This is a genomic window from Streptomyces zinciresistens K42 (genome assembly GCF_000225525.1).
GTDB classification, from domain to species: domain Bacteria; phylum Actinomycetota; class Actinomycetes; order Streptomycetales; family Streptomycetaceae; genus Streptomyces; species Streptomyces zinciresistens.
The window spans coordinates 1-56,713 of the sequence record NZ_AGBF01000011.1; the positions used below are offsets into that span (position 1 = coordinate 1).

Here is a 56,713-nt window from a genome sequence, read left to right on the forward strand (position 1 = left end):
GTCCGCGCTGACGGCGCAGTCGGTCGCGGGCAGGGCCGTCGTACGCTCCCTGCGCGCGGCGCTCGCGCTGGTGCGCGCCCTGCGCGCCGGGCTGCCGGGCGCGCCCGAGGCGGGCCCGCGCTTCCTGCGCGCCGAGACACCCCGGGGACCCGCTCCGCGCACGGTCGCGCTCCAGCACGCGGTGATCCGGCGCGGCCCGCCGGCCGTCGTCCTCGCCGCCTGACCCGACGCGACCGTCCCCCCTGCCGGGGGTGAGGGGCCGCCGTCGACGGCGGCGCGCGCACCGGGAACCGCCGAAGCAGGCGACCGATCCGCGGCCGTACCGCCCGACCGGTCACCTCCGCGCGCGTACTCCTCCTCACCCCAGGAATCCGGACCCTCACCCACAGTGGAGCACTTCTCGATGAAGGCCACTCGCAGCGCCGCGGCGGACGTCCTCGCCCGCCGCCGGCGCCCCGTCCTCTGACCGCCCTCCGCTTCACCGCGCGTGCCGGGACCTGCCCGCGCGCGCCGGAACTCTCACCACCGGGACATCCGCATATGCGCAAGCAAGCCCTCGCGACGGCCGCACTGCTGGCCGTCGCCGCACTCACCCTCACCGCCTGCGGCGGCGGTGCCGACAGCAGCGACAAGCCGCCCGTGACCGTGGTCTCCGAGCAGCCCGGCTCGGACAAGGCCGCCATCGTCCTCGACACCCCGTTCGAGAAGCCGGACCTGGTCCTCACCGACACGAACGGCAAGAAGTACGACTTCCGCAAGGAGACCGCGGGCAAGGCCACGCTCGTCTACTTCGGCTACACCAGCTGCCCCGACGTGTGCCCGACGACGATGAGCAACATCGCCGTCGCCAAGAAGCAGCTGCCCAAGGACCAGCAGGACGCGCTGCGCGTCGTGTTCATCACGACCGACCCGGTGCGCGACACCTCGGCGGCCCTCGGCAAGTGGCTCAAGGGCATCGACCCGCAGATCGTCGGCCTGACCGGCGCGTTCCCCACCGTGCAGGCCGCCGCGCGCACCGTGGGCATCACCATCGAACCGCCGTACAAGGACAAGAACGGCCGGATGGTCTCCACCCACGGCACCCAGGTCATCGCCTTCTCCCCGAAGAGCGACGACGGTTACGTCGTCTACACCGAGGACACCCTCGTCGACGACTACGCCAAGGACCTCCCCAAGCTCCTGAAGGGAGCGAAGCCGTGAAGCGCTTCGCCGTGCCCGCGGCGGCACTGACCGGGGCCCTGCTCCTGGCCGGCTGCGGCTCCGGGGGCTCCCAGGCCGACCTGTCCGTCAGCGGCGCCTACATGCGCCAGCCGGTGTCCGACACCATGGCGGCCGGCTTCCTGACGATCACCAACAAGGGCGGTACGCGGGACAAGTTGACGTCCATCACCAGTGACCTCGGTGTGGTGACCATGAACTCGAACATCAACGAGGCGATGCGCGTGGTCAAGAGCTTCGACGTCCCCGCGCGCGGCCGACTCGTCTTCGCGAGCGGCGGCAACCATCTGATGTTCGAGAAGCTGACCCGCAAGCCGAAGGAGGGTGAGACGGTGACCGTACGGCTCAACTTCACCGACTCGAAGCCGGTGAGCGTGCGGCTCCCGGTGAAGTCGACGACGTACAGCCCGAAGACCGGACGCTGAGGGGGACACCGCGTTGACCCGGATCACCGCCCCCCGCCTCCGGACCCTGGTGCCGCTGCTCCTGGCGGCCGGCCTGCTCCTCGCCGGAGCCGGGCCGGCCGCCGCGCACGCCGCACCGACCGGCAGCGACCCCCGGCAGGGGGCGGTGGTCTCCGCGGCTCCGACACGTATCACGCTGTCGTTCTCGGAGCGGGTCACGCTGTCCGACGGCTCGGTACGGGTGCTCGACCCCCGGGGCGGGCCGATCCAGGACGGCAACGCGGTCGGCGTCACCGGGGCGACGTACGCGGTGAAGCTCAGGGGCGGGCTGCCCGACGGCACGTACACCGTCACCTACCAGGTCGTGTCCGACGACGGCCATCCCGTCGCGGGGGCCTACACCTTCTCGATCGGCGCGCCCTCCCGCACCAGCGTCCCGGTCGACGGCCGGGCGGCGGGCGGCGGAGTCGTCGGGGTGCTCTACGGCGTCGGGCGGTACGCGTCGTACGCGGGCTTCGCCGTGCTGGCCGGCGGCGCCGCGTTCGTCCTCGCCTGCTGGCGGCGCGGGACGACGGTGCGTCCGGTGCAGCGGCTCGTCGTGACCGGCTGGCTCACCCTGACCGGCGCGACACTCGCGCTGCTCCTGCTGCGCGGCTCCTACACCGGCTCCGGGAAGGTCGGGGACGTCTTCGACCTGGATCTCCTCGGGCAGGTGCTCCAGACCAAGACGGGCGCGGCGCTGGTCTCCCGGCTGCTGCTGCTCGCCGCGGCGGCGCTGTTCGTCGCCGTGCTCTTCGGGACCTACGACGAGCGCGAGGAGGAGGAGCAGCGGGACCTCGCGGTCGGCCTCGCGATCGGCGGGTCCGTGGTGGCGGCGGGGCTCGCGGCGAGCTGGGCGATGTCCGAGCACGCCTCGGCAGGACTCCAGCCCAAGATCGCGGTACCGGTCGCGATCGTCCATCTGCTGGCCGTCGCGAGCTGGCTCGGCGGACTGGCCGCCCTGCTCGTGGCGCTCTGCGCGGCACCGCCGGACACCCCGGTCGACGCCCGCGCCGTACGGCGGTTCTCCCGCGTCGCCTTCGGCAGCGTGCTCGCGCTCGTCGCCACCGGCGTCTACCAGTCGTGGCGGCAGCTCGGGTCGTGGTCGGCGTTCACCGGCACGCGGTACGGGCGGCTGCTGCTGATCAAGATCGGCCTCGTGGCGCTGCTCGTCGGCATCGCGTGGCTCTCCCGGCGCTGGACGGCGCGGCTGGCCGCGGCGCCGGCCGTGCCCGGGGGGAGCGGAGTGTCGATCGCGGGCAGTGGCACGCGCGAGGACACGGGCGAGCGCGGGGGCGGGGGCGGGGACGGCGGCGTCGGCGTCGGCGTCGGCGTCGGCGTCGGCAGGGAGCCCGCCGGGGCCCGGACCGGGGGTGCGGGGGCGGGGACGGGGGCCGAGTCAGGCACCGGCTCAGGCACGGGCTCGGGCACGGACGCCGATGTGGAGTCCGTCTCCGCCTCTTCCACCTCTTCCGCATCAGCCGCATCGGCCGCATCGGCCGTCCTGGCCGGCGGTGGCCCCGAGCGCGCGGATCAGCTCGCGCGGCAGCGGGCCGCGATCGACACCGCACGGCGCGAGCGGCGGCGGGACGCCGATCCGAGCCGGTCCGGTCTGCGCCGCTCGGTGCTCGCCGAGACGGGCGTCGCCGTCGTGGTGCTGGCCGTCACCACCATGCTGACCTCCACGGAGCCCGGCCGGACCGAGGAGCAGGCGGCCAGGGCGTCGGCGCCGGCCGCGCCCGCCGACGCCTCCGCGGCCGGCGCGCTGACCCTCGACATGGCCTTCGACGCCGGCGGGGCGAACGGCAAGGGCGTCGTGCGCGTCGACCTCGACCCCGCGCGCGTGGGCGCCAACGAGCTGAAGGTCTCCGTGGAACGGCCCGACGGCCGCGCCCTCGACGTCCCCGAACTCAAGGTGGCCTTCACGCTGAAGTCGAGGGACATCGGGCCGCTGCCCGTCGTCCCCGACCGTGTCTCGACCGGGCAGTGGTCGGCGAGCGGGGTGCAGCTGCCCGTGGCCGGCGACTGGAAGGTCGCCGTGACCGTGCGGACCTCCGACATCGACCAGGCAACCGTCTCCAAGAACGCGCAGATCGGCTGAACCACACCATGGCAGACCAGATGGCTGACCACCCGTCCCTTCCGCAGGGCCGCCCGCCGCGGACCCCCGAGCCGTCCGCGACGGCTGGCACGTCCGACGCGTCCGGCACGTCCGGCGCGTCCGGGGGCGCGGCACCGGGGAGTACGGACACCCGGGCGGGCGTGACCCGGCGGCGGCTGCTCGGCACGGCGGGCGCGAGCGGGCTGGTGCTCGGCGCGGCCGGCGGAGCCGTCGGCTACGCCGCCCGGCCCGCCGAGGCCACCCCGCTGACCTCGCTGGGGGCCGGAGAGGTGATGTTTCACGGGAAACATCAGCCCGGCATCCTCCAGCGCCTTCAGGCGCGCGGCCATCTCGTCGCCTTCGACCTGAAGCCCGGGGTGGGCCGCAGGGAGGCGGCGGCACTGCTGCGCCGCTGGTCGGAGACGGCCCGGCGGCTGATGGCGGGCGAGGGCGCGCGGCAGGACGACACGGCTGTCGCGCGCGACGCCGGTCCGTCGTCCCTGACGATCACCTTCGGCTTCGGGCACGGCTTCTTCGCGCGGACCGGCCTGGAGAAGCAGCGCCCCGTCTCCCTCGACCCGCTGCCGGACTTCTCCTCCGACCGGCTCGACAAGGCGCGCAGCGACGGCGATCTGTGGGTGCAGATCGGCGCCGACGACGCCCTGGTGGCCTTCCACGCGCTGCGCGCGATCCAGCGGGACGCGGGCCTGGCCGCCTCGGTGCGCTGGCAGATGAACGGCTTCAACCGCTCGCCCGGCGCCACCGCGTCACCCATGACGGCGCGCAACCTGATGGGCCAGATGGACGGGACGCGCAATCCGAAGCCCTCGGAGGCCGACTTCAACGAGCGGATCTTCGTGCCGGACTCCGGCGCCAAGGACCCCGCGTGGATGGCGAACGGCTCCTACGCCGTCGTACGCCGTATCCGCATGCTGCTGGACGACTGGGAGCGGCTCGGCCTCAAGGAGCAGGAGGACGTCGTGGGACGGCGCAAGTCGGACGGGGCGCCGCTGTCGGGGGGCTCCGAGAAGACCGCGATGGACCTGGACAAGACGGACGCGGCCGGGAACCTGGTCGTGCCGATCAACGCGCACGCGCGCATCACCCGGCCCGACCAGAACGGCGGCGCGGCGATGCTGCGGCGCCCCTTCTCGTTCCACGACGGCATCGACGGGGACGGGGTGCCGGACGCGGGGCTGCTGTTCATCTGCTGGCAGGCCGACCCGCTGCGGGCGTTCGTCCCGGTCCAGCGCAAGCTCGACCGGGGCGACGCGCTGTCGGAGTACGTCCGCCACGAGGCGAGCGGGCTGTTCGCGGTGCCGGGCGGCGCGGCGCGGGGGGAGTACGTGGGGCAGGCGCTGCTGGAGGGGTGACGGCGCCGGGGAGACCGTGCGGGTACGGCACAGGCGTACGAGGGTGGGGTCGCCCCGGGGAGTGGCCCGCGGCCGCGGGGCGTGCGCCGGGCCCTGCGGCCATTAGGGTGAGGTCATGCCAGCGAGCTATGCCTATCTCGGCCCCGAGGGCACCTTCACCGAGGTCGCCCTGCGCACGCTCCCGGAGGCCGCGACCCGGGAACTGATCCCCTACGTGTCCGTGCAGTCCGCGCTGGACGCGGTGCGGGCCGGGGAGGCCGAGGCCGCGTTCGTGCCGATCGAGAACTCCGTCGAGGGCGGCATCACGACCACCCTGGACGAGCTGGTCGCCGGCACACCGCTGATGATCTACCGCGAGGTGCTGCTGTCGATCACCTTCGCGCTGCTGGTGCGGCCTGGCACGCGGCTGGCGGACATCAAGACGGTCTCCGCGCACCCGGCGGCCCAGCCGCAGGTGCGCAACTGGCTGAAGAAGAACCTGCCGGACGCCCACTGGGAGTCGGCCGCCTCGAACGCGGACGCCGCGCGCCTGGTCCAGGAGGGGCAGTACGACGCCGCCTTCGCCGGGGAGTTCGCGGCCGCCCGGTACGGCCTGGAGGCGCTGGAGACCGGCATCCACGACGCGGAGAACGCGCAGACGCGGTTCGTGCTGGTCGGCCGACCCGCGCGGCCCGCGGCGCCGACCGGGGCGGACAAGACCTCGGTCGTGCTGTGGCAGCGTGACGACCACCCCGGTGGACTGCGGGATCTGCTGGGCGAGTTTGCGACGCGCGGGATCAACCTGATGCTGCTCCAGTCCCGTCCGACCGGTGCGGGCATCGGGAACTACTGCTTCTGCGTCGATGCCGAGGGCCACATCTCCGACCGCAGGGTGGCCGAGGCGCTGATGGGGCTGAAGCGGATCTGTCTGGAGGTGCGGTTCCTGGGGTCGTACCCGCGCGCGGACCTGCGGCCCGCGGAGGTGCAGGCGCCGTGGCGGGGCACCTCGGACGAGGCGTTCATGTCGGCCGCCGACTGGGTGGCGCGGTGCCAGGACGGGCGGTTCTGAGCGGTCGCGGCCGCGGCGGCCGGTGCTGCGCCGGTGCCGGGTCGGGGACGTCCGCCGGGTCGGGGTGTCAGGGGCTTCTGGCCGGTCCTACCTGCTGATTGTCGTTATCCACAGGAGTTATCCACAGACGCTCATCTCGACCTGGGGACAAGTCGACAAGCATGGGTGAGTCTGTCGACAAGTCGGCCCCCTGACCCCAAGACCGTCCATCATCCCGCACCTCACTCTTCGTCCAGCCTTTTCCGATGGGTCACTCTTTGAGGCGACCGCTTTCCACTCGAAAGTGAGGGTGAGGTGGGTTTGCCCTGGGAATCCTCAAGCTGCCGGACGGATTCCGGAGTGATCCATTCCGACGTCCACAGTCCATCCACACACCCTGTGGATAACTTTTCCAGGGTCGGGGATTCCTGTGGACAACCAGGAGGCGCCCAGGACCCAAGTCCCGCTCTCCGTAAGGGGATCGAGTCAACCGGACGCCGCGGCAGCACTTCGTTCCAGGGAGCGGGGCACCGATATTGACACGCCTGGCAATTCACCCATAACAGAACGTAAGCCGCACTTCGGAATAGTGAGTCGTGGGCTGTCACCCCGCCCCGGTAGCCTTGGCCGCGTGATTGACCTTCGCCTGCTCCGTGAGGACCCCGACCGAGTGCGCGCCTCGCAGCGCGCCCGTGGAGAGGACGTCGCGCTCGTCGACGCCCTCCTGTCTGCCGACGAGCGGCGCAGGTCGTCCGGCGTCCGCTTCGACGAGCTCCGCGCCGAGCAGAAGCAGCTCGGCAAGCTCATCCCCAAGGCCGCCGGCGACGAGAAGGCCGAGCTGCTGAAGAAGGCGAGCCGGCTGGCCGCCGACGTCAAGGCGGCCGACGCCGAGCGCGACGCCGCCGACGTGGAGACCCAGGAGCTGCTGGTCCGGCTCGGCAACCTCGTGCACCCGGACGTGCCGGTGGGCGGCGAGGAGGACTTCGTCACCCTGGAGACGCACGGCGAGATCCGCGACTTCGCCGCCGAGGGCTTCGAACCCCGGGACCACCTGGAGCTCGGCACCCTCCTCGGCGCGATCGACGTCGAGCGCGGCGCGAAGGTCTCCGGCTCGCGCTTCTACTTCCTCACCGGCGTCGGCGCCCTGCTGGAACTGGCGCTGGTGAACGCGGCGATGGCCCAGGCGACCGCGGCCGGATTCACGCCGATGCTGACCCCGGCGCTGGTCCGTCCCCAGTCGATGGCGGGCACCGGCTTCCTCGGCCAGGCCGCGCAGGACGTCTACCACCTCGACAAGGACGACCTGTACCTGGTCGGCACCTCCGAGGTGCCGCTCGCCGCGTACCACATGGACGAGATCCTCGACGCCGACAAGCTCCCCCTGCGCTACGCGGGCTTCTCGCCGTGCTTCCGCCGCGAGGCCGGCTCGCACGGCAAGGACACCCGCGGCATCTTCCGGGTGCACCAGTTCGACAAGGTCGAGATGTTCTCCTACGTCGCTTCCGAGGACTCGCGGGCCGAGCACCAGCGCCTGCTGGAGTGGGAGAAGCAGTGGCTGACGTCGCTGGAGCTGCCGTACCGCGTCATCGACGTCGCCTCCGGCGACCTCGGCGCCTCGGCGTCGCGCAAGTTCGACTGCGAGGCGTGGATCCCGACACAGGGCAAGTACCGCGAGCTGACGTCGACCTCGGACTGCACCGAGTTCCAGTCCCGCCGCCTGTCGATCCGCGTCCGTGACGGCAAGCAGGTCAAGCCGCTGGCCACGCTGAACGGCACCCTGTGCGCCGTACCGCGCACCATCGTGGCGATCCTGGAGAACCACCAGCAGGCCGACGGCTCCGTGCGGGTTCCCGAGGTGCTGCGCCCGTACCTGGGCGGCCGCGAGGTCCTGGAGCCGGTGGCCAGGTGAGCGGCACGGCTCCCGCCCGGGACAGCGAGACCGCGCCGGGAGGGTTCCCCTACCGGCTGATCGCGACCGATCTCGACGGAACGCTTCTGCGCTCCGACGAGTCGGTCTCGCGCCGCACCCGTGACGCCCTCGGCGCGGCCACCGGGGCGGGCGCCGCACACATCGTCGTCACGGGCCGCGCGGTCCCCTGGACCCGGCACATCCTGGACGACCTGGGCTACCGGGGGCTCGCGGTGTGCGGTCAGGGCGCGCAGGTGTACCACGCCGGTGAGCACCGGCTGCTGACCTCGGTGACGCTGGACCGCGGGCTGGCCGGGGTGGCGCTCGCGAAGATCGAGGCGGAGGTCGGCCCGCTGCACCTGGCGGCGAGCCGCGACGGTCTGGACGGCGACGTGCTGGTGGGCCCCGGGTACGCGGTGACGGGCGCCCTTCCGTCGACCCCGTTCACGGATGCGGCGGACCTGTGGACCGCGCCGCTCAACAAGATCTACATACAGCATCCCGAGCTGTCCGACGACGACCTCGCGGAGGCCGCGCGCCGGGCCGCGGGCGGCTTCGTCACGGTGGCGATGGCGGGCGAGGGCATCGTGGAACTGCTGCCGCTCGGCCTGTCCAAGGCCACCGGCCTCTCCCTGGCGGCCCGCCGTCTGGGACTGAAGGCGGCGGACACGATCGCCTTCGGCGACATGCCCAACGACCTGCCGATGTTCGCCTGGGCGTCCTACGGGGTGGCCATGGCCGGCGCCCACGCCGAACTCAAGGCGGTGGCCGACGAGGTGACGGCCTCCCCCGAGGACGACGGCATCGCGCTGGTGCTGGAGCGCCTGCTGGGCTGAGCCGGGCCGAGCGCCTGCCCCGGGCTGCCGATGGGGCGGGCGGCTGGAGGCCCGGCGGGCCCGTCCTGGCGTGCAGGGCACCGCGGGCGGGTGTCGGCGTAGGTTCATCGGTCCACAGATGTCGCGGAGGATGCACGGTTCGAACGTGCGCGGGGTCTCCCCCGACCACGGCTCAATGAGCCGGTGCCTTGCCACTCGGCCAATCCTCCGGGTGGGCGACCCACGCGAGAGCGACATCGCGTGCTCGAAGCGGCCGCCCCGGGCAGCTCCTCGTGCGGAGCGGGCTCGGCGGTGGCGTACCTACACCGGAACCCGCCGCGGGCTGCCCTGTCGGGAGCCGGACGGACTGTCGTGCAGAGACATCGCCCCGCTCCTCTCCCAGAACGCGGCGCCGGACTCGGCCGGCGGTTCGGACAGGACCATCGTGCCCGGCCGCCGGACCGGACGCCACTGAATAAAACAGCCGTACGACGCTCAGCGCCGGCGCCACCAGCGGCGGCGCGCCTTGCTGAAGAACCACCCGGCGGGCGGTTCGTCCGAGCGCCACGGCTGCGGCTCGGGTTCCTCGCGGCGCCAGCGCGCGGCCAGCATCCGGGCGCGGGCGGACGGTTCGGACGTCGGCGCGGACCGCACGAAGTCCTCGTCGAGCACGAGGTCGTCGTCCCCGTCGTCCGCCATCGCGTGCCTCCCCGCGCCTCCCGGTCCGGCCGCCCGCCGGACCGGACGCCTGTCCCGCCCAGTGTGCCCGTGCGGAGGTCAAACCCCCGTGAAGGGCGGGCCCGCGCGGGGCCCGCCCTGCTACTCCTCGCCCGCCAGCGTGAGCGAGCGCAGCTTCTGCCCCGCGTACCAGGTCGCGAGGACGGTGACCGCGATCAGCAGCACGGTGGCCGTGGTCAGGCCGACGTCCGAGGTCACCATGTCCCCGCCGGCCACCTTCTGCGCCACGGCCAGCGACCACTGCTGGACGCTCAGCGTGCGCGCGCCCGGCACCAGCGAGCCGAACAGGGCCTCCCAGACGAGGGCGTAGACGAGTCCGAAGACCACCGCGTGCCGCGAGACCGTGCCGAGCAGCAGGAAGAGCGCGGCGTAGGCGATGGAGGCGACCAGTGCGGCCACCGTGTAGGCGACGGCGATCTGCTGGCCGTTGCCGTTGAGGATGAAGCCGGCGATGAAGGTCGGCAGCGCCGAGAACACCATCGTCACGGCGACCGCCACGATCAGCTTGGTGAAGATGATCGTGGGCCGCTTCAGCGGCTTGGACAGCAGGTACACCACCGAGCCGTCGTCGATCTCGGGCCCGATGGCACCGGTACCGGCGATGACGCCGATGATCGGCACCATGGTGGCGAGCGCGAGCCCGCCGAGCAGGTCGGCCGCGGTCTGGTCGTCGGCGCCGGCCAGGACGCGGACGGCCACCGAGAGCGCGATGAGCAGGACGGGCAGCGCGGCCAGGATGAGGGCCCGGCGGCGGCCGAGCAGGGCCCGGTAGGTGAGCCGGGCGACTGTGGGGTCGTACATCTTCGGCCTCCTACGCCGCGACGAGATACGAGAAGACGGACTCGAGGGACTCGTCGGACGGCGAGACCGTGAGCAGGCGGATGCCGTGCTCGCGCGCCACCCTGGGCAGCAGCGCGGTGAAGCGGCCGAAGTCGACGGCCTGGACGTGCAGCGCGCCCTCGGCCAGGTCGACCTCGATGCCGGACGTCGACGGGTCGGCGATCAGCGCCGCCGCGAGGGTGCGGTCGTCGCTGGAGCGCACCAGGTAGCGGTGCGGGCGGTCGGTCATCAGACGGCGGATCTTGCGGAAGTCGCCGCTGGCCGCGTGCCGGCCGGCGACCACGACCTCGATGTGCCAGGCCAGTTGCTCGACCTCTTCGAGGATGTGGGACGAGAACAGCACCGTGCGGCCCTCGTCGCCCATCTTCCTGAGCAGGTCCATCAGCTGCATGCGCTGGCGCGGGTCCATGCCGTTGAAGGGCTCGTCGAGCAGCAGCAGCGAGGGCTCGTGGACGAGGGCGCTCGCCATCTTCACGCGCTGGCGCATGCCCTTGGAGTACGTCGAGACCTTGCGGTCCTGCGCGTACTCCATCTCGACCGTGGCCAGCGCCTTCTGGGCCGCCTTGGCGCCCAGGCCGTGCAGCTCGGCGTTGGCGACGACGAACTCGCGGCCGGTGAGGAAGTCGTACATCGCCTCGCGCTCGGGGACGATGCCGATGTGCCGGTAGACCGCCTCGTTGCGCCACACCTGCCGGCCGTCGAGCGTGATGCTGCCGGTGGAGGGCGCGAGGAAGCCGGCCATCATGTTGATCAGGGTGGACTTCCCGGCGCCGTTGGGGCCGAGCAGGCCCGTCACACCGGGGCCGATCGTCATGGTGATGTCGTTGACGGCGACCACGTTGCCGAACCAGCGGGAGACGTGGTCGATCGAGAGCGTGGTCACAGTCCGACCTTTCGGTAGCGGCGCAGCAGGAGGCCGTAGGCGGCGGCGACGAGGCCGAGGGTGACGAGGACGTAGACCACGCCCTCCCCGGTGCTCGGGCCGACGCCGCCCGGGAAGGCGGAGTCGGCGCCCAGGAACGCCGACTGCACTCCGTCGATGAGCGTGACCGGCGAGAACAGGCCCATCCAGGCGATGGCGCCCGAGCTGTCCTGCACCTCGGCGATGGCCTGGAGGGTGGAGACCGCGCCGTAGGAGATGGTCAGTACGGCGATGACGGCCGCGATGCCGAAGCCGCGGCGCGGGGTCACCGAGGCGATGACGAGGCCGATGCCGGCGAACAGCAGCGAGAGCAGTGCCACGGAGACCAGCCCCTGTGCGAATCCCTTGGTCTGGTCGGCGAAGTCGAGTTTGGCGAGCAGCGCGCCCGCGTAGAGCACGATCAGCGGTGCGCCGGTCAGCAGGAACAGCGCGGAGGCCAGCGCCGCGAACTTCGCCCGGACGTAGTCGGCGGTCTCGATGGGCCGCGAGAAGTACAGCGGAACCGTCTTGAAGCGCAGGTCGCGCGAGACCGACTGCGGTGCCTGCGAGGCGAGGTAGAGGCTGATCACGGCCTGCATGACGATCGCGTAGCGCGTGTAGTCGACGGGCAGTTCCCTGGCCTTGGTGGCGACCGCGACGGCGACCATGATGGCCGCGGGCACGCACATCACCACGAACAGCAGCATCGGCAGCACCTTGGACTTCACCGAGCGGCCGAGGCCGTAGGAGCCGCGCAGGGACTGCGAGAAGAGGGAGCGCGTGGCGTAGGAGCGGCCGAGCCGCGGGCCGTCGTAACTGCGGTAGCCGATGTTGTGGATCCGGGTCTGGTCACCCTGCTGGGTGGCCGTGGAGTGCTCAACCGCCATGGCCGACCGCCTCCTTGCGCTGTGCGTCGGTGCTCTCGTCGCTGTCCTTGAAGACCTCGGAGATGTGGTGGCGGCGCTGCTCCATGCGCACCAGGCCGAGTCCGAGGTCGGCGACCACGTCGCGCACCAGGTCGTAGGTCTCCTCGCCCTGCGCGGTCAGCAGCAGGATGTGGCCGGAGCCCGGCAGGCCGCGGCCGCTGTCGAGGACATCCACCCCGCGCGCGTGGAGCGCGTCGCGCACCGCGCGCGTGCCGTCCGGGTGCTCGTCGGTGTCGGTGACCTCGATGGCGAGGGTCGTGGTGGTCTGGGTGAAGTCGGTGGTGGAGCTGGAGCGCAGGAGCTTGCCGCCGTCGATGACGACGACGTGGTCGCAGGTGCGCTCCAGTTCGCCCAGCAGGTGGGAGGTGACCAGGACCGAGATGCCGAAGTCCGTGTGGATGCGGCGGATGAGGCCGAGCATCTCGTCGCGGCCGACCGGGTCGAGGCCGTTGGTCGGCTCGTCGAGGAAGACCAGCTGCGGGTCGTGCACCAGCGCCTGGGCCAGCTTCACGCGCTGCTTCATGCCGGTCGAGTAGCCGCCGATGGGTCGGTAGCGCTCCTCGTACAGGCCGACATGGCGCAGGGTGTCCGCGGTGCGCTCGCGCGCGGCGGCGGGCGGCAGTCCGGACATGCGGGCCATGTGGACGACGAACTCGGTGGCCGAGACGTCGGGCGGCAGGCAGTCGTGCTCGGGCATGTACCCGACCCGCTCGCGGATGGCGGCGCCCTTGGTGGCCACGTCGAGACCGAGCACTTCGGCGCGGCCCTCGCTGGCGGGGGACAGACCCAGCAGGATCTTGATCATCGTGGACTTGCCGGCTCCGTTGGCTCCGACGAGTCCGGTCACACCGGGCCCGATGTCCAAGGAGAGCCGGTCAAGAGCGGTCACCCGGGGGAACCGCTTGCTCAGGCTTTCGGTCGCGATCACAGTCACGCTACGAAGGTAGTGACCCGTACCACGCCGGTCGTCACCCCGCAGAGCTGTATTGGGGTCAGACCTCAGGACTACGGGGACCTAGGGGTCGCCCTGAGGCCCGACGACGAGCGGCGCGTCCGTCCCCTCCGGGAGGTTTTCCACAGCTCCGGATCACCCTATTGACGCGGACTCTAACAACTGTCACATTCACCTGTGTCATGTTACGGACACGTACCGCAGTCGGTGCGGACAGGTGGGGCGGTGGCATGAGCACGGCGGTTGCGGGGGACTCACGGCGGCTTCGGCCGGGTTGCGCGGACCCAGGCGCGTCCGGCGGCCGGCGTACGTGCGCGCCGAAGCCGTGGCGGCCCGGCTGGAGCCGGGCGTCACGGAGCGCGAGGCCGCGCACGCAGCGCGTCCGGCTGGGTGAGCGGGGTGTGCGGGACTGGTTCGCTCTGCCCTTCGCCCGGTGCGGGGACCGCACGGCGTTCGCGGGCTTCCGCGTCCCGCTGCGGTCCTTTCCCGCCGGGGTTCCCGGGTTCGGCGCCCCAGCGCTCAAGGGCCTGGCGGGCGACGCGCTGCGCGGGCACCGCGCCGGCTGGTGGCCGCCGTGGTCGCCGTACCGCTTCTCCGACCACCCGCCGCGGCCGGGCCTGTGGGCGGTCGAGCCGCACCTCGGTTTCCGCGGCACGGGCGCGAAGTTCGAGGAGATCCGCGTGGTCACCGGCTCCGCGGATCCCGAGGAGAGCGCCTTCCGGCCGGACGACGATCTGCCGCATGTGCGGCGCTGGGCGGAGGAGAAGTGACGATGCAGGGCGCGCGCGAGCGCACGGTACGCACCGGCGGGGTCGAGCTGTGCGTCGCCGAGCTGGGGGACACGGCACAGCCGACGGTGGTCCTCGTGCACGGCTACCCGGACAGCAAGGAGGTGTGGTCGCGGGTCGCGCCGCGGCTGGCGGACCGCTTCCACGTCGTGCTGTACGACGTCCGGGGGCACGGCCGGTCCACCGCCCCGAAGCCGCTGCGGGGCGGGTTCACCCTGGAGAAGCTCACGGACGACTTCCTGGCCGTCGCCGACGCGGTGAGCCCCGGTCGGCCGGTGCACGTGGTGGGGCACGACTGGGGCTCCGTACAGGCGTGGGAGTTCGCCACGGTGCGCCGCGCGGAGGGCCGGATCGCGTCCTTCACGTCCCTGTCGGGGCCGTCCCTGGACCACTTCGGCCACTGGATCGGACGGCGTCTGAAGCGACCCACCCCGCGCCGGGTCGCCCAGCTCCTCGGCCAGGGCGCCAAGTCCTGGTACGTGTACGCCCTGCACACTCCCGTGCTGCCCGAACTGGCCTGGCGCGGCCCCCTCGGCAGGCTCTGGCCGGGAATCCTGGAGCGGATGGAGAAGGTGCCCGGCGACGGCTACCCCACCGCGTCGCTGCCGTCCGACGCGGCCCGCGGGGCCTGGCTGTACCGGGACAACGTCCGCTCCCGGCTGACCCGACCGCGCCCCGACGCCTACGCACACGCGCCCGTGCAGCTCATCACGCCCGTGGGAGACGCCTTCCTGTCGGAGCGGCTCTACGACGAACTGGAGCATTGGGTGCCGCAGTTGACGCGGCGCACGCTGGACGCCAGGCACTGGGTGCCGCGCAGCCGTCCCGAGCAACTGGCCTCCTGGATCCGGGAGTTCGTGACCTCGGTCGAGGGCGGGCGCCCGCAGGGGGTCACCGCGACCGGGAAGTACGCCGACCGCTTCGGCGGGCAGCTCGTGCTGGTGACCGGGGCGGGCAGCGGCATCGGCCGGGCCACCGCCTACGCGTTCGCCGGGGCCGGCGCGCGCGTGGTGGCCGTCGACCGGGACGGCGAGACGGCGGTCCGGACCGCGGAGATGTGCCGGCTGATCGGCGCGCCCGAGGCATGGGCGGAGGCGGTCGACGTCTCGGACGAGCAGGGCATGGAGAAGCTCGCCGCGAAGGTCGCCGCCGACTACGGCGTCGTGGACGTCCTGGTGAACAACGCCGGGATCGGTCTGTCGGGTTCCTTCCTCGACACCACGCCCGAGGACTGGAAGAAGGTCCTGGACGTCAATCTGTGGGGTGTCATCCACGGCTGCCGGCTCTTCGGCCGGCAGATGGCCGAGCGCGGCCAGGGCGGGTACATCGTCAACACCGCCTCGGCGGCGGCGTTCCAGCCCTCCAGGGCCCTGCCCGCCTACAGCACCTCCAAGGCGGCCGTGCTGATGCTGAGCGAGTGCCTGCGCGCGGAGCTCGCCGGCCGGGGCATCGGCGTGAGCGCGATATGCCCCGGCCTGGTGAACACCGGAATCGCCGCGACGGCCCGGTTCGCGGGGGTGGGCGCCGAGGAGGAGAAGCGGAGGCAGAAGCGGTCCGCCCGGCTGTACGAACTGCGCGACTACCCGCCGGAGAAGGTCGCCGACGCGATCCTGCGGGCGGTGGTGCGGGGCGAGGCCGTGGTGCCGGTGACACCGGAGGCGCGCGGCGCGTATCTGATGTCGAGGTTCACACCGAGGGCGCTGCGACGGATCGCCCGGCTGGAGCCGCCGCTGTGAGCGGGGGCGGGCCGGGGAGGGGGCCACTCCGGCTGTCAGCGGCGGTGAGCCCGGAGGTCACGCCGACGCGGGGAGCGGGAGTGGGTCCGGGGCGCGCACCGCCGCCGTCAGCCGGGGCGGGGATGGGTCCGGAGCGCGCACCGCCGCCGTCAGCCGGGGCAGGGATGGGTCCGGAGCGCGCACCGCCGCCGTCCGTGGAGGCGGGTCCGGGGCGCGCGCCGACGCTCTGCGCGGGGGCGGGTCCGGCGGCGGCCGGCGCGGCGAGGCGGCGCGCGCGGCCGAGGGGGCTGTCCCGCCCGCCTACCGGATCGAGGATCTGGCGCACCTCGGCGGGGCGACCGTGCGCACCGTCCGCGCCTACCAGGACCGGGGCCTGCTCCCCCGTCCCGGGCGCCGGGGCCGCGCCAACGTCTACGGCGACGCCCATCTCGTGCGTCTGCGCCAGATCGCCGACCTGCTCGACCGCGGCTACACACTGGCCTCGATCAAGGAGCTCCTGGATGCCTGGGGCAGCGGCCGCGGGCTGGGAGGCGTCCTCGGGCTGGTCAGGGAGGTGGACGGGCGGTGGACCGACGAGGAGGCGGTACGGATCTCCCGCGCGGAGCTGGAGGAGCGCTTCAGCGGCCGGCGGGACGAGGAGGCGGTGGCCGAGGCCGTGGAGCTCGGAGTGCTGGACCCGGTGCCCGGCGACACCGACTCCTTCGTCGTCCCGAGCCCCAAGAGCTGTCCGTGGCCGTGGAGTTGCACGCGGCCGGGGTGCCGCTGTCCGCGATCTCCGGCCACCTGCGGGAGTTGAGGGGGCAGGTCGAGCACATCGCCGCCTGTTTCCTGGAGTTCACCACCGAGCACGTCTTCGCCCGCTACCTGGGAGGACCGCACCTGCGCACGGACGCCGGAGCGGCGGAGGCGGCCTCGCTCGTCCGCCGGCTGCGGCCTCTCGCCCAGCACACCGTGGACGCGGAACTCGTCGGCGCGATGCGGTTGTTGGCCGTACGGCAGCTGCGCCGCCACCTCGGGTCGCGGGAGGAGCGGGAGACCGGCGACCGGACGCGTCCGGTGGCGATCCCGGCGGACACGATGAGCCGCGTGGAAGCCCTGGTTGGGGCTGGACAGGCTGCCGGGTTCGTCGCCTCGGCAGCTGAACGGGAGCTCCGGGCACGGAGCTTGGACCGCATGGCCGCAATCCACCAAGTGTCAAACGACGTTGACGAAACCCCCTGAGGGGGTGGCTCGTTGTCCACAGAATCGCCAATTCATCTGTGGATAAACGCACTTGGCTGTGGATCAAACCTCGCGACAGGAAATCGTTCGCGTGATACGTGTCGCGCCCGGCAGGCTGATGGCATGGATGAACGACGCACCGTGAAGGTGTCCAAGTACCTCTCCAAGCATCTGCGCCATCAGCCCGAGCGGATCGGGCTCACCCTGGACGCGGGCGGCTGGGTCGAGATCGACACGCTGATCGCCGCCGTGACCGCGCACCACTTCCGCCTCACCCGCGAGGAGCTGGACCACGTCGTCGCCACGAACGACAAGCGGCGCTTCGCCGTCGAGGGCACGCGCATCCGCGCCAGCCAGGGCCACAGCGTCGACGTCGACCTCGGCCTGGCCCCGGCCACCCCGCCCGCCTTCCTCTTCCACGGCACCGTGGCCGCCAGCCTGGACGCGATCCGCCGTGAGGGCCTGCGGCCGATGAACCGGCATGCCGTGCACCTCTCGCCGGACCGCGAGACCGCGACCCGTGTCGGGGCGCGCCGCGGGCACCCGGTCGTGCTCGTCGTGGACGCCGCCGCCATGCACCGCGACGACCATGTCTTCCAGATCAGCGCGAACGGAGTGTGGCTGACCCAGGCCGTCCCCCCGGCCTACCTGCGCTCCTCTCCGCAGCGCTGACCTCGCCCGCGAGGAGCGGCGCCCGTGGACGGCCCCGTCCGTCACCCGCCCCGTCCGGCATGATCGGCGGTATGGACCACTACGCCAGCACCGAGGCCGCGGTCACCGCGCTGCGGAACCTCGCCGCCGAGTACGGGCGCGCGATCGAGGTCAGCCATGACATCGGCGCCGACCGGACCTCCCGCCGCACCGCCGCCGGCGTCGGCGTCACCACGGACCCCGACGGCTCACTGCCGCACGAGGCGTACGCCGAGCTGGGCGGACTCCCCCGGGTGAGCGTCCGTTTCTCTCCGGACGACGACGCGCTGATCACCGTCGAGGACGTCGAGTGCCCGGATGTGCGGCGCGACGACGTCCCCGCCTTCGTCCGCGCCCTGTATGACGGACTCGCCCACGTCAAGGCGCGGCGCTTCCCTCCTGGCCACTTCCTGATCGTTCCGCTGCCGGGCGACCGTACCCACCGGGAGTTCCTTCCGCTGCTCAGCCTCAGCCCGTGGCTGAGCCGCAGCGTGCGGTGACCGTTTCACGTGAAACACGAGGGCCGCATAAGCCCGGACCATGAGCCTGCGCCCGAGCACCGCGCCGCTCCCGGACACCTGGGCATAAGGTCGTGAGCATGCGACTGAGCACCGTGATCCTTCCCGTCCACAGGTGGCACGAGGGACGGAAGGTCTGGCAGCGCGCCGACGAACTCGGCTTTGACACTGCCTACACCTACGACCACCTCTCCTGGCGCACCTTTCGGGACGGGCCGTGGTTCGGTGCGGTCCCCACGTTGACCGCAGCGGCGGCAGTCACGCGAAGGGTGCGTCTGGGCACGCTCGTCACCTCGCCGAACTTCCGGCACCCGGTGACCCTCGCCAAGGAGCTGATCTCCCTCGACGACATCTCGGGCGGGCGCGTCACCCTCGGCATCGGCGCGGGCGGCACCGGCTTCGACGCCACCGCGCTCGGCCGGGAGCCCTGGACGCCGCGCGAGCGGGCCGACCGGTTCGCCGAGTTCCTCCCGCTCCTGGACCGGCTGCTCACCGAGGACGCGGTGTCGTACGAGGGCGACTTCTACTCCGCGCACGAGGCCCGCAACATCCCGGGCTGTGTGCAGCGCCCCCGGCTGCCCTTCGCGGTCGCGGCGACCGGACCGCGCGGACTGCGGCTGGCGGCCCTCCACGGGCAGGCGTGGGTGACCACGGGCGACCCGAAGCTGTTCGAGAACGGCACCCCGGAGCAGTCGGTTCACGCCATTCGCGGGCAGGTGGACCGGCTGGCGGACGCCTGCGCGGAGATCGGCCGGGACGTGGCCGGGCTCGACAAGATCCTGCTCACCGGGTTCACCCCGGACCGCGCCCGCCCGCTGGAGTCGCTGGACGCGTTCGTGGACTTCGCGGGGCGCCATCAGGAGCTCGGATTCACGGAGATCGCGGTCCACTGGCCGATCCCCGACTCGGACTTCGCGGCCGACGCCGAGGTATTCGAGGAGATCGCCGTGGAAGCGCGGGCCCAGCTGCGATGAGGGCGCCGGCCGGGGCCGGGAGACCCGGGCGAGCGTGCCCGTGAGACTCCGTCGGCGGGAGCACCGGGGGCGGGATCTCCTCACCGCGGGACTCAGATGGGCGGACCGCCGCACGGCCGTGCAGGCATATGCGGGAGAATGACGCGGTGACCTCAGCGACTCGACAGCCCCAGAACCCGGCCTCCGCCGTCCGCCCGCGGCTCATCGCCACCGACCTGGACGGCACCCTGCTGCGGGACGACAAGTCGGTCTCCCCACGGACGGTCGCCGCGCTGGCCGCCGCCGAGGAGGCGGGCATCGAGGTGTTCTTCGTCACCGGCCGGCCCGCGCGCTGGATGGACGTCGTCAGCGATCACGTCCACGGTCACGGCCTCGCGATCTGCGGCAACGGCGCCGCCGTGGTCGACCTGCACGGCGGCCCCGGCGCCCACCGGTTCGTGAAGGTGCGCGAGCTGGCGCGGAAGAACGCGCTGGACACCGTACGGCTGCTGCGGGACGCGGCACCCGGCACGGTGTACGCGGTGGAGCAGACGTACGGCTTCCACCAGGAGCCCGACTACCCCAAGCTCCACCTGGAGGTCCCTGACGAGCTGGCCCCGGCCGAGGAGCTGCTGGGCGCGGACGCCCCGGGGGCCGACGAGCCGGTGCTCAAGATCCTTGCCTTCCACCCCACCCTCGACCCCGACGCCTTCCTCACCCTCGCCCGGCTCACCGTCGGCGAGCGCGCCAACGTCACCCGCTCCAGCCCCAGCGCCCTGCTGGAGATCAGCGGCCCCGGCGTCTCCAAGGCCAGCACGCTCGCCCTGTGCTGCGCCGAGCGCGGGATCTCGCACGAGCAGGTCGTGGCCTTCGGCGACATGCCGAACGACGTGGAGATGCTGACCTGGGCAGGCCGATCGTACGCGATGGGCAACGCGCACCCGGACGTGGTCGCCGCGGCCTCGGGGCAGACGGTCGCCAACAACGAGGACGGCGTGGCCGTCGTGATCGAACGGCTGCTGGCCTGACGGGGGCCGACTAGCCGAGGCGGACCCCGCGCTCCGCCAGCCAGCGCGCCGGGTCCACCGACGACCCCACTTCCGGAGTGATCCGCGTCTCGAAGTGCAGATGCGGCCCGGTGGAGTTGCCGGTCGTGCCCGACTGCCCGATCCACCGGCCCGCCTCGACCCGCTCGCCCTGGTCGACGGCGATGGACGCGAGGTGGGCGTACTGCGTGTAGTAGCCGTCGGAGTGCCGTACGACGATCTGCATGCCGAAGGCGCCCGCGCACGACACCGCGACCACCCGGCCGTCGGCGACCGAGCGCACCGGGGTCCCGACGGGCACCGCGAAGTCCTGCCCGGTGTGCCGGTTCGCCCAGCGGCTGCCGCCGTTGCCGAAGGACGCGGACAGCTCGTACGTCTCCACGGGCGCGACCCACGCGCTCGTGGGCTTCTTCCGTTTCTGGTCGAGCCGGGCGGCGCCGGGGCAGGAGCCGGCCGTGACGGAGGCGTCCGCCTCGCCCTGCAACCGCCATCGCGCCTCGTCGAGCGTGCGCTCCACCCCCTTCTTCAGCTCGGCGAGCGCGGTGTTGCGCCGCTCCAGGCTCCGCCAGGCGGCCGCGGCACGGCCCTCGTCCCTGGCGAGCCGGGACTCGGCGCGGCGGCTCTTCTCGATGGCGTTGTTGACGGCCAGGTTCGTCTGCGAGAACACCTGCTGACCGCGCATCAGCTGTTCCGGGCTCGACGCCAGGACGATCTGCGCGGTGAGGGGCATCCCGCCGCTCGTGCGGTACTGGGCACGGGCGATCCTGCCCAGGTCCGCGCGCAGCACGCCGAGTTCCCGCCGCTCGCGGTCGAGCAGCGCCTCGATCCGCAGCGCCCGGGCCCGCTGCGCCTCCGCCTCCCGGCGGCCCGTCTCGTACCGCTGCGTCGCCCGTGCCGCGTCCTCGTACAGCCGCACCACCTGGGCGCTGAGCCCGGCCGCGCCGACGCCCCCGGGCCCGTCCCCGCCGTCGCGGGCCGCCGCGGGCGGGGCGGCGAGCAGGCCGAGCGCGCACAGCACGGCCGGAACGGCCAGGCTTCGTCCACGAGATGAGCGCATGTCAGCGATCCTGGCCCGGGAGCGGGCCCAGAGCGCGTTCAGGACGTACGGGCGGGGGACAGGTTGCTGCGGACGGGTCAGTACGCGCGTTGACGCGGCCCCTCGCCGGCCGTCCGCACCCCGGCGTCCGTGGCGGCCCCGAGTCGTCGAGGCCGCCCGCGCGGCGGGCGGGTCCGGTCAGGCCGCGCCCACCAGCAGGTCCGCCGCCTCCTCGCGCTCCCTCATCTCCCGCAGCGGGCCGTCCACCGCGGCCAGAGCGGCGAACGGGCCGCGCTGCACCACCCGTCCCCCGTCCAGCACGACCACCTCGTCCACGGCCTCCAGCCCGGCGAGCCGGTGCGTGATGAGCAGGGTCGTACGGCCCTCGGTGGCGGCCAGGAGGTCGGCGGTGAGCGCGTCGGCCGTGGCCAGGTCGAGATGCTCGGCCGGCTCGTCGAGGACGAGGACGGGGAAGTCGGCGAGCAGTGCGCGGGCCAGCGCGAGCCGCTGCCGCTGCCCGCCCGAGAGCCGGGCCCCGTGCTCGCCCACCAGCGTGTCCATCCCGTCCGGCAGGCCGTCGGCCCAGTCGAGCAGCCGGGCCCGCCGCAGCGCGTCCCGCAACTCCGCCTCGGTGGCGTCCTTGCGGGCGAGCAGCAGGTTCTCGCGCACGGAACTGTCGAAGAGGTGCGCGTCCTGCGCACAGAGTCCGACGAGCCGCCGGACGTCGTCGCCGTCGAGGGCGGCCGCGTCCACACCGGCCAGCGTGTACGCACCCGCTCCCGGGTCCAGGAAGCGCAGCAGCGTCTGCGCCAGCGTCGTCTTGCCGGACCCGGACGGGCCGACGACCGCGATCCGGCGCCCCTCCTCCAGCGTCAGGTCGAGGCCGCCGAGCGCGTCGCGCTCCTGTCCGGCGTGACGTGCGGTCAGTCCGCTGAGGACGACCGGGAAGGGCGATACGGGCGCCTTGCGGGGGCGCTCCGGTTCCCGCACGGGTTCGGGCGCGTCCAGCACCTCGTACACGCGCTCGGCGCTCCGGCCCACGCGCTGCCGGTACTGCACGGCGAGCGGCAGCCCCAGGACGGCTTCGAACGCGGCGAGCGGAGTGAGGACGACGACGGCCATGGTCACGCCGCCCAGCCGGCCGCCCGCGACCGCCTGGGCGCCCACGAGGGCGGTGCCAGCGACCGTGAGTCCGCAGATCAGCGCGGTGAGACCGTCGCCGAGCGCGGTCGCGCCCGCCGCGCGCGAGGCGATCCGGGTGAGCACTCCGTCAGCCTCGCGGGCCTGCGCGGTGCGGCCGGGCAGGGCACCGGCGACGGTCAGCTCGGCGGTGCCGGTGAGCAGGTCCGTCACCCGTGTCGCGAGGGCGCCGCGGGAGGGGGCGAGCCTGCGCTCGGCCCGGCGGGCGACGGCGCCCGTGAGGAGCGGGACCCCGGCACCGGCCGCGAGGAGGCCGGCCGCGAGCACGGCGCCCGCCTCGGGCAGCAGCCAGGCGAGGAAGCCCACGGCACCGGCGGAGACCGCGGTCGCGGCGCCCACGGGCAGGAGCCAGCGCAGCCAGTAGTCCTGGAGCGCGTCCACGTCCGCGACGAGCCGCGACAGCAGGTCGCCCCGGCGGGTGCGGCGCAGCCCGGCCGGTGCCAGCCGCTCCAGCCGCCGGTACACGGCGACCCGGGTGTCGGCGAGCATCCGCAGCACTGCGTCGTGCGAGACCAGCCGCTCGGCGTAGCGGAACACCGCCCGCCCGATGCCGAAGGCCCGCGTGGCCGTCACGGCCACCATGAGATACAGCACGGGAGGCTGCTGCGAGGCCCGCGAGATCAGCCACCCGGAGGTCGCCATCAGCCCGACCGCGCTGCCGAGCGCGAGGCTCGCGAGCAGCAGGGCGAGGGCGAGCCGGCCGCGGCGGGGGCCGGACATGGCTCGGACGCGGGCAAGGACGCCCCGGGCGTGCGGAGCGCCCGGCACGGTCTCCGCCTCCTGCACGCCGGCGGTGTCCCGGGCGGTCGGCTCCAGGGGCGGGGCGGCGGGCGCGGCGAGCGGGACCGGGACGGAGGCGGGCTGGGCGGGCTGGGCGGGCTGGGCGGGCTGGGCGGGCTGGGGAGGTTCCGCCAGCCGCACCACCCGGTCGGCCACGCCGAGCAGCGCGGGCCGGTGCACCACCAGCAGGACGGTCCGCCCCACGGCCAGTCGCCGTACGGCGTCGACGACCTCGGCCTCGGTGGCGCCGTCGAGCGCCGCCGTCGGCTCGTCGAGCAGCAGTACGGGCCGGTCGGCGAGGAAGGCACGGGCCAGGGCGAGGCGCTGGCGCTGCCCGGCGGACAGCCCGGTGCCGTCCTCCCCCAGCACGGTGTCGACGCCGTGGGGGAGCGCGTCCACGAACTCCAGCGCCCCGGCGTCCGCGAGGGCCCGCCGTACGGCGTCGGCGTCCGCGTCGGGCCGGGCCAGCCGGACGTTCTCGGTGATGGTCCCGGCGTACAGATGGGGCCGCTGCGGCACCCAGGCGACACGCGCGTGCCACTGGTCGAGAGCGAGTCCGCTCAGATCGGCTCCCCCGATCAGGACACGTCCCGCGGTCGGCCGCACGAACCCCAGCAGTGCGCTCAGCAGCGTCGACTTGCCGGCGCCGCTCGGTCCGACGAGAGCCACCGTCTCCCCGGGGGCGACCGTGAAGGACACCGCGGAGACGGCGTCGGCGGACCGTCCGGGGTAGCGCACCGAGACGTCCTCGAAGGCCAGGGCCCCCGGCGGCACGGGCGCCGCTCCCCGGGCCGGGGCCGCGGTCTCCAGGACCTCGAAGATCTCCTCGGCCGCGGACAGCCCCTCGGCCGCCGCGTGGTACTGCGCACCCACCTGACGCAGCGGCAGATACGCCTCGGGGGCCAGGACCAGGACGACGAGGCCGTCGTACAGGTTCATGTCGCCCTTCACCAGCCGCATACCGATGGTGACCGCGACCAGGGCGACCGAGATCGTCGAGAGCAGTTCCAGTGCGAAGGAGGAGATGAAGGCGATCCGCAGGGTCCGCATGGTCGCCCGGCGGTACTCGCCGGTGATGCGCCGGATCGAGTCCGCCTGGGCCTTGGCCCGGCCGAAGACCTTCAGCGTCGGCAGGCCGGCGACGACGTCCAGGAAATGCCCCGACAGCCGGGAGAGCAGCCGCCATTGGCGGTCCATGTGGGACTGGGTGGCCCAGCCGATCAGCATCATGAAGACGGGGATGAGCGGCAGGGTGCCGACGATGATCGCCGCCGAGACCCAGTCCTCGGTCACGATCCTCGCGAGCACCGCGACGGGGACCACCACCGCCAGCCCCAGCTGGGGCAGATAGCGGGAGAAGTAGTCGTCCAGGGCGTCGACCCCGCGGGTGGCGAGGGCGACCAGTGATCCGGTCCGCTGGCCGGCGAGCCAGCCGGGCCCCAGCTCGGCCGCCCGCTCCAGCAACCGGCTCCTCAGCTCCGACTTCACCGCGGCGCTCGCGCGATGGGCGGCGAGTTCGGTCAGCCAGGCGACCAGCGCGCGACCGCCCGCGACCGCCGCCAACAGCAGCAGGGGAGTGCGCAGTGCGGTGGCGGACATCCCGTCCTGGAACGCCCCCACCACCACCTCGGCGATGAGCATCGCCTGCGCGATGACCAGCCCGGCGCCGACTGCGCCCAGGCCGACGACGGCGATCAGGAACAGTCGGGTGGCGCGCGCGTATCGCAGGAGGCGCGGATCGATCGGTTTCACGTGAAACAGGCCCTTCGGTCCCGTGCGGGGTGTTTCACGTGAAACATCGCGAAACACCCCGCCCCGGTGGACTCAGTGCGCGGATCCGGCGGTGTCCACAGCGAGGTGCTGCGTACCGATCCGCTTGCGGAAGACCCAGTAGGTCCAGCCCTGGTAGATCATGACGACCGGCGTGGCGATGACCGCGCACCAGGTCATGATCTTCAGGGTGTAGGGGCTCGACGAGGCGTTGGTGACGGTGAGGCTCCACTCGTCGTTCAGCGAGGACGGCATGACGTTCGGGAACAGCGTCAGGAAGAGCATCGCCACGGCCGCCACGATGGTGACGCCGGAGAAGGCGAACGCCCATCCCTCACGTCCCGCCTGGTTCGCCACCAGGGCCGCGACCAGCGCCACGACCGCCACGACCAGTGCGACCAGGCTCTGTCCGTCGCCGTTCTCGACCTGCGTCCACAGCAGGAAGACCGCGGCCACGACGGCGGTGAGCAGCCCGATGCGCGTCGCCAGCGCCCGTGCCCGCTCGCGGATCTCCCCCACGGTCTTCAGCGCCGCGAACACCGCTCCGTGGAAGGTGAACAGCGTCAGCGTCACCAGACCGCCGAGCAGCGCGTACGGGTTGAGCAGGTCCGGGACGTTGCCGACGTACTCGAAGTTCTGGTCGATCTTCACGCCGCGCACGATGTTGGCGAAGGCCACGCCCCACAGGAAGGCGGGCAGCAGGGAGCACCAGAAGATCGCGTGCTCCCAGTTGCGCTGCCAGTTCTCCTCGGGCCGCTTCACCCGGTACTCGAAGGCGACACCCCGGACGATCAGGCAGACCAGGATGAGCAGCAGCGGCAGATAGAAGCCGGAGAAGAGCGTGGCGTACCACTCGGGGAACGCGGCGAAGGTGGCGCCGCCCGCCGAGAGCAGCCAGACCTCGTTGCCGTCCCAGACGGGGCCGATGGTGTTGATCAGCACGCGTCGCTCGGGCCGGTTGCGTGCGAGCAGCTTGGTGAGCACGCCGATCCCGAAGTCGAAGCCCTCCAGGAAGAAGTAGCCGATCCACAGGACTGCGATCAGGACGAACCAGACGTCGTGAAGTTCCATGACTGTGCAGCTCCCTCGGCCTAGTACGAGAAGGCCATCGGCTTGTCGGCGTCACGGGAGTCGCCGCCGATCTTCGTGGGCGGGTTCAGGTCGGCCTCCGTCAGCTCGGGCGGGCCGGCCTTGATGTACTTGACCAGGAGCTTGACCTCGATGACGGCGAGGATGGCGTAGAGCGTGGTGAAGACGATCATCGAGGTGATGATCTCGCCCTGGGAGACACCGGGGGAGACGGCGTCACGGGTGCGCAGGACGCCGTAGACGGCCCAGGGCTGGCGGCCCGTCTCGGTGAAGATCCAGCCCCAGGAGTTGGCGATCAGCGGGAAGACCATGGTCCAGACGGCGATGCGCCAGTACAGCTTGGTGAGCTTCGGGCCGAGGGCCTTGTGCGGGAGCAGCACCAGGTGCGGCACTTCGTCGTCGCCGACCCTGAGGTGCCGGGGCAGCAGGAACTTCTTGCGGGTCAGCCACAGGCCGATCAGTCCGACGGTGAAGGACGCCATGCCGAAGCCGATCATCCAGCGGAAGCCCCAGTAGGCGACCGGGATGTTGGGCCGGTAGTCGCCGGGACCGTACTTCTTCTGCTCGGCCTTGTTGACGTCGTTGATGCCGGGGACGTACGAGGAGAAGTCGTCCTTGGCCAGGAAGGACAGCAGGCCCGGGATCTCGATGGCGACCTCGTTGTGCCCCTCGGCGACGTCGCCGACGGCGAAGATCGAGAAGGGTGCGGGCTTCTCGCCGTCCCACAGCGCCTCGGCCGCGGCCATCTTCATCGGCTGCTGCTCGTACATGATCTTGCCGAGCGTGTCACCGCTCACGGCGGTGAGCAGACCACCGATGGCGACGGTGACCAGGCCGAGCCGCAGAGAGGTCTTCATCTCGCGGATGTGCTTCTTGCGCATCAGATGCAGTGCGGAGACACCGACCATGAAGGCGCCGCCGGTGAGGAAGGCCGCCGAGAGGGTGTGGAAGCCCTGGGCCAGCGCCGTGTTCTGGGTGAGGACGAGCCAGAAGTCGGTGAGCTCGGCGCGGCCCCGCGCCTCGTTGATCCGGTAGCCGACGGGGTGCTGCATCCAGGAGTTGGCCGCCAGGATGAAGTACGCCGACAGGATCGTGCCGATGGAGACCATCCAGATGCAGGCCAGATGGATCTTCTTCGGCAGCTTGTCCCAGCCGAAGATCCACAGCCCGATGAAGGTGGACTCGAAGAAGAAGGCGATCAGTGCCTCGAAGGCGAGGGGGGCACCGAAGACGTCACCGACGAAGCGGGAGTAGTCCGACCAGTTCATGCCGAACTGGAACTCCTGCACGATGCCGGTGACCACACCCATCGCGATGTTGATCAGGAAGAGCTTGCCCCAGAACTTCGTCGCCTTGAGGTACTTCTCCTTCTCGGTGCGCACCCAGGCCGTCTGCAGGCCGGCCGTGAGGGCCGCGAGCGAGATCGTCAGGGGTACGAACAGAAAGTGGTAGACGGTGGTGATGCCGAACTGCCATCGCGCCAGCGTCTCCGGCGCCAGAGCCAGGTCCACGTCGCCGCTCCTTACTTACGCTTGTGAAAGCGTTCACATTCACAAGCAATTATGCAGCACGCCTCCGGCAGCCTGTACGGGGGGTCCCTCATTCCGGTCAACCCCTTGGCGCGAACTTCAACATATTGTTGAAGTGCCTGCCTGTAGCCACCGACACCGCTTCAGATACGGGTCTCCTGGCCTGCCGGACATCTCAGGGCGACGCTCGACGGCACCCCGACCGCGCCGGCCCTCACCGAAGCGCCGCCGTTCACCTCGACCGCGCGCATCTGGAGCGAGGAAGTGCATTTCGACACAGGGCTGGCCGTTTCACGTGAAACGGATGCGCGGCAGGTAGTCGAGCCGGGCGCCGTGGTCTTCTGGGCAGACGGCGACGTCGCGCTCGCGCTCCCCCGCGGACCCACGCCGCTGTCACAGGGCGACGAGTGCCGCCTCGCGAGCCCGTACGACGTCCTGAGACGTCTCCGACGGCGACCCCCGCCTGCTGGCGACCGCGCGCGGCGGGAACCACGTGCGGGTGGAACCGGTGGAGGTCTGACCGCGTCCCGCGCCGGCTCTGTGGCCGGCAGGCTTTTCCAGGCGGCTCGCGGCGTCCGGCAGGGCGCCTCGCAAGGCGGAGCGTCACACGCGTACTTGGACGTACTCCGGTGACGCGACAACGCGGTCCGGGGGTCCCTGCTCGCAGAGCTCGGGGGACGTGCCGGGCGTCGCGAGCCGGTGAGCCCTCCCGCTCACCGCACTAACCCTCCTTGCGGAACCCTTCCGCCACCTTCAGGAAGATGTCGTTCGCCTCGGCCTCTCCGACCGTCACCCGCACACCCTCGCCCGCGAACGGCCGGATCACCACGCCCGCCTGCTCACACGCCTGCGCGAAGGGGACCGTGCGCTCCCCCAGCCGCAGCCACACGAAGTTGGCCTGGGTCTCGGGCACCGTCCAGCCCTGGGCCCGCAGCCCGTCGACCACCCGGATGCGCTCGCACACCAACGAGCCGACACGGCCGATGAGTTCGTCCTCGGCACGCAGCGAGGCGATCGCCGCGTCCTGCGCGAGCTGGCTCACGCCGAAGGGCACGGCCGTCTTGCGCAGCGCCGCCGCCACCGGCTCATGGGCGATCGCGAAGCCCACCCGCAGACCGGCCAGACCGTACGCCTTGGAGAACGTGCGCAGCACGCAGACGTTCGGCCGCTCCCGGTAGATCTCCACGCCGTCCGGCACCTCGGGGTCGCGGATGAACTCGCGGTACGCCTCGTCGAGGACGACCAGGACGTCACTCGGCACCCGGTCGAGGAAGCGCTCCAGCTCGGCACGCCCGACCACGGTGCCGGTCGGGTTGTTGGGGTTGCAGACGAAGATCAGCCGGGTCCGCTCGGTGATCGCGGCGGCCATCGCGTCCAGGTCGTGCACATCCCCCGGCGTCAGCGGGACCCGGACGGAGGCGGCACCGCTGATCTGCGTGATGATCGGGTACGCCTCGAAGGACCGCCAGGCGTAGACGACCTCGTCGCCGGGGCCGGAGGTGGCCTGGACCAACTGCTGGGCCACGCCGACCGAACCGGTGCCGGTGGCCAGGTGGGAGAGCGGCACCCCGAAGCGGTCGGAGAGCTCGTTCATCAGGCCCGTGCACATCATGTCCGGGTAGCGGTTGAAGGAGGAGGCGGCCGCCGCCACGGTCTCCATCACGCCGGGCAGCGGCGGATAGGGGTTCTCGTTGGAGGACAGCTTGTAGGCCACCGGGCCACCGGCCGCGGCGGGCTTGCCCGGCTTGTAGGTGGGAATCCCCTCCAGTTCGGCGCGCAGCTTGGGGCTCGTCTCGCTCACCGCAGTCCTCCTCGCGACCACCGGCGGCACATCACCGCCGCCGGCTCCAATACTTCTCACCTTATGAGGATTCGGCGCCGATGCGTACAGCGCGGCCCTGCCGGATTGCCGGACCGCTCCGCCGCGGTGGCATCAAGGGCATCAGCGCACGAAGGCGTACGAACCAGGGGCGCGCCCCACATATATCTATGCGCCGGTGGCTCGCGCCGTGGCGCGCATCACCCGTGAAGGTGAGTTGAGACCTCTTCGAAACATCGGAGAGTTGGCAGGCCCATGCGCGCGGACACGACACGTCCTGTCATTGCATCGTTCAACTCCCTTTCTTTCAAAGGATTTTAGCCCTCTTCGGCCTTGCAGAAACGTGCCTGTCAACGCGTGCATATGCGTCCGCACTACCCCACCGAATGAGCCCTACTATCGGCTCGCCATGACAGCAGCAGGGAAGCACCAGGTGAGCCGCGCGGAAACCTCACGGCGAGGCAACCGGTCCGGCCGGGCGGGCATCAGAGACGTGGCCGCCGCCGCCGGGGTCTCGATCACGACCGTCTCCGACGCCCTCAACGGCAAGGGCCGGCTCCCGGACGCCACCCGACGCCATGTCCGTGAGGTCGCCGACCGGCTGGGCTACCGCCCCTCGGCCGCGGCCCGAACCCTTCGTACCGGCAAGTCCGGCCTCATCGGCCTGACGGTGACGACCTACGGGGATGAACCTTTCACCTTCACCGAGTTCGCGTACTTCGCCGAGATGGCGCGGGCCGCGACCTCGGCGGCGCTCGCCCGCGGCTACGCCCTGGTGATCCTCCCCGCGACCTCCCGCCACGACGTGTGGTCCAACGTCGCCCTCGACGGGACCGTCGTCATCGACCCCTCCGACCAGGACCCGGTCGTCAGCGAACTGGTGCGCCAGGGACTGCCCGTCGTCTCCGACGGCCGTCCGGCGGGCTCGCTGCCGGTCACCGCCTGGGTCGACAACGACCACGAAGCCGCCGTGCTCGGCATCCTCGACCATCTGGCCGCCGCGGGCGCCCGCCGGATCGGCCTGCTGACGGGCACGACGACCGACACGTACACGCACCTGTCGACCTCCGCCTACCTGCGCTGGTGCGAGCGGGTCGGCCAGGACCCGGTCTACGAGTCCTATCCGGCGCACGACCCGTGCGCGGGCGCCGTCGCCGCCGACCGGCTGCTCGCCCGCCCCGACCGGCCCGACGCGGTCTACGGCCTGTTCGACCCGAACGGCACCGACCTGCTCGCCGCCGCCCGGCGGTACGGCCTGCGCGTACCGGAGGATCTGCTGCTGGTGTGCTGCAGCGAGTCCACGGTGTACGCCAGCACCGAGCCGCCCATCACCACGCTCTCCCTGAAGCCGCGCCGCATCGGCACGGCCGTGGTCCAGCTCCTCATCGACGCCATCGAGGGCATGGACTCCGAGGAACCGGTCGAGCAGGTGATACCGACGGAACTGATCGTGCGGACCTCCTCCCAGCGCCGTCCGCCGCGGACGACGGTCAGTCCGCCCCGGTCGCCCGAGGACCGGTAGGGGCCGGCCGAGCACCCGGTAGGGGCCGACCGAGGGCAATCCCTCGGAAAGGGGCCGGGGAGGGGCGGGAGCCCGGACGTCACCGGGGCGAAATCCCGCCCAATCGGGGCGAAAGAAGCGGGGAACAGGCGTCCCGTTCCGATTCACCACCCCTGGGTCATCACATGGCGCGATCGGCATTCCTATGATGGGCCCACGACACCGCGGGCCGCTGCGACCAGGCAGTCCGACGCGGTGCAGCTGCGGCGCGATGGTGGAGGGGTCTGATGACTCAGGGGGCCGGTCAGGGACCCGAGACGGAGCGGACGGCGACGTTGCGCGACTTCCGGGTGCCCGCCTACGTGCACGAGACCGGTCCGTACGCCCACAGCACCCACCCGGGCGACGTCGCGCCGCGCGTCGACGAGACGTACCCGGAGGGCTACACGCCCACCCAGCGCGACCTGCCGGTCATCAACCGCGGGGACACGGTGCAGGTGCAGGTCGAGCCGGCGTCGGTGCCGGCCCAGCAGACGACCGCGGGCCCGGGTCCGCTGTTCGTCGTCGGTGACGTGCACGGCTACCTCGACGAGCTGACGGCCGCCCTTCAGGAGAAGGGCCTGGTCGACTCCGCGGGCAGCTGGTGCGCGGGCACCGCCCGGCTGTGGTTCCTGGGCGACTTCACCGACCGCGGCCCGGACGGCATCGGCGTCATCGACCTCGTGATGCGGCTGTCCGCCGAGGCCGCCGCCGCCGGCGGCTACTGCAAGGCCCTCATGGGCAACCACGAACTGCTGCTGCTCGGCGCCAAGCGCTTCGGCGACACCCCCGTCAACTCGGGCGCCGGCACCGCCACCTTCCAGGCCGCCTGGCTGCTCAACGGCGGTCAGAAGACCGACATGGACCGGCTCCAGGACCACCATCTCCAGTGGATGTCCCGGCTGGACGCCGTCGAGGAGGTGGACGGCCATCTGCTCGTCCACTCCGACACCACGGCCTATCTCGACTACGGCCGCTCCATCGAAGAGGTCAACGACACCGTCCGCGAGACGATCACCCGCAACGACGCGGACGAGGTCTGGGACCTGTTCCGCAAGTTCACCAAGCGGTTCTCCTTCCGCGACGAGGGCGGCGCCGACCATGTGCGCTCCCTGCTCGACATGTACGGCGGCACCCGCATCGTCCACGGTCACAGCCCCATTCCGTATCTGCTCGGCGAGGTGGGCTCCGAGGACGGCGAGGACCGCTCGGGTCCGCAGGTGGCGGGACCGCACGTCTACGCCGACGGGCTCGCGATCGCCATGGACGGCGGCGTGACCATGGCCGGAAAGCTGCTGGTCCAACAACTTCCGCTGACCGTCTGAGCGTTCCGCGGGTCCGCTGCGTACCATCAGGCGGTCGTGGCGGAGCGTGCGGACCGGGGCCCAATTTTGGCAAACCCCCTGTCACCGGGTGCCGTGACCGCTCTACCATCGGATTATCCGTAGCAGGCTCCCCTCCGTTTCTGCCCGACGGCTCGTTGGCATGCGAGCCCCAAGCCCTACGGAGCATCGGGGGATGCACATGAACAGCGTTCCGCAGCACCTGAACAGCGAGGACCGCCAGGAGTACGAGCGGATCCTCGACGAGGCGCTGCGCTCCGCCCCACACCGCCCGGAACTGGCCGCTGTCTCACAGCGGCTCAACCCCGAACAACTGCGCACGCTGGCGCTGAACGCCACCGCACTCATCACGGCGGCAGCGGCCACCGAGTACGAGCAGTACGTGAAGGTCCGTGACGAACTGCGCCAGCCGGCGCCGTCCGTCTCCCCGTCCGCCTCCCCGTCCGGCCGCGAGTCCGGCTCCGGCGAGTCCGGGGGCGGCGCGATGGGCTTCGCCACCACGATGGGAGAGGTCGCCGAGACCGTCGGTCCCGGTGTCACCGCCGTGGTCGCCGTCCTGGCACCCGTCCTCGCCGGCACCGCCGCGGCGATCTTCCTCCTCGTCGGCTACATCCTGAAGATGTTCAGCCCCGGGGCGGCGTTCGCGCAGACGATGCTGACCACCGGCTGGGTCTTCGGCGCCATCGCGGCGGCCGCGATCCTGGTCGCCGCCGCCGGACTCCTGCTCACCGCCCTGCGCAACCGCCCCGCCTTCGACGGGGGGCCGTACGGCGAACTGAGCGAGGAGGTCGCCCAGGCCAGGGAAGCCTGGCGGGAAGCCCTGCTGGTGCGCGGCATCCTGCCCTTCCTGCGCGACGCGCCCACCGATCCCGGCACGGCGGCCGCGCTGCAGCGCACGCCGCCGTCGGCACCGGCCGGCCGGATGCCGAACCTCGGCTACGGCCGCCCCGGGTTCAGCAGCCCGGACGACGGCGCCGGCCGCGGGTCGCGCCCGAGCTTCTCCAGCCCGGACTACAGCAGCCCGGACTTCGGAGGCCCGGAACACCGGCCGGACTAGTGTCGCGGCGGGCGACGTCTGCCCGCCGGGGAGCGGCGGCCGGTGCGTGCTCTCGGCGTGCCGGCCGCGAGCATCCGTACGTCCCGTACGCGGGCTTGCGGCCGGTTCGGCGAGTCCGGGGGTACCTCCCACGTCCTTGAGGCCGTGGGGGGAGCGTGCCGGACGCCCGCGCCGGGGCGGACGTCGCCGCCCCGGGACGGCACCGGCAAGGTGCCGGTGCCGGACGCCCGCGCCAGGGCGGACGTCGCCCGCCGCGGCACCAGCCTCTCGGCTCGCGCACCCGCGCAGGCCGAGGGCGATCCCGGCACGGGGCATGGCGCCCCGGGCCGGACGTCGGCGTCAGTCCGCGATCGGCAGGTACACCCGGTTGCCCGCCGCCGCGAACTCCTTCGCCTTCTGCGTCATGCCCTCCTCGATCTCCTCCCGGGATCCACCGTGGCGGCTGCGGATGTCGTGGGAGATCTTCATCGAGCAGAACTTCGGCCCGCACATGGAGCAGAAGTGGGCCGTCTTGGCGGGCTCGGCCGGCAAAGTCTCGTCGTGGAACTCACGTGCCGTGTCCGGGTCGAGAGCCAGGTTGAACTGGTCCTCCCAGCGGAACTCGAAGCGGGCGTCGGACAGCGCGTCGTCCCACTCCTGCGCGCCCGGGTGGCCCTTGGCGAGGTCCGCCGCGTGGGCGGCGATCTTGTAGGTGATGACGCCGGTCTTGACGTCGTCGCGGTTGGGCAGGCCCAGGTGCTCCTTGGGCGTGACGTAGCAGAGCATCGCCGTGCCCCACCAGGCGATCATCGCGGCACCGATGCCCGAGGTGATGTGGTCGTAGGCCGGGGCGACATCGGTCGTCAGCGGGCCGAGCGTGTAGAACGGCGCCTCGTCGCAGATCTCCTGCTGGAGGTCGATGTTCTCCTTGATCTTGTGCATCGGGACATGCCCGGGGCCCTCGATCATGGTCTGCACCTCGAACCGCCTGGCGATCCGGTTGAGTTCGCCGAGCGTCCTCAACTCCGCGAACTGCGCCTCGTCGTTGGCGTCCGCGATCGAGCCCGGCCTCAGGCCGTCGCCGAGCGAGTACGTGACGTCGTAGGCGGCGAGGATCTCGCAGAGCTCCTCGAAGTTCTCGTACAGGAACGACTCCTTGTGGTGCGCCAGGCACCACGCCGCCATGATCGAGCCGCCGCGCGAGACGATGCCCGTCTTGCGGTTCGCGGTCAGCGGTACGTACGGCAGCCGCACCCCCGCGTGGACCGTCATGTAGTCCACGCCCTGCTCGGCCTGCTCGATGACGGTGTCCTTGTAGATCTCCCAGGTCAGCTCCTCGGCACGGCCGTCGACCTTCTCCAGCGCCTGGTAGAGCGGCACGGTGCCGATCGGCACGGGGGAGTTGCGCAGCACCCACTCGCGCGTGGTGTGGATGTTGCGGCCGGTCGAGAGGTCCATGACCGTGTCGGCACCCCAGCGGGTCGCCCAGGTCATCTTCTCGACCTCCTCCTCGATGGACGAGGTGACCGCGGAGTTGCCGATGTTGGCGTTGACCTTCACCAGGAACCGCTTGCCGATGATCATCGGTTCGATCTCGGGGTGGTTGACGTTCGCGGGCAGCACGGCCCGGCCCGCGGCGATCTCCTCGCGGACCACCTCGGGCGAGACGTTCTCCCGCAGGGCCACGAACTCCATCTCGGGCGTGACCTCGCCCCGGCGGGCGTAGGCGAGTTGCGTGACCGCCCGCCCGTCCCGGCCGCGGCGCGGCTGGCGCGGGCGGCCGGGGAAGACCGCGTCCAGGTTGCGCAGACCGCCGCGGGGCGAGGTGTGCTTGATCCCGTCGTCCTCGGGGCGCACGGGCCGTCCCGCGTACTCCTCGGTGTCTCCGCGGGTGATGATCCAGTTCTCCCGCAGCGGGGAGAGCCCCCTGCGGACGTCGGTCTCGGCGAGCGGATCGGTGTACGGGCCCGACGTGTCGTACAGGGTGACCGACCGCCCGTTGGTGAGGTGCACCTGGCGGACCGGCACCCGGACGCCGGGGCGTGAGCCCGGGACGTACGCCTTGTGCCAGCCGATGGACTTCCCGGCCTCCTGGGACTCGTCGTCCCGGACGGAGGCAGGCGTGCGCGCGTCCTTGATGGTCATGAGACCTACTCCCTACGCCGGCATTACCCGGTAACAGGTTCGGCGGTCGACGCAGCAGTTTCCGTCTGCCGATGTTTCATGTGAAACATCGCTGGGACGGAGGTCAGCGCCCTCTCAGCCCGGTGCTCCGAGCTCCCGCGTGTACAAAGGTGCCTCCACGCTAGCGCCAGTCCGGGCGAGCTGAACAGGGGGCCTGCTCCCGATCGCGGTGATCGGGAGGTGACCGCGCCGCGTGCGTCGCCGAATCCCCCGCCCGGGGAGCCCCATGGACCGGGCAGGCCGCGGTAGGGCGTCAGCCGGCGCTCTGCTCCTCGGCCAGGATGCGGTCCAGGGCCTCGTCGAGGTGGGTGTCGAAGTCGGCGAGCGCGCCCTCCTGCCCGAGTGGCACCAGCTTGTCGGTGCGGTCCAGGAAGGCCACCAGCGGGGCCACCGAGGAACGGAACAGCGCCTGGTCGGCGCCGACCTGAAGGCGGATCAGCACATCGCCCAGCGTCTCCGCACCGGCGGGTGAGACCCGAACGTCGCCCTCGCCGCAGGGCCCGCCCACGCCGTCCACCAGCAGTTCACGGCCGAAGGCCCAGGTCACCGGGGCGTCGCCGGGCAGATGGAAGGTCAGCCTGACGGCATAGGGATCACAGGTCTCGTAGCGCAACTCGACCGGGATGCGGAAGGAGAGCTCCTCGGACACGAGAAAGCTCATCATGACCTCTGCCTGTACGGACTCGCGCATCGCCTACCCCGTCGGTTGCCATCGACTGGCCGGGAACTGACCCCGACACTGGTGGAATCTTGCTGAAAGTACACGAGAGATCACAAGGAGTGAGTTTTCAGATACTGATAGAGAGGGCCAGTGATCCCAGGAAACGGCTGATCTCGTCCTGGAGGCGGCAGACCGCCGACGGCAGCCGCTCGGCCTGATGAGCGGGGAGGGAAATGGCCATCGTGGCGGCCGTCACGCCCACGGTGATCGGGATCGCGGCGCAGACGGTACCCAGCGCGTATTCCTGACGCTCGGTCACCGGGGCCGTCCGACGGGTCCGTTCCAGGCGTCGTAGCAGGCCAGTGACGTCATGCACGGTGTACGGGGTCAGGGCCTGGACGGGGTGGCGGTCGAGATGGTCGCGTCGGGCCCCGGTGTCCAACTGCGACAGCAGGCACTGGCCGATGGCGTGCGCATGACCGGTCTCCCGGAAGTCGGCCCACTCCTCGACGGCCGGATTGTCAGGAGTGTCCGATACGCAGAGGACCTCGATCTCACCGTCACGGTACTGGGCGTAGTAAACCGGGGCACCGATGACATCACGCCATCGAGCGAGGGCGTCGGCAACCGTGCTGCGACGTTTCTGCTGGGCTCCGCCGCTGCTGAGCCGTGCGGCGGCCTCGCCGAGGAAGAACAGTCCCTTGTCGCGTCGCAGATAGCCCTCGTGCACCAGGGTGCGCAGCAGGTGATAGGCGGTGGGCAGCGCGAGGCCCGTCTCCCGGGCGAGTTGCTTGGCCGGGGCGCCGTGTTCGTGGTCGGCGACGCATTCCAGCAGGCGCATCGCGCGCTGGACGGACCCGATGAGCGTCGCGGACGGCGGCTGCTCGGGCGGCGTACGGGCCGGGGTGGCCTGTCTCGGCACCTGGGGTACGGAGGAACGCCGCTGTGCGAGGGGTGGGCGGGTGTCGGTCGATGCGGTGTCAACCGTGGCCAAGGGTCACTCCCGGAGCGCGAGGGGGGAGCCCGTGCTGGGGAACACGGGAGGGGTGCACGCCGCGCGCGGGTGCCCCCGCGTCGATTTCCGGACTCTATTGGCCTGTCGGCGCCCGCGACCGCCCCGCCCGCAAAACTTCCCTCGGCCGAGGGAACCGGCGATTTCTGTTACCCCTCACCGGTCCCCGCGGGCTCACCAGTCGCCGCGCGACGACGAGCTCGACGTGAACTTCCGCACGACGTAGATCAGCCCGCCGACCAGGGCGACGAAGACCAGCACCTTGAAGAGCAGTCCGATGACGAACCCGACCACGCTGGCGATCAGCCCGCCGAACACGACGAGGGCGATGACCGGCACCGCGATCCACTTCACCCACCACGGCAGTCCCGCGAAGATCTCACGCATCGTCCTCGTCCTCACCTCTCCGCCGGTCCTGTGCCGGTCCGGCATCGTCGGATCCGCTGATGCGCATCCACTGTTTCCCTGCCCTCGATGCTAGGACCGTCGGGTGCCTCGGCCGGGGCCTCGCAGCCCTTGTCCTCCCCTGATCGAACCCCTAGGGAACCCCGAGGCCGGGGCTCAGCTCTCCGGCGGAGAGAACACCACGAGCACCCTCAGGTCCTCGCTGATGTGGTGGAACTTGTGGGCGGCCCCGGCCGGGACGTAGACCACGCTGCCGCGGGCCACGTGCGTCGTCTCCATGCCGACGGTGATCTGGGCGCGCCCGCTGACGACGAAGTAGACCTCGTCCTGCTGGTGCGGCTTCTGCGGGTCGGGCTCGCCGGCGTCGAGCGCGTACAGGCCGACCGACATGTTCCGCTCGCGCAGGAACTGCAGATAGGCACCGTCGTTGGCGGCGCGCTCCGCCTCCAGTTCGTCCAGCCGGAATGCCTTCATCGCTCTGTTCCGCCCCTGTCAGCCGTACTCGTCGCCGATCTCGTCTGCCACGATCAGACACATGAAGAATTTCCTAGTCAAGACGATCGCCAACGCGGGCGCCCTGGCGGTCGCCGTCTGGCTGATAGACAAGATCACCCTGACCGGGGACAGCACGGGCAAGGAGATCGCCACCCTGCTGCTCGTGGCGCTGCTCTTCGGCCTGGTGAACGTCCTGGTCAAGCCGGTCGTGAAGCTCCTCAGCCTCCCCCTGCTCATCCTGACGCTGGGTCTGTTCACCCTGATCGTCAACGCGCTGATGCTGCTGCTGACGTCGTGGCTCGCCGACAAGCTCGACCTGAGTTTCCAGGTGGAGGGCTTCTGGACGGCCGTCCTCGGCGGCCTGATCATCTCGATCGTCTCGTGGGCGCTGAACGTCGTCCTGCCCGACGGGGACTGAGCGTCCGATGACCTACCGCGTCTGTTTCGTCTGCACCGGCAACATCTGCCGTTCGCCGATGGCGGAGTCGGTCTTCCGCGCCCGGGTGGCGGAGGCCGGGCTGGAGGGCCTGGTCGAGGCCGACAGCGGCGGCACCGGCGGCTGGCACGAGGGCGACCCGGCCGACCCGCGCGCCGTCTCCGTCCTGGCGGAGCGCGGCTATGAGAGCGGTCACACGGCCCGGCAGTTCACGCCGTCCTGGTTCGGCCGGCTCGACCTCGTGGTCGCCCTGGACTCGGGCCATCTCAAGGCCCTGCGCCGCCTCGCGCCGACCGCGCGGGACGCGGCGAAGGTGCGGCTGCTGCGCTCCTGGGACCCGGACGCCGGCGACGACCCGGACGTGCCCGACCCGTACTACGGGGGCCGGGACGGCTTCGAGGAGTGCCTTGAGATGGTGGAGGCGGCGAGCACGGGGCTGCTCGCCGCGGTACGCGACCAGGTGGAGGAACGGACGGCATGAGCGGTACGCAGACACAGGGGCACGGCGACGGGGACGGCACGCGCGCGGTGCGGGCCGGGCTGCCCGAGCCGGTGAAGTACGAACCCACCCTGCCGGGTCCGGTGTTCGCGGCGCACTTCCACCTGCCGGGCGAGCCGACCGGGCCCTACACCTACGGGCGGGACGAGAACCCGACGTGGGCCCTGCTGGAGAGGGCCATCGGCGAGCTGGAGGCGCCGGGCGAGGACGGGGTCCGCACGCTGGCCTTCGCCTCGGGCATGGCCGCCGTCTCGTCGGTGCTCTTCTCCCAGCTGCGGGCCGGGGACGCCGTCGTCCTGCCCAGCGACGGCTACCAGGCGCTGCCGCTGGCCCGCGCGCAACTGGAGGCGTTCGGCATCGAGGTGCGCACCGCGCCCACGCGCGACGACGCCCAGCTCGACGTCCTGGACGGGGCGAAGCTGCTGTGGATCGAGACGCCGTCCAACCCCGGCCTCGACGTGTGCGACGTCCGGCGGCTGGTGGAGCGCGCCCGCGCGCGGGGCGCCCTCGTGGCCGTCGACAACACGCTGGCGACTCCGCTCGGGCAGCGGCCGCTCGAACTCGGCGCGGACTTCTCGGTGGCCAGCGGCACCAAGCAGCTGACCGGCCACGGCGACGTCCTGCTGGGCTATGTGGCCGGCCGGGACGCCGAGGCCATGGCCGCCGTACGCCGCTGGCGCAAGATCGTCGGGGCGATCCCGGGGCCCATGGAGGCATGGCTCGCGCATCGGTCACTCGCCACGCTCCAGCTGCGGGTGGAGCGGCAGAACGCCACCGCCCTCGCCGTCGCCGAGGCGCTGCGGGACCGGCCGGAGGAGCTCGGGGTGCGGTATCCGGGGCTGCCCGAGGACCCCTCGCACGCGCTCGCCTCCCGGCAGATGCGGCGCTTCGGCTGCGTGGTGTCCTTCACGCTGCCCACGCGCGCGCGTGCGGAGCGCTTCCTGGAGGCGCTGCGGCTCGTCGACGACGCGACGAGCTTCGGCGGGGTGCGGTCCACGGCCGAGCGGCGGGGCCGCTGGGGAGGCGACGCCGTGCCGGAGGGCTTCATCCGGATGTCGATCGGCGCCGAGGACCCCGAGGACCTGGTGGCGGACGTGCTGGGGGCCCTGGACGCGTCGGACCGCTGACCCGGCCCCTGCGTCCACGGGGCCGGGTCCGTACGGCAGGTGGTCCGAGCCTCCCCCCTCGTGACTCGGACCACCCTCGGTTCTGCGCGCGAAGAACCGCGCGCACAAGGCTAGTTGACTCTCTGTCAGTGTCCAATCACCGTAGCGACAGCGGGCTATCGACTTATTTACAGTTGGGCCCCGCCCCGGGGGTGGTGAGAAGGGCGGGGAAGGGGAGGAAGCGGCGTGGACCTGGCCTTGCTGCGCACTTTCGTCACCGTGCACCGGGCCGGCTCCTTCACCCGGGCCGCCGCACTGCTCGGTCTGTCCCAGCCGGCGGTCACCTCGCAGATACGCACGCTGGAGCGGCAGTTGGGCCGTCCCCTGTTCCTGCGGCAGGCCCGGGGGGTGACCCCCACCTCCCTGGGCGACGAACTCGCCCACAAAGCGGCTCCCCATCTCGACGCCCTCGTGGAGATCACCGAGACGGGTCTCGACGACGAGTCGTCCTCGCGGTCCCTGCACCTGGCCGGACCGCCGGAGTTCACCGCCGAGCGCGCGCTGCCCGCGCTCACCGCTCTGATCGGTGCGGAGGGCGGTCGGGGGTTCGCCCTGCGTGCGTCGTTCGGCAACGCCGAGGAGTCCCTGGAGGGGCTGTCGGCCGGTCACCACGATCTGGCCATCAGTACGGCCCGGCCGCGGGGTGCCCTGCTCACGCGACTCCGCTCTGCGACGAGGAGCATGTCCTCGTCGCCGCGCCGCACTGGAGGGAACGGCTGGGGGCGGGGCGGCCGCGCGGCAAGGGATCGCCCGCGCCGGAGGACGTCCCGGTGGTCGAGGTGCACGAGTCCCTGCCGTTCGTCTCGCGCTACTGGGCCTCGGTCTTCGACTCCCGTCCGGTCGCCCCGGGCACGGTGATCGTCCCCGACCTGCGCGCGGTCCTCGCGTGCGCCGTCGCGGGGGCGGGGCTGGCGGTGCTGCCCCGCTATCTGTGCGCCGCCGCCCTGGAGCGCGGCGAGGTCGTCGCCCCGTACGCGCCCGCGGTGCCGCCGCTGCGGACGTACTTCCTGGCGGTGCGCACCGGAACGCTCGCGATGCCTCATGTCGCACGGGCGCACGAGTGGCTGGTGCGAGCCGCTTCCGACTGGTCCTGAGCAGGCATTCCGCCCTCGTCACGGGCCGGGCTCCACCGGTGACGTCCTGCGATGTTTCACGTGGAACCAGCCGGGCCACATTTCTCCCATGACCGTCCGACCCGTGGTCAAGCGCACCGCCCGCGCCGTCCTGCTGGACGGCGACGATCTGATCCTGATCAAGCGCACCAAGCCAGGCGTGGATCCCTACTGGGTCACGCCCGGCGGGGGTGTCGAGCCGACGGATCCGACCGTCGTCGACGCCCTGCACCGCGAGGTCTACGAGGAGCTCGGCGCCAAGGTCACCGACGTGGTGCCGTGTTTCGTCGACACCGTCGAGCACATCGGTGCGGACGGCGGTACGAGCGGCGCGAAGGTGCAGCACTTCTTCGTCTGCCACCTGGCGTCGATGGACCCCTCCTTGCGGAACGGTCCCGAGGTGGACGAGCCCATCGGCGAGTACGAGATCGTACGGGTGCCCTTCACCCGGGTCGGGATCGCCTCGGTCCATCTGGTGCCGCTGTCGCTGCGGCACTATCTCGACGGCAACATCGAGGGCGTCCGCGCGCTGCACGCACCCGACCTGGGCTGACGGCCGGGTCTCAGGTGGCGACCAGTTCCTCCACCGAGTCGTGGCGTATGCGCTCGGACGGGACGCCGATGCCCCGCAGGGCGTCCACCCCGCTGCGGATCATGCCGGGCGGCCCGGAGACATAGGCGTCGTACTCGGTCCAGGGGCCGAACTCGCGGATGGCCTCGGGGAGCTGGAGCAGCCCGTGGCGGTCGACCACGGGGCGGACCTCCAGCCAGGGATGGGACTGCCGGAGCCTGAGCATGGTGTCGATGTCGTACAGGTCCTGGTCGGTGCGGGCGCCGTAGAAGACCTGGACGGGGCGGCGGGTGCCGTGCTCGGCGACGTCCTCGACCAGGGCCTTGATGGGCGCTATGCCGGTGCCTCCGCCGACGCAGAGCAGTCCGCTGGCCGTGGTGTGGTCCACGGTCATCGAGCCCGCGGGCGGGCCGAGCCGGACGATGTCGCCGGGCCGTGCGCGGTGGACCAGCGCGTTGGAGACCCATCCGGCCGGGACGGCCTTCACATGGAACGTCAGCAGGCCGTCGGAGCGGGGCGCCGAGGCGAACGAGTAGTGCCGCCAGATCCTGGGCCACCAGGGCGTCTCCACGCTCGTGTACTGGCCGGCGAGGAAGGGGTAGGGCTGGTCGGGGCGGACGGTGACGACCGCGACGTCGGCCCTGCGCAGCTCGTGCGAGACGACCTCGGCGTACCACCAGGCGGGGGCCCGCAGTTCGTCCGCCGCGGCCGCGTCGATCATGACCTGCGAGATCTTGGTGTAGGTGCGGACCCAGGCGGCCTCCGTCTCGCCGTCCCAGACGCCCGCGGCGTACTTGGTGAGCGAGCCGATGAGGCACTCGCCCACGGCCGGGTAGTGCTCGGGGCGGGTGCCGTACTTGCGGTGGCCGCGGCCGAGGTTCTCCAGGTAGTCGACGAGGACCGGGGTGTTGTCGATGTGTTCGGCGGCGGTGAGGAGGGCCTTGAGCAGACGGTCGCGCTGGGTGTCCATCGCGGCCGGGAACAGCGGGCGCAGATCGGGGTGGCGCACGAACAGCAGCGCGTAGAAGTAGGAGGTGACCTTGTCGGCCACGGGCCCGATCTCGGCCATCGTGCGGCGGATGAGGAGGGCGTCGGGGGACGCGGGCGGGGCCGGTGCGGTGCGCTGGGTGGGTATCCGCAGTTGCGGGGGCGCAGAGGTGAGGGAAGCGAGGCTCCCGGTCCGCGGTGGGGCTTCGGTGGCCTGGGCGGCGCTGTGCGGGGCGGACGGCGGGGCCGGGCGGCCGGGAGGGCCGGGGGTCGATATCGCGGCGGGCGGCGCCGCTTCAGGGGCCGGCGGCGGGGTGGGATCCGGGACGGCGGTGTCCGGTGGGCCCTGCGATGCCGGTTCGGCCGTCTTGGCGGGCCGCGGCGCGGCCGGGGGCGCCGGGGACCGTACTTCTCCCCCCGAGGCCCTGCCCACGGGGCGCATCCCCGCCAGGCGGCTGCCCTCGGCGGGCTGTTCCTGCTCGGTGGTCGGAGTGGTCGCCGGCTGCTTGCGCGGCGTGAACCAGCCGCCCCCGCCGCCGGAAGTGCCGTTGTCGGCCGACGCGGTGGTCGGAGCGTCCATGGTGTGCCTCGCCTCGAACATCTTTCGGTCGGTCTACGCACTTCCTCGATGGAAGGTGCCTGGTTCCCCCGCGGCGGCCCGCATTCCCCGTTCGTTGCCCGTAACCGATACGGCCACATTCAACCCGCATTCCCCCCTCGGCGCGGACAAATAGGGAGAGAGTGTGACATTGGCCGCAGTAACTCCCGACGAAGCATCCCATTGAGTGCGGATGCCCTCGTCGTATAACCGGGAACGCGGGTCTTCGATCTCTCCGTCCCCTTAAGCTGCGTTTCCTTGCGCTCGATGCCCGTCGCCCGTCCGGATCACGGCCAGGACACGAACCGGACTCGACCATACCGGCAGCGGCCCCGATCACAAGTCCCCCCAGGGTCCCTCACCGACGAGGCGGCGGCGCGAGCGCGCGATTCCTTCAATTACCTTCTGCTGCGCACCAATTCGTAGGCTTCCCATAGATCCATCCCCGTGTAGGAGTGGGTCGCGAGGCCCGCCGGATGACGGCCCCGTTGACCGCGACGGAGACCGGGACGGCGCCGAACAGGTATTTGTCCGACGATGAGTCGCGATAGGCCACACACGGGGCCCGCGCCACCCCGAACCGCGCGCACAACTGGTCGAGCGCCAAGGTCTGCGGCTCCAGACCGAGTTGACGTGAGAATTCCACCGGGGCGGAAGTGCCGTACAGAAGGGTGTCGTCCAGGTCGAAGAGATGGCGTCCCGCCATGGACGTCCAGTCTGAAGGAGAAGCCGCCGCACATCGGTCGGCCGCCGTTCCCCCATGTTTCACGTGAAACGCCCAGCGCCGGTCCACTCCCCGCGCATCTGGTCCATGGCATGGCCAAAAGCTCGTACGTCTCCTGGGAAACGGCTGGACGATCAGGGTCGTCGTCAGACAGCCTGACCTGCGTGCCGACTCCTTCCCCCGCCGCTCTGCCCATTCGCCGACTGACACACCGCGACCTCGTCGCCTGTGCAGATCTGTCCGAGGACCGGGGCTGGCCCCGGGAGGAACACAAATGGGGGTTCCTCCTCACCGCCGGCACCGGCTACGGCATCGACGACCCCCGGGGCGGGCTCCTCAGCGCCTGTGTGATCACGGAGTACGGGTCGCCGCAGAGCCCCGACCTGGCGGCCGTCGGCATGGTGCTGGTCGCCGCACGCCACGCCCGGCAGGGCGTCGGCCGGCGTCTGATGCGCCACGTCGTCTCCACGATGGGGACGACTCCTCTGACGCTGCACGCCACGCCGAACGGGCTGCCGCTGTACGAGGAGCTCGGTTTCAAGGTGATCGGCCGAGCGGAGATGGTGCGCGGCCGCTTCGAGCCCGGCGCCCTGCGGCCCGCGGTCGCCACGCGTGCGGCCACCGCGGAGGATCTCGCGGCGATCGTCCGGCTCGACGAGGAGGTGTTCGGCGTGGACCGCACCCCCATCGTCACGCGGCTGCCCGCCTTCGCCGACCAGCTGCGGGTGGCCGAGGAGAACAGCCGGATCATCGGCTACGCGGGAGTCTGGCCCAACATGGACACCCACGTCGTGGGGCCGCTCGTGGCACGGGACACGGAGACGGCGAAGGCGCTCGTCACCTCCCTCGCCGAGCGCACCGACCGCCCGCTGCGCACGGACATCGACATCCGCCACGAAGAACTGCTGGCGTGGGTGAAGGAGCGCGGTCTCGCTCCCGTCGCCTTCAACTCCGTGATGGCGTACGGCATCTCCGAGCTGCCCGGCGACTGGACCCGGCGGTTCGCACCGCTGACGGTGGCCGCGGGCTGAGTGGACCACGCCGAAGCGCCGGTTCCCGTCGGGGAACCGGCGCTTCGGTAGGTGCCCGGTGCGGCACGTCAGCCGAGGGCCTCGACGGCGGCCCGCGCGAACTGGTGGTCCTGCTCGGGCGCACCGCCGCCGACACCGATCGCACCGATCAGGCGACCGTCCCGGTGGAGCGGCACGCCGCCAGCGATGAACAGCAGGGGCCGGTCCAGCGCGGTGGGCAGGGTGTGGAAGGGGCCGCCCGGCCGCACGGCGTCGACCAGGTCCGCGGTCGGGGCGTCGAGTTGGAGGGCCGTGTACGCCTTGCGGGTGCTCGTCTCACCCGAGATCAGCACGGCGCGGTCGTCGCGTCGGAAGGCCAGCAGATGGCCTCCGGCGTCCAGGACGGTGACGCTGACCTTGACGTCGGCGGTCTCGGCGGCCCGGTGGGCGGCGACGACGAGGAGGTCGGCGTCGTGGCTGGTCAGGGGGGTGACGCTGGTGCTCATGCGGAGGTTCTCCTTCAGGGTGTGCGCAGGTGGTGGCGGGGCCGAGGCAGGTGGGGGACGTGACGGCACCCGGTGCGCAGGTCCTGGCCTCGCGCCCGGGGCCGGCTTCACCGGTGGACGACGGCACGCTGCTCGGCGGGTACGGCGCCCGTGACGACGGTTCCGGCGCGGGCTGTGCCGCGACGCTCCAGGGCCGCCGAGAGGAAGGCCAGCAGCAGCGCGGAGGCGGCGAGGGCGGCACCGACCCAGTTGGGCGAGGTGTAGCCGAGGCCGGACGCGATGACCATGCCGCCGAGCCAGGCCGAGAGGGCGTTGCCGAGGTTGAAGGCGCCGATGTTCACGGCCGACGCCAGCGTCGGCGCGCCGTGGGCCTGGTCGAGAACGCGCTTCTGCAGCGGCGGCACGGTGGCGAAGCCCAGGGCGCCGATCAGCGCGACGGTGACGGCGGCGAGGACCTTGTTGTGTGCCGTGAGCGTGAAGAGCGCGAGCACGACGGCGAGGGCGCCCAGGGAGACGTAGAGCAGGGGCATCAGGGCGCGGTCGGCGTACTTGCCGCCGATCAGGTTGCCGCCGACCATGCCGAGCCCGAACAGGACCAGCAGCCAGGTGACGGAGCCGTCGGCGAAGCCCGCGACGTTGGTCATCATCGGCGCGATGTAGGTGATGGCGGCGAAGACGCCGCCGAAGCCGAGGACGGTCATCGCCATGGCGAGGAGGACCTGGGCGTTCTTGAACGCGGCCAGCTCGTGGCGCAGGCTCACGCCCTCCTGGCGGGGCATGTCCGGGACGAGCCTGGCGATGCCGGCCAGGCCCACCACTCCGAGAGCCGCGACGATGCCGAAGGTGACCCGCCAGCCGGCGGCCTGCCCGACGAACGTGCCCAGCGGGACGCCGACGACGTTCGCGACGGTGAGACCGGTGAACATCATCGCGATGGCGCCCGCCTTCTTGTCCGGGGCGACCAGGTCGGCCGCGACGACCGAGCCGATGCCGAAGAAGGCGCCGTGGGCGAGGGAGGCGACCACGCGCCCGATCAGCATGACGCCGAAGGCGGGTGCGAGGGCGGAGACCAGGTTGCCGATGATGAACAGTCCCATCAGCAGCATCAGCATCCGCTTGCGGGAGACCTTGGTGCCGAGCACGGTCATCAGCGGGGCGCCGAGGACCACGCCGAGCGCGTACCCGGTCACCAGCAGTCCGCCCGTGGGGATGGAGACCCCGAAGTCGCCCGCGACCTCGGGCAGCAAGCCCATGATCACGAACTCCGTGGTGCCGATTCCGAAGGCCCCGATCGCGAGGGCCAGAAGCGCGAGAGGCATGGAGGGGTACCTTCCCAGAAGATTGCAGGAGCGCTTTACGCGTCGTAACAATACTTGCAGGCGCGGCATACTTGCAAACGCGGGCTTTTGTGACACGCTCCACCCCGCCCGGCCGCAGCCGCTCCGGGTCGGAGGGGACGGCATGACCGCGACGGAGCCCGTCCGCGCCCACCCCTCCTGGACGCGGCAGGCCGCACCAACGGAACCGTCCCGCGCCAAGCCCTCGACACCGCCGCACACGACCCCGGACCCGCCCCCTCGTCCACGCCGTGGAGTCGCCGCCGGCTCCCGCATAGGGTGCGGCCATGGGAGATCTTGAGATACGGCCCGCCACCGCCGACGACATCCCCGCGATCGTCGGGATGCTCGCGGACGATCCGCTCGGCGCCCGGCGGGAGTCACCGGACGACCTGACGCCCTACCTCGCCGCCCTGGAACGGATCAGCGGCGACCCCCACCAACATCTGGTCGTGGCCGTCCGCGAAGGGCGCGTCATCGGCACGCTCCAGCTCACGGTCATCCCCGGGCTGTCCCGACGCGGCGCCACACGCTCCCTCATCGAAGCCGTACGCATTCACGCCGAGGAGCGCGGCACCGGACTCGGAAGCCGTCTCATCGAGTGGGCCGCCGCCGAATCGCGGCGCCAGGGCTGCCAGTTGGTCCAGCTGACGTCCGACCGCTCCCGAACGGACGCGCACCGCTTCTACGAACGGCTCGGCTTCATCCCCTCTCACACGGGCTTCAAGCTCTCCCTGTGAGAGGTCCGGGTGGCTGTTTCACGTGAAACCAGCCACCCTGCGACCACGTCAGAACGCCCCCGCCCCCCGCCATCCGCCGGCATCCACGCCACCGGGCACGGAAGCGCCCTCCTCGTACGGCTGACGTGTGAACACGAACGACCCCAGGTCCAGATGGTCCACGGTCCCGTCAGGCCGCCGTACGGCCCTCAGGAGCTCGCCCGCGTAGTAGCCCTCCAGGCCCGTCCAGGTGCCGTCGCCGCTGGCCCGGAAGCGAGAACCCCTCCCCTTGCCCGAGAGCGGCTCCAGCGAGGCGAGCCCGTCGGCGGTCAGTCTCAGTGCGAACGCGTGCGTCCCCCAGTACCACTGGCCCGCCAGCTCCAGGTCGTTCGCGTCGATCTCGTGCGCGGGCCGCCAGGGCTCGGGGATCCGCGGCTCCGCCTCGGCGACGATCCGCACCAGATCGGCGGCCACGGAGGTGACCAGCGGGCCGGAGGTGCAGTTGGCGAGCACGACGGCGGCGACATCGTCCTCGACGCCCATGGTCAGACAGGCGAGGAAGCCGGGCAGCGAGCCCGAGTGCCCCACCAGGGCCCTGCCGTCCTGATGCCGGATCTCCAGTCCGAGGCAGTAGGCGTAGCCGTTGCTGACGTCGGCTGCCTCCTGCGGGGCCGCGGGCGTACGCATCTCCCGCAGCGAGGCGGCGCTCAGCACCCGGTCGTCGCCCCGCATCAGGAACCCGGCGAACCTCGCCAGATCGCCGGTGGTCGACCAGAGTTGCCCGGCCGCCGCCATCCGGCCGAGGTCCTCGGCGGGTTCGGGGAGCATCACATCGGCCCACGGGTGCACGGCCCAGCCGCCCGCGTGCGGCGCCCGGGGCCGGCCGCCGGTGCGGACCAGTTCCAGCGGGTCGAGCACCTCGGCGCGCAGGACGTCCTCCCACGCGGCCCCCCGCAGCTTCTCGACGAGCGCGCCCAGCACCGTGTAGCCGGGATTCGAGTAGTGGAAGCGGCGCCCGCGCGGATGCCGGAACGGCTGTTCCCCGAGCACGTCGGAGAGTTCGGGACGCACGTCCCCGGACGTACGCTCCCACCACGGCGCCGGCGTCTCGGCCGCGAGCCCGCCGGAGTGCGCGAGCAGCTCGGCGACGGTGACCTCCCCCACACCCGTGCCCGGCAGATGCCTCTCCACCGGGTCACCGAGATCGAGCAGGCCCTCGTCGCGCAGCCGCAGCACGAGCACGGCGGTGAAGGTCTTGGTGATCGATCCGATGCGGTACTGCACGTCCTCGTCCGGCCCGTGCCCGTCGACGGAGGTCCGCGAGCCGTGCCACACCGCCCGCCCGTCCCGTACCACCGCGGCGACCATCGAGGGCGCGCGCCCTTCGGCCTGCGCGACGGCGACGCGATGCAGCAGCGCACGTCGGGTGGCAGGCAACAGCTCTGCCTGAATTGTCGTCATACCCCCAGTCCACCCCGCAAGCCCCACGGGAGTCGAGCCGGTATCCCCGGAGTGCGGGTGTCGTCCTCCCCGGATCAGGTCTGCGCCATGTCCACGAAGCGGGAGTAGTGGCCCTGGAAGGCGACCGTGATCGTGGCTGTCGGGCCGTTGCGGTGCTTGCCCACGATGATGTCGGCCTCGCCCGCGCGGGGCGACTCCTTCTCGTAGGCGTCCTCACGGTGCAGCAGGATCACCATGTCGGCGTCCTGCTCGATGGAACCGGACTCACGCAGGTCGGACACCATCGGCTTCTTGTCCGTGCGCTGCTCGGGACCACGGTTCAGCTGCGAGAGCGCGATGACCGGGACTTCCAGTTCCTTGGCGAGGAGCTTGAGGTTACGCGACATGTCCGAGACCTCCTGCTGACGGCTCTCGGAGCGTTTGGAACCGCCGGCCTGCATCAGCTGGAGATAGTCGATGATCACCAGCTTGATGTCGTTGCGCTGCTTGAGACGGCGGCACTTCGCGCGGATCTCCATCATCGACAGGTTCGGGGAGTCGTCGATGTAGAGCGGCGCCGCGGACACCTCGGGCATCCGGCGGGCCAGCCGTGTCCAGTCCTCGTCGGTCATCGTGCCGGACCGCATGTGGTGCAGAGCCACCCGCGCCTCGGCCGAGAGCAGGCGCATCGCGATCTCGTTGCGCCCCATTTCCAGGGAGAAGATGACGCTGGGCAGGTTGTGCTTGATCGACGCCGCCCGCGCGAAGTCCAGCGCCAGAGTGGACTTACCCATGGCGGGACGGGCCGCGATGACGACCATCTGGCCGGGGTGCAGGCCGTTGGTGAGGGAGTCGAGATCGGTGAAGCCGGTGGGTACGCCCGTCATCTCGCCGGTGCGGGAGCCGATCGCCTCGATCTCGTCGAGCGCGCCCTCCATGATGTCGCCGAGGGGCAGATAGTCCTCGCTGGTCCGCTGCTCGGTGACCGCGTAGATCTCGGCCTGCGCACGGTTGACGATCTCGTCGACGTCGTCGTCGGCCGCGTATCCCATCTGTGTGATGCGGGTACCGGCCTCGACCAGGCGCCGCAGCACGGCACGCTCGTGGACGATCTCCGCGTAGTACTCGGCGTTCGCGGCCGTCGGCACCGTCTGGACGAGGGTGTGCAGATACGAGGCTCCGCCGACCTTGTTGATCTCACCGCGCTTGGTGAGTTCGGCGGCGATGGTGATCGGGTCGGCCGGCTCGCCCTTGGCGTAGACGTCGAGGATCGCCTGGAAGATCGTCTCGTGCGCCGGCTTGTAGAAGTCGTGCCCCTTGATGACCTCGACCACGTCGGCGATCGCGTCCTTGGACAGGAGCATGCCGCCGAGCACCGACTGCTCGGCGTCGAGATCCTGCGGCGGCACCCGCTCGAAGGCGGAACCCCCGCCTTCCCACTCGCCGCTGTCCCGGCCCCGGTCGTGCTGCTCGTCACGGCCGCGGCCGTCGCCGCGGCGGCGGGAGGCGGGCAGACGATCGCCCGGCCCGCTGTCGGCCCACGGGTCGTTCAAGGGCTCGGAAATGCTCACCGAGCAACCTCCTCCCGTCCGCCGAGCGGACCTCGCCGTGCCCCACAGTTCTACGGCACGCCACTGACAAAATGAGAGACCCAACTCCGCTTGTGGCAGGTCGTTTTTAGGGCGGTTTCCCGGCCGTCGGACGCAGTGGGCGCCGGACCACGTTAGGCCCGTCGGCACCGTCAGCCAATCTGGTTATCCACAGGCCATGTGGACGACGGGCCCGATGCTGTGGAGAACTCGGCAAAACCTGTGCACGACCCGGTGGACAGCCCTGTGAACAAGACCCCGCCCCTTCCCGAAGACCATCCTTGACCTGCATCTTTGCCATCCACCGGCTGTGCAGAAGAAAAACTTCCCCAGTCGGACCAAGATCGCTTCGAACGGTGTGCGCGAGCACACCCCACGAGACGGGAAGTAAGGGTCTCAAGCGCATTGCATCTCTTACCTGTGGACGATTAGATTGGTGGCCATGACACAGGCCCCCGCGACTCCCAAGGCCGCCCGGCGGCAGCACGACCGAGAGATCGTCGCACTGGCCGTGCCGGCCTTCGGCGCCCTGGTCGCCGAGCCCCTTTTCGTGATGGCCGACAGCGCGATCGTCGGCCATCTCGGCACCGCCCAGCTCGCGGGCCTCGGGATCGCTTCGGCCCTCCTCGTGACAGCCGTCAGCGTCTTCGTCTTCCTCGCCTACGCCACCACGGCGGCCGTCGCCCGCCGCGTGGGCGCCGGCGACCTCCAGGCGGCCATCCGCCAAGGCATGGACGGCATATGGCTCGCCCTTCTGCTGGGCGCCGTCGTCATCGCGGCGGTCCTCCCCACGGCCCCGTCCCTCGCGCAACTCTTCGGCGCCTCCGACACCGCCGCCCCCTACGCGACGACCTATCTACGGATCTCGGCGCTCGGCATCCCCGCCATGCTGGTCGTCCTCGCCGCCACCGGCGTGCTGCGCGGCCTCCAGGACACGAGGACACCTCTCTACGTAGCCATCGGAGGCTTCGTCGCCAACGCCCTGCTGAACGTCGGCCTCGTCTACGGTGCCGGCCTCGGCATCGCGGGTTCCGCCTGGGGCACCGTCATCGCCCAGTGGGGCATGGCCGCGGTCTACCTCGTGGTCGTCGTGCGCGGGGCACGCAGGCACGGTGCCTCCCTGCGCCCCGATGCCGCCGGTATACGCGCCTCAGCCCAGGCCGGAATCCCGCTCCTGGTGCGCACACTCTCCCTCCGCGCCATTCTCATGATCGCCACGGCGGTCGCGGCCCGCCTCGGGGACGCCGACGTGGCCGCCCACCAGATCATCCTGTCGCTGTGGAGTCTGCTCGCCTTCGCCCTGGACGCGATCGCCATCGCCGGGCAGGCCATCATCGGGCGCTATCTCGGCGCCGGTGACGCCCAGGGCGCCCGAGCCGCCTGTCGCCGCATGGTGGAGTGGGGCATCGCGGCCGGTGTCGTGCTGGGACTGCTCGTGGTGATCGCCCGGCCGCTGTTCCTGCCCCTGTTCACCAGCGACTCGGTTGTCCAGGACACCGCCCTGCCGGCGCTGCTGATGGTGGCGCTCTCCCAGCCGATCTGCGGGGTGGTCTTCGTTCTGGACGGCGTTCTGATGGGAGCGGGTGACGGGCCCTATCTCGCCGGGGCCATGGTGGTCACCCTGGCCCTCTTCACCCCGGTGGCTCTGCTGGTCCCCGTGCTGGGTGGAGGACTCACCGCGGTATGGGCGGCCATGACGCTGATGATGACCGTGCGCATGGCAACGCTCTGGCTGCGAGCCCGCTCGGGCCGCTGGATCGTCACGGGGGCGACCCGGTGACGGTTTCACGTGAAACAGCGTGTTTCACGTGAAACGGGCCCACGGTCCTTCGCACTCCAACCCCCGCCGCGCCCCGCGCCCCCGTGTCAGGCCACAGAGAAGGGGCCGTACCCGTCGTCGTCCGGGTACGGCCCCTTCTCCCAGCTTGTCAGCCGAGCACGGCGATCAGGCCGCGATGACCTCGATGTTGACCTTGGCGGCCACCTCGGGGTGCAGACGCACGGACGTCTCGTGGGCGCCCAGGGTCTTGATCGGCGAACCGAGCTCGATACGGCGCTTGTCGACCTCGGGACCACCGGCGGCCTTGATCGCGGAAGCGACGTCGGCCGGGGTGACGGAACCGAAGAGACGACCGGCGTCGCCGGAGCGGACGGCCAGACGGACCTTCACGCCCTCGAGCTGGGCCTTCACAGCGTTGGCCTGCTCGATGGTCTGGATCTCGTGGATCTTGCGAGCACGACGGATCTGTGCGACGTCCTTCTCGCCACCCTTGGTCCAGCGGATAGCGAACTTCCGCGGGATCAGGTAGTTGCGAGCGTAGCCGTCCTTGACGTCGACGACGTCGCCCGCGGCACCGAGGCCGGAGACCTCGTGGGTCAGGATGATCTTCATGAGTCGGTCACCCTTCCCTTATCGCGCGGTGGAGGTGTAGGGCAGCAGCGCCATCTCACGGCTGTTCTTGACGGCCGTGGCGACGTCACGCTGGTGCTGCGTGCAGTTGCCGGTCACGCGGCGGGCACGGATCTTGCCGCGGTCGGAAATGAACTTCCGCAGCATGTTCGTGTCCTTGTAGTCCACGTACGTGACCTTGTCCTTGCAGAAAGCGCAGACCTTCTTCTTCGGCTTGCGCACAGGCGGCTTCGCCATGGGTGTTTCTCCTGTGTGATCAAGAAGTGTGGGTACGGCCCACCCCTGACCCGAAGGTCTAGAAGGGGGGCTCGTCCGAGTAGCCGCCGCTGTTGCCACCGCCGCCGGAGTTTCCACCCCAGCCGCCGCCACCGCCGCCGCCCTGGTTGCCACCGGCGGGTGCGCTGGTCGCCCAGGGGTCGTCGGCGGGAGCACCGCCGCCCTGCTGGCCGCCGCCGGAGTTGCCACCCCAGCCGCCACCACCCTGGCCGCCACCGCCACCGCCGCCGTAACCACCCTGGCCACCGCGCGCGCCACCGGAGGTCTTGGTGACCTTGGCCGTGGCGCTGCGCAGGCTGGCGCCGACTTCCTCGACGTCCAGCTCGTAGACCGTGCGCTTGACGCCCTCACGGTCCTCGTAGGACCGCTGCTTCAGCCGGCCCTGCACGATGACGCGCATGCCTCGCTGGAGCGACTCCGCGACGTTCTCCGCCGCCTGACGCCAGACCGAGCAGGTGAGGAAGAGGCTTTCGCCGTCCTTCCACTCGTTCGTCTGGCGGTCGAAGGTGCGGGGGGTCGACGCGACACGGAACTTCGCGACGGCCGCACCGGACGGGGTGAAGCGCAGCTCGGGGTCGTCGACAAGATTGCCGACGACCGTGATGACGGTCTCGCCTGCCATGGGGAACCTCTCGGCGGGATTGCTCTGGCTGCTTGCTTGCTACTCGAAACCCGAGATCAGCTGAGCGGAGGGCTCAGTGGGTCTCGGGGCGGAGGACCTTGGTCCGGAGGACCGACTCGTTCAGGTTCATCTGGCGGTCGAGCTCCTTGACGACCGCAGGCTCGGCCTGCAGGTCGATGACCGAGTAGATGCCCTCGGGCTTCTTCTTGATCTCGTACGAGAGACGACGACGGCCCCAGGTGTCGACCTTCTCGACCTTGCCGTTGCCCTCACGGACGACGGAGAGGAAGTTCTCGATCAGGGGGGCGACAGCGCGCTCCTCCAGATCGGGGTCGAGGATGACCATCACCTCGTAGTGACGCATGTGGAACCCACCTCCTTTGGACTCGGCGGCCACGGTCGTTCCGTGGCAGGAGGGTTGTGATGCGTACGCAACGGTATCGGCGGGCACTGACAACCGGGGACGGCCTCGCGGCTTGCCCCGATTCGCCCCGGGCAGACACCGGTGCAGACGGTACACAGTACCCGCACACCTGCTTCCGGTTGAAATCCGGCCGCCATGGCCCACAATCTGTACACATCGGGTGTGTACGGCGCTACGATGCGCCGCCTTCCGCAGGAGGTGCCCTATGGCACAGGCAATGCGACCGAACACCGTCGGCGGCCTCTTCGCCACGGACGGCAAGCCCCACCCCCTCCAGGACACGCTGATGGCGGTGACCCTGGTGCTCGGCATCACGTCGTTCGTCACGGCCCAGTTCGACTTCCTGCACCTGCTCAGCTCCTGGACGGGCCTGGTGGGCATCCTCACCGGTGGGTACGGCCAGTGGATCTCGGTGACGACCCGCGAACGCTTCGGCCTGATCGTGGGTCTCGGCGCCTCCGCGGTCGGCTTCTTCCTGGGCATGGCGCACGGCGGGCTCTTCGGCGGCTTGTGACGCGCCCAGGGTCGGATCACCCCCGCCCGCGCGGGAGGCACTTCCGAACATCGGTGGAACACCGCATAGAACACCCTCGACCGCCCCGGCGGCCCACAAAGCCGTGACTAAGCCCCGTACGCCCAGTCGAGGCGCTCCGAAGGCGCAGTAGGCTTCGGCGCGAGAGCCGGAGCCCCTGTATCCATGGGGACACCCCAGCCCGAGGAGCGCCCCGAATGAGCCTGACCCTGAGGACGATCAGTCGCGAGCAGCATCTGGCGTACATCCAGAGCCTGCCGTCGGCGAGCCACATGCAGGTCCCGGCCTGGGCTGACGTCAAGGCTGAGTGGCGTTCGGAGAGCCTCGGCTGGTTCGACCGGAGCGGCGCGCTGGTCGGCGCGGGTCTCGTCCTCTACCGTCAGCTGCCCAAGATCAAGCGCTACCTCGCCTATCTGCCCGAGGGCCCGGTCATCAACTGGTTCGCGCCGAACCTGACCGAGTGGCTGGAGCCCATGCTCGCGCACCTCAAGCAGCAGGGCGCCTTCTCGGTCAAGATGGGCCCGCCGGTGATCATCCGGCGCTGGGAGGCCGGCACCATCAAGCAGGGCATCCAGAACCCCGACGTGAAGCGGCTGCGCGACATCGAGGCCGACTTCATCGAGCCGCGCGCCTTCGAGGTCGCGGACAAGCTGCGCCGCATGGGCTGGCAGCAGGGCGAGGACGGCGGGGCCGGCTTCGGCGACGTGCAGCCCCGGTACGTCTACCAGGTGCCGCTCGCCAACCGGTCTCTGGAAGAGGTCCACAAGAACTTCAACCAGCTGTGGCGGCGCAACATCAAGAAGGCCGAGAAGGCCGGCGTCGAGGTCGTCCAGGGCGGATACCAGGACCTGGAGGAGTGGCAGCGGCTGTACGAGATCACGGCCGTGCGCGACCACTTCCGACCGCGCCCGCTGTCGTACTTCCAGCGCATGTGGACGGCCCTCAACACCGAGGACCCCAACCGGATGCGGCTGTACTTCGCCCGGCACAACGGGGTGAACCTGTCCGCGGCGACCATGCTGATCGTCGGCGGCCACGTCTGGTACTCCTACGGCGCATCCGACAACATCGGCCGCGAGGTCAGGCCCTCGAACGCGATGCAGTGGCGGATGCTGCGCGACGCCTACGCGCTCGGCGCCACCGTCTACGACCTGCGCGGCATCTCCGACTCGCTGGACGAGACCGACCACCTCTTCGGTCTGATCCAGTTCAAGGTGGGCACGGGCGGCCAGGCCGCCGAGTACCTCGGCGAGTGGGACTTCCCGCTGAACAAGCTGCTGCACAAGGCACTCGACATCTACATGTCGCGTCGCTGAGCGCGCGCTCCCCGCTTCGGTCCGGCCGATGGCCGCACCGTCCACAGCTCCTCCTCTGACACACCGCAGCCACGAGAAAGGCTCCAGGTCCGGCCATGGCGCTCACGCTCTACGTCGACACCGCGCGCTGGCGGGCGCACCACAAGCACGTGCAGGAGCAGTTCCCGGGACTCGTCCCGGTCTGCAAGGGCAACGGCTACGGGTTCGGGCACGAGCGGCTGGCCGAGGAGGCCACCCGGCTGGGCTCCGACGTCCTCGCGGTCGGCACGACCTACGAGGCCGCGCGCATCAAGGACTGGTTCGGCGGTGACCTGCTCGTGCTGACGCCGTACCGGCGCGGCGAGG

At 71.4% G+C, this 56,713-nt stretch carries 49 protein-coding genes, 1 tRNA gene and 6 pseudogenes (1 of these 56 cut by a window edge); 30 read left to right on the top strand and 26 right to left on the bottom strand.

Annotation, left to right across the window (positions count from 1 at the left end; translation table 11 throughout):
* The 8 genes and pseudogenes from SZN_RS06105 to SZN_RS06140 all read left to right on the top strand — a co-directional run.
* A pseudogene (locus tag SZN_RS06105) lies at positions 1-223 on the top strand (hypothetical protein); the annotation flags it as partial.
* 317 nt (positions 224-540) lie between these two features.
* Positions 541-1,200 (top strand): SCO family protein, encoded by a 660-nt coding sequence (locus SZN_RS06110; protein WP_007492418.1) that lies wholly within the window; start codon positions 541-543, stop codon positions 1,198-1,200.
* On the top strand, positions 1,197-1,643 hold the full coding sequence (locus SZN_RS06115) for a copper chaperone PCu(A)C (protein ID WP_007492420.1): 447 nt from the start codon (positions 1,197-1,199) through the stop codon (positions 1,641-1,643). The genes SZN_RS06110 and SZN_RS06115 overlap by 4 nt, the downstream gene beginning before the upstream one ends.
* A 13-nt stretch (positions 1,644-1,656) precedes the next feature.
* A complete protein-coding gene (locus tag SZN_RS06120; RefSeq protein WP_007492422.1) occupies positions 1,657-3,762 on the top strand; it encodes a copper resistance CopC/CopD family protein in 2,106 nt (701 codons plus the stop codon).
* An 8-nt stretch (positions 3,763-3,770) separates the two neighbouring features.
* Positions 3,771-5,135, top strand: coding sequence for an iron uptake transporter deferrochelatase/peroxidase subunit (gene efeB / locus SZN_RS06125; protein ID WP_043728758.1), 1,365 nt, complete (start codon positions 3,771-3,773; stop codon positions 5,133-5,135).
* 115 nt (positions 5,136-5,250) lie between these two features.
* The gene (gene pheA / locus SZN_RS06130; RefSeq protein ID WP_007492425.1) at positions 5,251-6,183 is read left to right on the top strand and encodes a prephenate dehydratase; all 933 of its coding nucleotides are present in this window, start codon (positions 5,251-5,253) and stop codon (positions 6,181-6,183) included.
* A 610-nt stretch (positions 6,184-6,793) separates the two neighbouring features.
* Positions 6,794-8,071, top strand: coding sequence for a serine--tRNA ligase (gene serS, locus SZN_RS06135; RefSeq protein WP_007492428.1), 1,278 nt, complete (start codon positions 6,794-6,796; stop codon positions 8,069-8,071).
* Entirely contained in the window at positions 8,068-8,907 is an 840-nt protein-coding gene (locus SZN_RS06140; protein WP_007492430.1) for an HAD family hydrolase, read from the top strand. Before serS ends, SZN_RS06140 begins: the two co-directional genes overlap by 4 nt.
* A gap of 124 nt (positions 8,908-9,031) precedes the next feature.
* Here the strand turns inward: SZN_RS06140 and SZN_RS06145 are convergent.
* The 6 genes from SZN_RS06145 to SZN_RS06170 all read right to left on the bottom strand — a co-directional run bounded on the left by SZN_RS06145 (position 9,032) and on the right by SZN_RS06170 (position 13,219).
* Positions 9,032-9,116 (bottom strand) — tRNA-Asn (locus SZN_RS06145).
* Positions 9,117-9,381: 265 nt separating this feature from the next.
* Positions 9,382-9,585 carry an SGM_3592 family protein gene (locus SZN_RS06150; protein ID WP_007492432.1) on the bottom strand — a complete coding sequence of 68 codons (204 nt, stop codon included), beginning with the start codon at positions 9,583-9,585 and terminating at the stop codon, positions 9,382-9,384.
* Positions 9,586-9,705: 120 nt separating this feature from the next.
* Positions 9,706-10,425: an ABC transporter permease gene (locus SZN_RS06155; protein WP_007492433.1), complete on the bottom strand. Its 720-nt coding sequence runs from the start codon at positions 10,423-10,425 to the stop codon at positions 9,706-9,708.
* A gap of 10 nt (positions 10,426-10,435) precedes the next feature.
* Positions 10,436-11,347 carry an ABC transporter ATP-binding protein gene (locus SZN_RS06160; RefSeq protein ID WP_007492436.1) on the bottom strand — a complete coding sequence of 304 codons (912 nt, stop codon included), beginning with the start codon at positions 11,345-11,347 and terminating at the stop codon, positions 10,436-10,438.
* Positions 11,344-12,252 (bottom strand): hypothetical protein, encoded by a 909-nt coding sequence (locus SZN_RS06165; protein ID WP_007492439.1) that lies wholly within the window; start codon positions 12,250-12,252, stop codon positions 11,344-11,346. The genes SZN_RS06160 and SZN_RS06165 overlap by 4 nt, the downstream gene beginning before the upstream one ends.
* Positions 12,242-13,219, bottom strand: a complete 978-nt coding sequence (locus SZN_RS06170; RefSeq protein WP_007492441.1) for an ABC transporter ATP-binding protein — start codon at positions 13,217-13,219, stop codon at positions 12,242-12,244. The genes SZN_RS06165 and SZN_RS06170 overlap by 11 nt, the downstream gene beginning before the upstream one ends.
* A gap of 298 nt (positions 13,220-13,517) precedes the next feature.
* Here SZN_RS06170 and SZN_RS06175 point away from each other — a divergent pair.
* From SZN_RS06175 to SZN_RS06205, 7 genes and pseudogenes are all read left to right on the top strand, one after another.
* Positions 13,518-14,013, top strand: a pseudogene (locus SZN_RS06175) (hypothetical protein).
* A gap of 2 nt (positions 14,014-14,015) precedes the next feature.
* Positions 14,016-15,767, top strand: a complete 1,752-nt coding sequence (locus SZN_RS06180) for an SDR family oxidoreductase (RefSeq protein ID WP_043728764.1) — start codon at positions 14,016-14,018, stop codon at positions 15,765-15,767.
* A gap of 307 nt (positions 15,768-16,074) precedes the next feature.
* Positions 16,075-16,988, top strand: a pseudogene (locus SZN_RS06185) (MerR family transcriptional regulator).
* A gap of 123 nt (positions 16,989-17,111) precedes the next feature.
* Positions 17,112-17,660: an RNA 2'-phosphotransferase gene (locus SZN_RS06190; RefSeq protein WP_043728768.1), complete on the top strand. Its 549-nt coding sequence runs from the start codon at positions 17,112-17,114 to the stop codon at positions 17,658-17,660.
* Between the two features lie 71 nt (positions 17,661-17,731).
* Positions 17,732-18,178, top strand: coding sequence for a hypothetical protein (locus SZN_RS06195; protein WP_007492451.1), 447 nt, complete (start codon positions 17,732-17,734; stop codon positions 18,176-18,178).
* Positions 18,179-18,270: 92 nt separating this feature from the next.
* Positions 18,271-19,170: an LLM class flavin-dependent oxidoreductase gene (locus SZN_RS06200; RefSeq protein ID WP_043728771.1), complete on the top strand. Its 900-nt coding sequence runs from the start codon at positions 18,271-18,273 to the stop codon at positions 19,168-19,170.
* 128 nt (positions 19,171-19,298) lie between these two features.
* Positions 19,299-20,177 (top strand): Cof-type HAD-IIB family hydrolase, encoded by an 879-nt coding sequence (locus SZN_RS06205; RefSeq protein WP_078508467.1) that lies wholly within the window; start codon positions 19,299-19,301, stop codon positions 20,175-20,177.
* A gap of 10 nt (positions 20,178-20,187) precedes the next feature.
* Here the strand turns inward: SZN_RS06205 and SZN_RS06210 are convergent, their stop codons facing one another.
* From SZN_RS06210 to SZN_RS06225, 4 genes are all read right to left on the bottom strand, one after another.
* The gene (locus tag SZN_RS06210) at positions 20,188-21,252 is read right to left on the bottom strand and encodes a M23 family metallopeptidase (protein ID WP_043728774.1); all 1,065 of its coding nucleotides are present in this window, start codon (positions 21,250-21,252) and stop codon (positions 20,188-20,190) included.
* A 177-nt stretch (positions 21,253-21,429) separates the two neighbouring features.
* Positions 21,430-24,963 carry a thiol reductant ABC exporter subunit CydD gene (gene cydD, locus SZN_RS06215; RefSeq protein ID WP_007492460.1) on the bottom strand — a complete coding sequence of 1,178 codons (3,534 nt, stop codon included), beginning with the start codon at positions 24,961-24,963 and terminating at the stop codon, positions 21,430-21,432.
* A 72-nt stretch (positions 24,964-25,035) separates the two neighbouring features.
* Complete coding sequence (gene cydB / locus SZN_RS06220) at positions 25,036-26,052, bottom strand: cytochrome d ubiquinol oxidase subunit II (protein WP_007492462.1); 1,017 nt, start codon at positions 26,050-26,052, stop codon at positions 25,036-25,038.
* A gap of 20 nt (positions 26,053-26,072) precedes the next feature.
* Positions 26,073-27,581 carry a cytochrome ubiquinol oxidase subunit I gene (locus SZN_RS06225; RefSeq protein WP_007492463.1) on the bottom strand — a complete coding sequence of 503 codons (1,509 nt, stop codon included), beginning with the start codon at positions 27,579-27,581 and terminating at the stop codon, positions 26,073-26,075.
* 165 nt (positions 27,582-27,746) lie between these two features.
* Between SZN_RS06225 and SZN_RS38280 the strand changes: the two are divergent.
* Positions 27,747-28,119: pseudogene (locus SZN_RS38280) on the top strand (cyclophilin-like family protein).
* Positions 28,120-28,320: 201 nt separating this feature from the next.
* On the opposite strand, the gene hisC reads toward SZN_RS38280, so the two are convergent.
* On the bottom strand, positions 28,321-29,400 hold the full coding sequence (hisC, locus tag SZN_RS06230) for a histidinol-phosphate transaminase (protein WP_007492465.1): 1,080 nt from the start codon (positions 29,398-29,400) through the stop codon (positions 28,321-28,323).
* A gap of 427 nt (positions 29,401-29,827) precedes the next feature.
* On the opposite strand from hisC, the gene SZN_RS06235 reads away from it, so the two are divergent.
* From SZN_RS06235 to SZN_RS06245, 3 genes are all read left to right on the top strand, one after another.
* On the top strand, positions 29,828-30,940 hold the full coding sequence (locus SZN_RS06235; protein WP_043728777.1) for a LacI family DNA-binding transcriptional regulator: 1,113 nt from the start codon (positions 29,828-29,830) through the stop codon (positions 30,938-30,940).
* Positions 30,941-31,206: 266 nt separating this feature from the next.
* Positions 31,207-32,283, top strand: a complete 1,077-nt coding sequence (locus SZN_RS06240; RefSeq protein WP_007492469.1) for a metallophosphoesterase — start codon at positions 31,207-31,209, stop codon at positions 32,281-32,283.
* A 193-nt stretch (positions 32,284-32,476) separates the two neighbouring features.
* Positions 32,477-33,358 (top strand): hypothetical protein, encoded by an 882-nt coding sequence (locus SZN_RS06245; protein WP_007492471.1) that lies wholly within the window; start codon positions 32,477-32,479, stop codon positions 33,356-33,358.
* A 339-nt stretch (positions 33,359-33,697) separates the two neighbouring features.
* On the opposite strand, the gene thiC is transcribed toward SZN_RS06245, so the two are convergent.
* The 5 genes from thiC to SZN_RS06270 all read right to left on the bottom strand — a co-directional run bounded on the left by thiC (position 33,698) and on the right by SZN_RS06270 (position 38,073).
* Positions 33,698-35,482 (bottom strand): phosphomethylpyrimidine synthase ThiC, encoded by a 1,785-nt coding sequence (gene thiC, locus SZN_RS06250; RefSeq protein ID WP_007492473.1) that lies wholly within the window; start codon positions 35,480-35,482, stop codon positions 33,698-33,700.
* A 292-nt stretch (positions 35,483-35,774) separates the two neighbouring features.
* Positions 35,775-36,212 carry an SsgA family sporulation/cell division regulator gene (locus SZN_RS06255; RefSeq protein WP_007492476.1) on the bottom strand — a complete coding sequence of 146 codons (438 nt, stop codon included), beginning with the start codon at positions 36,210-36,212 and terminating at the stop codon, positions 35,775-35,777.
* Positions 36,213-36,309: 97 nt separating this feature from the next.
* Positions 36,310-37,176 (bottom strand): IclR family transcriptional regulator, encoded by an 867-nt coding sequence (locus SZN_RS06260; RefSeq protein ID WP_425274420.1) that lies wholly within the window; start codon positions 37,174-37,176, stop codon positions 36,310-36,312.
* Between the two features lie 192 nt (positions 37,177-37,368).
* Positions 37,369-37,581, bottom strand: coding sequence for a DUF5326 family protein (locus SZN_RS06265; RefSeq protein ID WP_007492480.1), 213 nt, complete (start codon positions 37,579-37,581; stop codon positions 37,369-37,371).
* A gap of 174 nt (positions 37,582-37,755) precedes the next feature.
* The gene (locus SZN_RS06270) at positions 37,756-38,073 is read right to left on the bottom strand and encodes a cupin domain-containing protein (RefSeq protein ID WP_007492482.1); all 318 of its coding nucleotides are present in this window, start codon (positions 38,071-38,073) and stop codon (positions 37,756-37,758) included.
* A gap of 61 nt (positions 38,074-38,134) precedes the next feature.
* Here SZN_RS06270 and SZN_RS06275 point away from each other — a divergent pair, with 61 nt between their 5' ends.
* The 5 genes and pseudogenes from SZN_RS06275 (at position 38,135) to SZN_RS06295 (ending at position 41,860) form a co-directional block, all read left to right on the top strand.
* A complete protein-coding gene (locus SZN_RS06275) occupies positions 38,135-38,512 on the top strand; it encodes a phage holin family protein (protein WP_007492484.1) in 378 nt (125 codons plus the stop codon).
* Positions 38,513-38,519: 7 nt separating this feature from the next.
* Complete coding sequence (locus SZN_RS06280; protein ID WP_007492485.1) at positions 38,520-39,011, top strand: low molecular weight protein-tyrosine-phosphatase; 492 nt, start codon at positions 38,520-38,522, stop codon at positions 39,009-39,011.
* A complete protein-coding gene (locus SZN_RS06285; protein WP_007492486.1) occupies positions 39,008-40,156 on the top strand; it encodes a cystathionine gamma-lyase in 1,149 nt (382 codons plus the stop codon). Before SZN_RS06280 ends, SZN_RS06285 begins: the two co-directional genes overlap by 4 nt.
* 225 nt (positions 40,157-40,381) lie before the next feature.
* Positions 40,382-41,289: pseudogene (locus SZN_RS06290) on the top strand (LysR family transcriptional regulator).
* An 88-nt stretch (positions 41,290-41,377) separates the two neighbouring features.
* Positions 41,378-41,860: an NUDIX domain-containing protein gene (locus SZN_RS06295; protein WP_007492487.1), complete on the top strand. Its 483-nt coding sequence runs from the start codon at positions 41,378-41,380 to the stop codon at positions 41,858-41,860.
* Positions 41,861-41,870: 10 nt separating this feature from the next.
* On the opposite strand, the gene SZN_RS06300 is transcribed toward SZN_RS06295, so the two are convergent.
* Complete coding sequence (locus tag SZN_RS06300) at positions 41,871-43,466, bottom strand: globin domain-containing protein (RefSeq protein WP_007492488.1); 1,596 nt, start codon at positions 43,464-43,466, stop codon at positions 41,871-41,873.
* 395 nt (positions 43,467-43,861) lie between these two features.
* Positions 43,862-44,169 (bottom strand): annotated as a pseudogene (locus SZN_RS42340) (hypothetical protein).
* Positions 44,170-44,351: 182 nt separating this feature from the next.
* Here SZN_RS42340 and SZN_RS06305 point away from each other — a divergent pair.
* Positions 44,352-45,218 carry a GNAT family N-acetyltransferase gene (locus SZN_RS06305; protein WP_007492489.1) on the top strand — a complete coding sequence of 289 codons (867 nt, stop codon included), beginning with the start codon at positions 44,352-44,354 and terminating at the stop codon, positions 45,216-45,218.
* 68 nt (positions 45,219-45,286) lie between these two features.
* Here the strand turns inward: SZN_RS06305 and SZN_RS06310 are convergent, their stop codons facing one another.
* On the bottom strand, positions 45,287-45,703 hold the full coding sequence (locus tag SZN_RS06310; RefSeq protein ID WP_007492490.1) for a GlcG/HbpS family heme-binding protein: 417 nt from the start codon (positions 45,701-45,703) through the stop codon (positions 45,287-45,289).
* A 107-nt stretch (positions 45,704-45,810) separates the two neighbouring features.
* Entirely contained in the window at positions 45,811-47,022 is a 1,212-nt protein-coding gene (locus tag SZN_RS06315) for an MFS transporter (RefSeq protein WP_007492491.1), read from the bottom strand.
* Positions 47,023-47,327: 305 nt separating this feature from the next.
* On the opposite strand from SZN_RS06315, the gene SZN_RS06320 reads away from it, so the two are divergent.
* Positions 47,328-47,780, top strand: coding sequence for a GNAT family N-acetyltransferase (locus tag SZN_RS06320; RefSeq protein ID WP_007492493.1), 453 nt, complete (start codon positions 47,328-47,330; stop codon positions 47,778-47,780).
* A 48-nt stretch (positions 47,781-47,828) separates the two neighbouring features.
* On the opposite strand, the gene SZN_RS06325 is transcribed toward SZN_RS06320, so the two are convergent.
* Positions 47,829-49,220, bottom strand: a complete 1,392-nt coding sequence (locus SZN_RS06325) for a serine hydrolase domain-containing protein (protein ID WP_043728784.1) — start codon at positions 49,218-49,220, stop codon at positions 47,829-47,831.
* Positions 49,221-49,294: 74 nt separating this feature from the next.
* Positions 49,295-50,770, bottom strand: coding sequence for a replicative DNA helicase (dnaB, locus tag SZN_RS06330; RefSeq protein WP_007492496.1), 1,476 nt, complete (start codon positions 50,768-50,770; stop codon positions 49,295-49,297).
* A 460-nt stretch (positions 50,771-51,230) separates the two neighbouring features.
* On the opposite strand from dnaB, the gene SZN_RS06335 reads away from it, so the two are divergent.
* Positions 51,231-52,568, top strand: coding sequence for an MATE family efflux transporter (locus tag SZN_RS06335; RefSeq protein ID WP_007492498.1), 1,338 nt, complete (start codon positions 51,231-51,233; stop codon positions 52,566-52,568).
* Positions 52,569-52,733: 165 nt separating this feature from the next.
* Here the strand turns inward: SZN_RS06335 and rplI are convergent, their stop codons facing one another.
* The 4 genes from rplI to rpsF form a co-directional block, all read right to left on the bottom strand.
* Positions 52,734-53,180 carry a 50S ribosomal protein L9 gene (rplI, locus tag SZN_RS06340; protein ID WP_007492500.1) on the bottom strand — a complete coding sequence of 149 codons (447 nt, stop codon included), beginning with the start codon at positions 53,178-53,180 and terminating at the stop codon, positions 52,734-52,736.
* Between the two features lie 18 nt (positions 53,181-53,198).
* Positions 53,199-53,435 carry a 30S ribosomal protein S18 gene (rpsR, locus tag SZN_RS06345; protein ID WP_003949403.1) on the bottom strand — a complete coding sequence of 79 codons (237 nt, stop codon included), beginning with the start codon at positions 53,433-53,435 and terminating at the stop codon, positions 53,199-53,201.
* 58 nt (positions 53,436-53,493) lie between these two features.
* The gene (locus tag SZN_RS06350) at positions 53,494-54,096 is read right to left on the bottom strand and encodes a single-stranded DNA-binding protein (RefSeq protein WP_007492503.1); all 603 of its coding nucleotides are present in this window, start codon (positions 54,094-54,096) and stop codon (positions 53,494-53,496) included.
* Positions 54,097-54,169: 73 nt separating this feature from the next.
* Positions 54,170-54,460 carry a 30S ribosomal protein S6 gene (gene rpsF, locus SZN_RS06355; protein ID WP_005482942.1) on the bottom strand — a complete coding sequence of 97 codons (291 nt, stop codon included), beginning with the start codon at positions 54,458-54,460 and terminating at the stop codon, positions 54,170-54,172.
* Positions 54,461-54,725: 265 nt separating this feature from the next.
* On the opposite strand from rpsF, the gene SZN_RS06360 reads away from it, so the two are divergent.
* From SZN_RS06360 to SZN_RS06370, 3 genes are all read left to right on the top strand, one after another.
* Positions 54,726-55,034, top strand: coding sequence for a hypothetical protein (locus tag SZN_RS06360; RefSeq protein ID WP_078508469.1), 309 nt, complete (start codon positions 54,726-54,728; stop codon positions 55,032-55,034).
* 215 nt (positions 55,035-55,249) lie between these two features.
* Positions 55,250-56,368, top strand: a complete 1,119-nt coding sequence (femX, locus tag SZN_RS06365) for a peptidoglycan bridge formation glycyltransferase FemX (RefSeq protein WP_007492509.1) — start codon at positions 55,250-55,252, stop codon at positions 56,366-56,368.
* A 95-nt stretch (positions 56,369-56,463) separates the two neighbouring features.
* A protein-coding gene (locus SZN_RS06370; RefSeq protein ID WP_007492511.1) for an alanine racemase crosses the window boundary here: on the top strand, positions 56,464-56,713 show its start. The gene runs 782 nt beyond the window's last position; 250 of the gene's 1,032 nt are visible here — the first part of the coding sequence; its start codon is at positions 56,464-56,466; the stop codon falls past the right edge of the window.

Coding starts and splice junctions, on each gene's coding strand:
- SZN_RS06110 (WP_007492418.1), top strand. CDS start 541: ATGCGCAAGCAAGCCCTCGCGACGGCCGCACTGCTGGCCGTCGCCGCA.
- efeB (WP_043728758.1), top strand. CDS start 3,771: ATGGCAGACCAGATGGCTGACCACCCGTCCCTTCCGCAGGGCCGCCCG.
- pheA (WP_007492425.1), top strand. CDS start 5,251: ATGCCAGCGAGCTATGCCTATCTCGGCCCCGAGGGCACCTTCACCGAG.
- SZN_RS06150 (WP_007492432.1), bottom strand. CDS start 9,585: ATGGCGGACGACGGGGACGACGACCTCGTGCTCGACGAGGACTTCGTG.
- SZN_RS06155 (WP_007492433.1), bottom strand. CDS start 10,425: ATGTACGACCCCACAGTCGCCCGGCTCACCTACCGGGCCCTGCTCGGC.
- SZN_RS06165 (WP_007492439.1), bottom strand. CDS start 12,252: ATGGCGGTTGAGCACTCCACGGCCACCCAGCAGGGTGACCAGACCCGG.
- SZN_RS06180 (WP_043728764.1), top strand. CDS start 14,016: ATGCAGGGCGCGCGCGAGCGCACGGTACGCACCGGCGGGGTCGAGCTG.
- SZN_RS06190 (WP_043728768.1), top strand. CDS start 17,112: ATGGATGAACGACGCACCGTGAAGGTGTCCAAGTACCTCTCCAAGCAT.
- SZN_RS06195 (WP_007492451.1), top strand. CDS start 17,732: ATGGACCACTACGCCAGCACCGAGGCCGCGGTCACCGCGCTGCGGAAC.
- SZN_RS06205 (WP_078508467.1), top strand. CDS start 19,299: ATGCGGGAGAATGACGCGGTGACCTCAGCGACTCGACAGCCCCAGAAC.
- SZN_RS06210 (WP_043728774.1), bottom strand. CDS start 21,252: ATGCGCTCATCTCGTGGACGAAGCCTGGCCGTTCCGGCCGTGCTGTGC.
- cydB (WP_007492462.1), bottom strand. CDS start 26,052: ATGGAACTTCACGACGTCTGGTTCGTCCTGATCGCAGTCCTGTGGATC.
- SZN_RS06235 (WP_043728777.1), top strand. CDS start 29,828: ATGACAGCAGCAGGGAAGCACCAGGTGAGCCGCGCGGAAACCTCACGG.
- SZN_RS06240 (WP_007492469.1), top strand. CDS start 31,207: ATGACTCAGGGGGCCGGTCAGGGACCCGAGACGGAGCGGACGGCGACG.
- SZN_RS06245 (WP_007492471.1), top strand. CDS start 32,477: ATGCACATGAACAGCGTTCCGCAGCACCTGAACAGCGAGGACCGCCAG.
- thiC (WP_007492473.1), bottom strand. CDS start 35,482: ATGACCATCAAGGACGCGCGCACGCCTGCCTCCGTCCGGGACGACGAG.
- SZN_RS06255 (WP_007492476.1), bottom strand. CDS start 36,212: ATGCGCGAGTCCGTACAGGCAGAGGTCATGATGAGCTTTCTCGTGTCC.
- SZN_RS06265 (WP_007492480.1), bottom strand. CDS start 37,581: ATGCGTGAGATCTTCGCGGGACTGCCGTGGTGGGTGAAGTGGATCGCG.
- SZN_RS06270 (WP_007492482.1), bottom strand. CDS start 38,073: ATGAAGGCATTCCGGCTGGACGAACTGGAGGCGGAGCGCGCCGCCAAC.
- SZN_RS06275 (WP_007492484.1), top strand. CDS start 38,135: ATGAAGAATTTCCTAGTCAAGACGATCGCCAACGCGGGCGCCCTGGCG.
- SZN_RS06280 (WP_007492485.1), top strand. CDS start 38,520: ATGACCTACCGCGTCTGTTTCGTCTGCACCGGCAACATCTGCCGTTCG.
- SZN_RS06285 (WP_007492486.1), top strand. CDS start 39,008: ATGAGCGGTACGCAGACACAGGGGCACGGCGACGGGGACGGCACGCGC.
- SZN_RS06295 (WP_007492487.1), top strand. CDS start 41,378: ATGACCGTCCGACCCGTGGTCAAGCGCACCGCCCGCGCCGTCCTGCTG.
- SZN_RS06300 (WP_007492488.1), bottom strand. CDS start 43,466: ATGTTCGAGGCGAGGCACACCATGGACGCTCCGACCACCGCGTCGGCC.
- SZN_RS06310 (WP_007492490.1), bottom strand. CDS start 45,703: ATGAGCACCAGCGTCACCCCCCTGACCAGCCACGACGCCGACCTCCTC.
- SZN_RS06315 (WP_007492491.1), bottom strand. CDS start 47,022: ATGCCTCTCGCGCTTCTGGCCCTCGCGATCGGGGCCTTCGGAATCGGC.
- SZN_RS06320 (WP_007492493.1), top strand. CDS start 47,328: ATGGGAGATCTTGAGATACGGCCCGCCACCGCCGACGACATCCCCGCG.
- SZN_RS06325 (WP_043728784.1), bottom strand. CDS start 49,220: ATGACGACAATTCAGGCAGAGCTGTTGCCTGCCACCCGACGTGCGCTG.
- SZN_RS06335 (WP_007492498.1), top strand. CDS start 51,231: ATGACACAGGCCCCCGCGACTCCCAAGGCCGCCCGGCGGCAGCACGAC.
- rplI (WP_007492500.1), bottom strand. CDS start 53,180: ATGAAGATCATCCTGACCCACGAGGTCTCCGGCCTCGGTGCCGCGGGC.
- rpsR (WP_003949403.1), bottom strand. CDS start 53,435: ATGGCGAAGCCGCCTGTGCGCAAGCCGAAGAAGAAGGTCTGCGCTTTC.
- SZN_RS06350 (WP_007492503.1), bottom strand. CDS start 54,096: ATGGCAGGCGAGACCGTCATCACGGTCGTCGGCAATCTTGTCGACGAC.
- rpsF (WP_005482942.1), bottom strand. CDS start 54,460: ATGCGTCACTACGAGGTGATGGTCATCCTCGACCCCGATCTGGAGGAG.
- SZN_RS06360 (WP_078508469.1), top strand. CDS start 54,726: ATGGCACAGGCAATGCGACCGAACACCGTCGGCGGCCTCTTCGCCACG.
- femX (WP_007492509.1), top strand. CDS start 55,250: ATGAGCCTGACCCTGAGGACGATCAGTCGCGAGCAGCATCTGGCGTAC.